This window comes from Armatimonadota bacterium, assembly GCA_023511795.1.
GTDB lineage: Bacteria > Armatimonadota > UBA5829 > DTJY01 > DTJY01 > JAIMAU01.
Map to the genome: position 1 here is coordinate 1 of JAIMAU010000016.1, position 42,755 is coordinate 42,755.

Consider the following 42,755-nt stretch of genomic DNA (forward strand, 5'->3'; position numbering starts at 1 on the left):
TAATCGAAGTGTTCAATGCAAAATCAATTTTTAAAATATTCAATTGGAAAGCTTCAAGGTTTGCAAAACAATATGGGAAAACCGGAGCCGCCGGAAGTGACGCTCACCACCTAGAAGCTATTGGTCTTTGTTTAAATGAAATGGAGGACTTCTCGAGCCCAACGGAGTTTCTAAGGAACCTACGTAATGCACGATTAATAAAACACTTTTAAGCCCTCTCCATGCTTAGGACTTAAAGACGTCTCAACCAGACAGGACTGTAAAAATTGGCGTTATCGAAGAAAACAAACCTATGCCTTACTATCGAAAAAACTTATTAATACTCTCAACCACAATATTTTTAACCTGTGTGAGCTGGAACCAGATTATCCCATTCCTACCGCTATTCATGAAGGAGCTGAATGTTGGCGAAGGAAAGCTTCTAGGGTGGGTCGGCATAATCTTTGCACTTCAATCCGGTGCCAGCATAATTGCACTGCCCTTCTGGGGAAAACTCGGCGATAAATATGGCCGCAAGCCAATGGCAGTTCGAGCTGGGATGTGCCTCAGCACGATTTATTTTGCAATGAGCGTTTGCACTTCGCCTCTCCAACTCGCCATTCTCCGATTCCTAAACGGGGCTTTGACCGGTTTCATTCCATCTTCGATGGCACTGATAGCCACGAATACGCCTGAGGAGTTTGCTCCTCGCTCAATCGCCACCGCCCAAACCGCCTCAGCTGCTGGTCTTATCATTGGACCGGTGATAGGCGCAGGCCTTGCTGAACTTGTTGGCTATAGGATTTCCATGAGAATCTCAGGCTTCGCTGTCCTACTTTCAGCAATTCTTGTCTGGCTAATGGTGAAGGAACCAAACAAGGCGAGTACAGGGGAGGAGACAAGCTTACTCCAAGATTTCATAATCTCTTTCAACTCACGCATTCTCAGCTCGATTATGTTGACGGTAATGATCTATGGAATCTACATTGGCGCAATCAACCCAATTTTGGCGCTTCACTTAACGAACATGAATAGCGGACACGCCCCTCGGTGGCTTGCCGGGTTTGTCTTTTCACTACTGCCCGGTGCATTTATATTGAGCGCCCACTCCTGGAGCAGACTTGGCGAACAAAAAGGTTACAATCGAACGATACAGGCCGGATTAATTGGCGCTGGTGCGTGTGCTGTTGCTCTAACTTTTGTAAGAAACGTATGGTTATTTTCAGGAATCTTCTTTATAGCTGGGATTTTCCTTGCTGCATTAAACCCGTCCACTGGCGCAATCATCTGCACAAAAGTCGGCGAGCATTTCCGCGGCAGGGCATATGGAATACACACCTCAGCCAACATGATTGGAAATATGATTGCGCCACTTCTCGCAGCGAAAATTGGCTCTTGGCTTGGAATTCCCTCTGTCTTTGCTTTTGTTGGAATCACGGCGCTTATAGGAGCGATGGTGTTTCCAGTACTGGTAGCAGGATGGGCACAGGATAAGTGGGAAACCGGCATCGGCGCAGATTCATCCTCTATTAATTAGCTGCTTGCAAGCCGTAAGAGAATCTAAACCTTGTGGCACAGGAGCAAGCATACCGATTTTAAGAACGCCAACACAAAGATGACAAGCCAGCTCTGTCCAATAGGCACGCAATTCAATGCAAGGCGTTAGCTGTGTTATAATATTGCACCATGGTTTATTCGAGATTCAAACCGCTTCCACGGGAGTTTTATGCCGGTAATACCTTAGATGTGGCACGCGCGTTGCTAGGCAAAGTGCTCGTGCACATAACAGACGACGGAACAATTGCAGGACGAATTGTTGAAACCGAGGCATACCTATGCAACGATCCCGCCTGCCACGCCTCACGAGGGGAAACTGCACGCAACTCTGTAATGTTCGGCGAGCCAGGGCATGCATATGTGTATTTTACTTACGGTATGCACTTTTGCTTCAATGCGGTAACCGGCCCCAAAGGAGTAGGCGAAGCTGTGCTTATCCGAGCTGCCGAGCCACTTGATGGCATCGAAATCATGGCCGAAAAGCGAGGGACGGACGACATAATAAACCTGGCTAATGGCCCAGGAAAGCTCTGCCGAGCATTCGGGCTTGACCGCCGCCACAATGGCCGTGACCTAACGCTAAGCAAACTTTTCATTACCGATGACGGTTACGTTCCCGCCGAAATAGTAACCGCTACAAGAATCGGCATCCGCCTAGCTACCGACAAACCTTGGCGGTTCTACATTGCAGGAAACCCATATGTTTCAAAGATAAATAACCATCGCCTGAATATTCGCCCCTAATGATTATAGACGCCGAACAGACAGTGTTGGAGGATTTTTGCACAAGCTTGCGTTGTAGCCTCTGTGCAGGAATTCGGCGTGTTCCTAGATAACGTATCATTGTTTTCGGCAGTTGTAAATATTGCCCAATACTTTCGCGGAGTGGAGGACCAAATGAAAAGATTTGCCTTCGTACCAGCTGCCCTACTCATAGCCCTCACAATTGTATCGTGTGGGCTAAAGACCAGCGGGAAAGTCAAGGTTGCTTTTGTCTCAAACACCGTCTCGCCGTTTTGGCGCATAGCCAAAGCCGGTGTCAATGCTGGGGAAAGAGATTTTAACGTCGAGTGCGACTTCCGCATGCCAGCCCAGGGAAACGCAACTGAACAGAAACAAATCCTAGAGGATTTGCTTGTCAAGGGCGTTACTGGCATCGCAATCTCGCCAATTAACCCCGCGAACCAAACTGACATTCTTAATCAGGTTGCTGAGTCTGCCAACCTAATTACCATGGATTCCGATGCTCCGGAGTCAAAGCGGATATGCTACGTCGGCACAAACAACTACCAAGCGGGCAGAACTGCAGGCAAGGAAATAAAAAAGGCTCTGCCAAATGGTGGCAAAGTCGTCTTGTTTGTAGGAACCCTAGACGCCCTTAATGCCCGAGAGCGTCGGCAGGGAATCATAGACGAAGTTAAGGGCTCAAAGGTACAAATAATTGACACACTCACCGACAATGCAGACCACGTAAAAGCGAAGCAGAATGTCGAAAATACGATTGTCAAGCACCCCGATGTTGCCGGCCTCATGGGACTCTGGAGCTACAACGGACCAGCAATTGCTGAGGCAGTCAAGGCGGCAGGCAAGATTGGCAAGATCAAGGTCGTTGTCTTTGATGAGGAAGATGGCACACTCCAAGGGATAAAAGATGGAGTTATTTTCTCCACCATTGTCCAGAATCCATACCAATTTGGCTACCAGTCTATGCGCATTCTCGCAGCTCTGGCAAGGGGCGAAGACCCAAAAATACCAAAAAATAAGGTCATTTATCTCCCAGAGAGAGTGATTAATAAGACCAACGTTGATGCTTTCTGGAAAGAGCTGAAAAAGCATTTGGCAGAGGGAGAGAAATAATAATCCCTTCACTTTTATAAAAGAATGGCTGGTCAAGCGATTCAACATCTCATGGCAAATCCTCTGCTTTTAATGAAAGGAATAACAAAACGTTTCCCCGGCGTACTTGCGCTAGACAATGTTGACTTTGAGCTCTACACCGGTGAAATATGCGGACTGGTCGGTGAGAACGGCGCTGGCAAATCCACCCTCATACGCATACTTGGCGGCATCTTTCCAGCCGACTCAGGTGAGATTTTTGTTGAGGGCAAGCCGGTAAGAATTGCCTCTGTAGATGACTCACTTGCGCTAGGTATCTCTATCATCCATCAAGAGCTCAACCTAGCCGAAAACTTGGACATCGCCTCCAACATTTTCCTCGGCCGTGAGCCAACTGCCAGCCCTCTTTGTTTGGTAAGAAACCGCGTGCTCATGGAAAAAGCAGGCGAGCTTGCCAAGACTGTCGGAATCGCGGCGCCGCTGACAACTATTGTCGAGAATCTATCGCCAGGCCAGCAACAGCTCGTGGAAATTGCGAAAGCCCTCTCAATGTCCGCACGTATCCTTGTGCTCGATGAGCCAACAAGTTCCCTCTCGCCAAGAGAAGCCGAGAACCTTTTTTCCGTGATGCGCAAACTAAAAGACCAGAGCGTCTCAATGATCTACATATCGCATCGGCTTTCGGAGGTCCAGGAGGTCTGCGACCGGGTAGTTGTTCTCCGAGATGGACGGCGGGTTGGCGAACTGGTTAGGAAGCAGATGTGCCGCGATGAGATGATTCGACTAATGGTTGGGCGCGACATTTCTAGGTTTTTCCCCGAAGCCGGTAAGCCGACCGAAGAACCTGCCATTTGCGTAAGGGAACTCCGCCCTCCCGAATGTAAGGGAGAGTTTAACTTTTCCGTCAACCGCGGCGAAATCCTTGGAGTCGCTGGTTTGGTCGGCTCTGGAAGGACCGAGCTTGCACGATGTCTTTTCGGGATTGAGCCTGCGCTTTCAGGAGAAATCGTCATTGGCGGCAAATCCGTCCGCATCAAAAGCCCCCTAGACGCAGTCCGTAACGGTATTGGGATGGTGCCGGAGGATCGGAAATACCTTGGCTTGATACTTGAGATGGCAGTGAAGGAAAATATATCGCTTCCAGATTTCTGCGCGTCCGGTCGGTTTTGGCTTGACGAGCGACGCGAATCGAAGCTTGCCGAGGAGCAGATAAAAAAATTAAATATCCGCACACCAACAATCAACCAGCGTGTCGAGCTCCTTTCAGGCGGCACTCAGCAAAAGGTAGCGCTTGCAAAATGGCTTGCCATCAGATCAAAGATTTTGATACTCGATGAGCCAACCAGAGGGATTGACGTGGGATCGAAGAGCGACATTTACTCGCTTATCCGCGGGCTTGCAGATGCAGGGTTGGCGGTCATTATGATATCATCAGAGCTAGAGGAAATCCTCGGTTTAGCTGACAGGGTGCTTGTGCTTCACGAAGGCCGGCAAACAGGTCTCCTATCACATGAGGAAATGAGCGAAGAGAAAATCATGCAACTAGCGACGGGAGGGATAACAGCTTGAGGAAAATTCTCGGCATGATCTTACTTCTGGTCGCCCTGTGCATAGCAATCTATTTGGTCAATCCAAGGTTCATAACGCCGGTCAACCTCCAAAACCTTACTCGACAAATAGCACTCCTCTCCATCTTTGCCATTGGAGAAGGGATTGTTATTCTTTCCGGCGGAATCGACCTCTCTGTAGGTTCAATAATCGCCTTTACAGGCCTCCTAGTCGCATACCTAGTGACCACTTTAGGGGTCCCGCCAGCTTTAGCCACTACTTTCGTGCTAGCCCTGTGTGTCATCATCGGCTTTGCGCACGGAATGCTAGTTACTAAACTCAAACTACAACCCTTTATCGTTACGCTCTGCACCATGCTTATCTTCCGCGGCCTTGCCCGGCGACTGACCGAAGACGACACCCGCGGGTTCGGCAACCAGTTCGAATCTTTCCGCATGCTAGGCGAAGGAGCGCTCTGGGGTATCCCAGTTCCCGTGATAATCCTCATCACAGTAGCAGTCATCGCGCATTTTTTTATGCGCTATACAGTTTATGGTAGATATCTCTATGCAATCGGCCGCAATCCTAATGCAGCCCGCTATGCTGGCGTAAAGGTCGATCGAATGCAAACTGCCTCTTATCTAGCATGTGCACTTCTTTCTGGGGTGGCGGGAATACTCTATGCTACCTATACGAACTCTGTTCAACCGGCGACGACTGGACAGGCATATGAACTGTATGCAATTGCGGCGGCAGTGCTTGGTGGATGTTCGATGCGTGGTGGAGAAGGCACAATCCTTGGCATAATAGTGGGCGCCAGCATAATGCGAGTAATGTACAACGGGATAATACTAGTAGGAATCTCCACTTTCTGGGAATTTGCAGTAATTGGGACAGTAATACTAATTGGTGTTGTTGCCGACGCAACTGTCAAGCAGCGTGCCTCGCGACTAAAGGCAAAGGGATAGTTCCAGGAAGACGTGCTTTTTATAAAAAGCATATTTGCAACGTCCCTTACAGATGATAAATGTTTTCGAATTACAAATAAAATATGCACGAAAACCTTCGAACACCTGCAATGAAATTTCCCCATAACGTCAGCCCCATTATGAGGATGGTAGATAGAAGTCGCGGAGAGCATCATATCCGCAGCCATAATAAGCAAAATATGCCAGCTTTAGCGATATAGGAATTTAATTATTCGTGCAAAGTACTTGACAACCTATGTTAGGCGGCATATAATCCGACCAAGCGGCCTTTTAAGGCAATGAGCATCCAAATGCTATCCCATCCAAAAGGAGGGCTTCCAATTGGCCCGTGCAAGCTTCCTGCATACCGCCGACCTGCATCTCAGCCGTCCATTTGGCTTTCTACCGCCACAGATCGCCGAGGAGCGGAGGCGCGACCAACGCAGGACGCTCAGCAAAATTGTAGATCTAGCGCTTGAACGCGATGTGAACTTCTTGTTGGTAGCCGGAGACTTATTCGACCGACCCGACCCCGACCCGTCGGATATCGAGGCTGTGACTGAGAATTTCCGACGGCTAACCGAGGCTGGCAAGCTGATTTTCGCCATCCCAGGCAACCATGACCATTGCTCAATAGGAGGCTTCTGGCGACGCTTTAATATGGACGGCGTTCGAGTATTTACCGCGCCTGAGTATCAATTTGAAATCCTCGGCAACCTTGGAATAATAGTAACTGGCATTGCCTTCGACCGTGAAAATTCGAGTCGCCGCGCCTTTGAGGGGCTGAATCTTCAACCCGATTTACCTGCAGTTATCTTAGTTCATTCATCATATGAGAGCTTTGAAGGGCAAATCGAGCGATACCATCCATTCTCAGCTGCCGAGCTTGCACAATTACCTGCGGCATATATTGCGCTTGGCCACTACCACCGGTTGAATTTTATTAACAGCAATAGCGTAATTGCTTGCTACCCAGGCACTCCTGAAGGCATTAGCTTCGATGCACCTGAGACCGAAGAACGCTACGTAATAATTGGCAAGATAGATGATGATGGTAAAGTTGCTACTGAGCAAGTGCCGGTAAATCGGCGAATCATGCGAAGCGTCGAAATAGACTGCACATCGTTTGATTCAATCGACGCTCTCCTAGAAGCTATCCGCAAGGTATGCAACCCGGCAGCACTCGTTGAGATACGCCTAACAGGGACACCGCCCGGCGAGTTAATTCCGGCTCTGCAGGAGGTGCCCGAGAGATTCAAAGATTCATGCTATTGGCTATCAGTTGACCAATCTGGTTTAATTACGTCTACCAAAGTTGACAATGACGACCGGACAATTAGAGGGCTTTTTAAGGAACGTTTAATAAAAGAGATTGAAAAAACAAACGACCCTGAAAGGAAGCGCTTGCTTCTTCGGTCACTCGACCTTGGCTTGGCCGCATTGGCTGAGGAATAGCTTATGCAGCTCTTGGAGCTTCAACTCACAAATTTCAAACGGTTTACTGGACACAAATTCACCTTCACACCTGGAATCAACTTAGTATGGGGGCCGAACGAATCTGGCAAGTCCACACTCCACGAAGCCATATGCTGTGCTCTTTTTGGGCGAGAGCGCGGACAGGCAGTCGAAAATTGGAACAGTGACGGCGCCTGTTTGGTGCGCCTTATTTACTCCACCGATGGCGAGACATTTCTAATAGAGCGAAAACTCACCGCCGGCGTGCAAAGGCTTTGCGTTCTCCGAGGAGGAGAGGAGACTGATGTAATCACTGAAAAAAGTGCAGTCGAAGGAAAGATTGCGGAACACCTAGGCATAAGGGATAAAACCATCTTTAACAACACAATTTCCATACGACAGGCCGAAGTAAGCAAATTAACCAGCAATAGCCTATCATCTGTGGGCAATGAAATCCAGCGAGTACTCACGGGCACTGCCCAAGGGTCAGCTTCCAAAGCTCTATCCAAACTACGTAGGCAACAAACTGATATAATTGGACCACCACGCCCAAAGAACCCCCGAGAATACGAAAACATCACAAATCGCCTCCAAAAACTTGCGGAAACCCTCGCGCAAGCCCGAGCATCCCGGGATCGAATCGTAAAGCTAGAGGATGAAATTAGACTTCTTGAAGAAAAGTTTTCGCACGAATCAAAACGCCTCTCTGAGCTTGAGGAGCTACTTTCGCGGCATAAACGATGGGCCGAACTCAAGCAAAAGCAACTGGAAATCGGTGAACTTCACGAATCCGTCTTTGCGCGGGTAAGAAAAATAAATGATAGCCTTGCAGACTTGAAGTTTGCACAAAAAGAGCTTGAGGAGGACGCTAACCTTATTGGGAAGGCCGACGAGATTGCCGATCATCTAGCGAAGCTTTACGGAAAACGCACAGCACTTGAGGATCGTCTTTCCCAACTAAAACAAACCTTAGAGAATCTACCGGAACGTGCAGGAACTCTCGCCCAGGCAATTTGGGCGGGAGGAGCACTAGTTTTTGCAGCAGCAGCAATTGTTCTTGGTTTAGCAAAGAATCCTCTATTTTTCCTGCTAATAATCCCTGCAATTGCGATACTAGCAAAACTGGCCCTATCGAAAGGCTTACAAAGGTGGGACGAACACCAACATCTCAATCAGTTGATTACATCAACGCAGGAGGAACTAAAAGCAGTCAACCTTGAGGAACAGAGCATCCTGGCTTACCTAAAGTGCCCAGACCCAGAACGCGCTTTCGCCAGAATAAAAGCTTATCGGTCACGAGCAGCACGAACGCACGAGCTTGAGGTTTCCATCAAAACTCTGCTAGATGGGCGGAACCTTGAGGACTGGCAGAAACAGGAAGCAGACCTTGCACGAGAACTTTCTATAATCAACCATGAATTGGAGGAACATTTTGCAGAATACTCACCCACGACCGAGGAAGCGGAGCGATGGCGGTCAGAGCATGCCTCGCTTCTGACTTCGACAGCGAATGTGTCTGAAAGGCTATCCAAACTAAGGGGCGAGCTCGAGGCAGAGCATAGAAATATGAGAGATATGGCGTGCATAGAGGGCGAACTTGAGTTTTTGCACAAACGAAAGGCCGAATTAGAGTTTCTAAACAAGGCATATGGCGAAGCAATCGCTGCCTTGGAAGCCGTTATTCAACGTGTTTCCGAAGAATACCTCCCAGTTCTCTCCGAAAAGGCTACTGAGTGTCTCAGCCACATCACAAATGGCCGATATACGGCTGTAAGGCTAACACCTGATTGGGTAATTTCGCTCGACTGTACGGAAAAAACTGGCGTCGCTCCGTCCATCGTCAGCACTGGGACTTCGGACCAGGTCTTCTTTGCACTGCGCGCTGCCTGTGGAGAGTTGCTCTCCTCAGGACATAAGCTGCCAATTATTTTGGACGATCCATTTGTAAGCTTTGACCGCGAGCGTCTGGAACGAACGCTACTTTTCCTTGGAAAGCTTGCATCTAGAAACCAAATCCTTCTACTCACCCATGACCCATTCACTCTCGAGTGGGCGAAGCAGACATCGTGCACTATACTTGATCTTTCTAAGCCGTAACGCCCCTCCTATTGAAACTCTCCCTAAGCCATACTATACTAAGCTATGGAGTACACTTTCTCTTAGAAAGGCGAAATCAAGTGAAAATTGCGAAATGGCAAATAATTGCAAACCTGATTTTAACATTTAGTCTATCATTTTCTCTTTGTTATGCGGCTAAACCAGCAAACGTGCTGGTTATCATAAACGACAACAGCCCTGACTCAAAAGAAATCGGCGTATATTACGCCAAAAAGCGGGGCATACCAACAAAGAATATTTGCCACATTAAATGCCCAGCAACCGAAGAACTAAATGACAAAGACTACCGCCCGCTCATCGAAAAGCCTGTTAAGGCTTACCTTGCCAAGACCGGCCTAAATAAGACTGTGGATTACCTCGTGCTCACAAAAGGCATCCCAATTAAGCTTCGAAATAGCGGCATGAGTGTAGACAGCATGCTTATGTGTATGGACCTTGGATTTTCTTTTGAAGGCCTTAAACAAGGAATACCCAATCCATACTTTAAAAAGCGAGAACATTTTTCGCATAAAAAGTACGGATTCTATCTCGCCACAAGACTTGATGGCCATACAAAGAAAGACGCAAAAGCCCTCGTAGATAGAGCATTGGCGGCAAAGGCTGCTCGTGGCGTATTTATTCTCGATATGTGCCCTGCCAAGAACGGCGGTAGTTATCGAATATACAACGACGACATGAGAAAGACACACGACTTTCTTATCCATAATGGATACATCTCTTATTTCGACAACACCGCCGAGTTTATTGGCGGCCGAAAGAAGATCATGGGCTACTTTTCATGGGGAAGCAATGACCCTTCATATGACTTTAAAAAATACCGATCAAACCAGTTTTTACCAGGTGCCATTGGGGAAACCGCAGTGTCTACTAGTGCCCGATCTTTTGGCTACTACAAAGCAGGCCAGTCAATGATCGCCGACTTAATCGCAGCTGGAATCACTGGGATAAAAGGCTACGTGTCCGAGCCATATCTTAGCGCAATAGCCATACCCTCCATTCTTTTCGAACGTTATATTTCGGGCTTCAACCTGGCTGAGAGTTTTTATATGGCATCTCGGTTTATCTTTTGGAAGGACATAGTCGTTGGCGACCCCCTCACAGCTCCGTATGCCGGGAACCGTTAACACTCGGAAATATAGCAGCCGGCTTTCCAATAACCACGCATTATTCAGGGCGTCAAGCCTACTGGCTTAACTTTACCACAAAGAACGAGTGAAAAACCTGCATGCTCGCAGTACATTGGGTAAAATGCAATATGAGCTTTTACCGAGAATAGACTAGGTCTGTGAATCTTGGCCTCAACAATATTTTTCCCATAAAGTGGCAACCAATCTTCTTACACAATTGAGGTCAAATTGCAAAGAAATATGCCACAACATTCAGAGGGGGTGATTAAAAATAACAAAAGGCATAAATAAGTGACCAACAAAGGCGCGAGGCAAGTATAAGGTTGACATATGTTAAAAAAATGGTTATACTTTATTCAAACGTTAGAGATGGCGTCGCTGGGGGAGCGAAGAAGTGGCCTAGCTCCAGCAGAGCGTATACGATAGCTGATTTGTACCTCAAATATCTGCCACCAACCAGAAATCTTATAAGATTCCGCGGCCTTTACCGAAAATGGTATTGAGGCAAAACCCCCAGCTCTTGCCGAGCGGAATGGAGGATATAGCAGTTGCTGATCCAGGATCAATCTCAAACACAGCAACAGCGGATAGATCCGAAGATCATAATGGCGAATACCCTTCTGCAGCTATCCAGTCTGGAGCTTCAGGAAGCAATCGAGCAGGAACTTGCAGAAAATCCAGCGCTCGAGCTCGAAGACGAAGAACCTTGTTCGGGGTGTGAGCTTGCACCCTTTATGTGCAAGGACTGCTCATTCCAAAAGCTGGCTACACAAGACGAAGAAACCGATATCTCAATCTACGAGATAGAGCCTCAATTTGAATTTACATTCGACCCTGATGATGATAATGACCCAATCAGCAGTTTGCAGGCCGATGTTACCTTACCCGAACATCTACGCAACCAACTCCGAGCATTAGTGACGGGGAAAACCTACGAGATCGCCGATTATCTCGTGAACTACATAAATGACAGGGGCTATCTTGAGTGCGATCTTCTCGAGCTTACTCTCGAGCTTAATGCTAGCGACGATGAGATTGCCGAAGCTCTAGCAGTGCTACAGACCCTCGATCCACCTGGCGTAGGAGCGCGAGACTTACGGGAATGTCTTCTCATCCAACTCCGATACCTTGACGAACAAGGTAGAGGAAACACGCTTGCCCAACGCATAGTCGAGAATTGCTGGGAAGAAATGGTCGGGCGAAAAATCAACCGTATCGCCCGAAAATTAAGGACAAAGCCTGAGAATGTTCGGGCAGCCCTAAGGTTCATTCAAACAAAGCTAAATCCTCATCCTGCCGGCAGTTTTGTGGCACCCTGGGACTACAAGCCCACTGATGCTAAATTGTCGGTTCGCCCTGATGTAATCATCCGCCGCACTCCAACCGGGTATGAGATAGATGTCGTCTTCAACGAGCATCTTTCGCTTGCAATAAACCCATACTACCGCCAGATATACAATGACTTGAAAAGCGGCAAAACAAAAAATATTTCGGAAGATGAAAAAAAACACATATTGGACTACGTCGAGCGTGCCGATCTTTTCATAAAAAACCTAAACCAGCGCCGAAGAACTCTTCGCAACATAACAAAGCGCATTATTGAACATCAACACGGCTTCCTCGACACCGGCTCAAAGTTATTCCTCAGGCCACTTACTCGCGTAAAGATAGCAGAAGAGCTTGGAATTCACGAATCCACAGTCAGCCGTGCAACAGCAAACAAATACGTCCAGATTCCCACCCAAGAGGTTGTGCCTTTCGACTTCTTCTTCAATTCATCCCACTCCGTCTCAGATATCATTGCCCAACTTATCGAGAATGAAGACCCTGCGCACCCCCTTAGCGACCAGGAGATCGCTCGAATACTTAATGAACGCGGTTATAATGTGGCCCGCCGCACCGTCGTCAAATACCGCGAAGCCATGAAGATATTGTCCTCTCGCCAGCGTCGCCGTTAGCCTCCTTTTGACAAGCTCCAATGGTGGAAACCCGTACCATTTTCTGGTAGAATGCATTCAAAGAATGCAATCAAAATTAGGAAATTTCCCCTAAGGAGAATATCATATGAAAATAAAAGAAGGAGATTATGTTAGGGTAATCCCGAGAGAATGTACACCAGCCGACGCTAAGAAAGGGCTATTCTACGGATACTTTGGCGGTTTGTGCGGCACAGTTGTACGTATCTACGAAGGCGATGAAGTATGCCTCAATGTCGATCTAGAAACCCTTCCACCTGATATATTAAAACGCCACATTGAAATTCAAGAATCAATAAAACGCAAGTGGCTCAATGGCCTTTCAGGTGAAGCAAGGAACCATCTAACCTCTGAGGAAAAGCATTTCGAGCTCTCCTATACCATATTAGTGAGTGCAAGCGATATCGAGAAGATCAAGAACGACAAGAAAAATGCCTCTACCGAACCAAGACCTATAGCCATTAAAAGCTCAAAGCAGTTGAACCCCCTCGTCGCAGAAAGTAAGGCACAAATTGAGCCGTCCGAAGCAACTATCGCCGAAAAGCCAACAAAAAAATCATCCACTAAAACCGAAGTCAAATCCTCCAGTTCTGCAATAAAAACATCCTCAAATGCTAAAACTGTTGAACCAAATGATAATAATGACCTTACTCCAGCCGAACTCGAGTTTCTTAAACAGCGTGAACGGGCATTAAAAAAGAAGAAATAACATGGGAGGCTTTATATGGCCATCCATGAGGAAATCAAACTGCATAAAGCGATTCTTTATGATAAACTGCCAGACAACCGCGTCAGGTGCAATGTCTGCCAGCGCCGCTGCAACATCGCCGAGGGAAAGATGGGCATCTGCTTAACGCGGATTAACAAGGGTGGCGAATTGTATTCTACAATCTACGGCATCGTTTCTTCCGCCCATGCAGACCCCATCGAGAAGAAGCCCGTCTATCACTACCTCCCTGGTAGCCTGAGTATGTCGTTTGGAAGTTTTGGATGCAATTTCCGATGTGTATTTTGTCAAAACTGGGAAATTGCTTATGCTGACGGTGTGAAGATCCCAGCAGTCGAAGGACGCTACGTGAGTCCTCAAAAAGCTGTGGACCTCGCAAAGGAGTATCGGTGCGCAAGTATATCTTGGACATACAATGAGCCAGCAATTTGGCTGGAGTACACTCTTGACTCTGCAAAGTTGGCGAAACAGAATGGCCTTCACACAATATATGTAACCAATGGCTATGCAACCCCCGAACACCTCGACATGATTGGGCCATATCTCGACGTATATCGCGTAGATATAAAAAGCTTCGATGACAATTTCTATCGAAAGCTTATAAATATACCATCTGTGCAAGGGATTCTCGACGCCACAAAGCTAGCAAAAGAGAAATGGCATATGCATATTGAGACTGTGACAAACATAATCCCAACTTGGAATGATGCGCCTGAAAACTTGCATGCAATCGCCCGATGGATAAAAGAAAATCTTGGAGAGCTAACTCCTTGGCATGTGACGCGATTCTTCCCTTGCGCAGAGCTGGTTGACGTCCCTCCTACTCCTCTGAGGACTCTGGAATTAGCACGAGACATTGGCCTCGAAGAAGGCCTGAAGTTCGTCTATATAGGAAATATTGGGGCTTCCGGCGACCCAAACACCCGCTGCCCAAACTGCGGGGCCGTAGCTGTCTCGAGATTCGGATACAGAGCGCGCGTAGAAAATGTAACCCAGGATGGCAAATGCTCAAAGTGCGGGGCAGAGCTTGGAATAGTAATCAAGGCTTAATTGGTAGCCAAACAAGAAATAGGAGGACCAATGATATTCGAAGACCGTGTAGATGCAGGCAGGCAGCTTGCGGAGGCATTAGAACATTATAAGGGCCAAGATGTCATTGTTCTTGCGGTTCCCCGTGGCGGCGTTGTCGTTGGCTATGAAGTTGCCCGTGCCCTCAATGCACCACTTGATGTGGTCATCCCAAGGAAGATTGGCGCCCCAGGACAACCTGAGCTTGCAATTGGCGCAGTTGCTATTGATGAGAAGCCTTTCCTCGACCACCAAATGATCCACCTCCTTGGCGTTTCCCAAGAGTACATAGAGGCTGAAGTTCGCCGTCAAAAAGAGGAGATCGAGCGCAGGCGAAAGATATACAGGGGTGACCGTCCATTCCCTGAGCTCAAAGACAAGACGGTTATCCTTGTGGACGATGGGATTGCAACCGGCTACACGATGATGGCAGCCATCCATGCAATCAGACGCATGCATCCTAGCAAGCTAATCCTAGCCGTTCCAGTCGCCCCTCCCGAGGCAGTCTCGCGGCTCAGACCTTTAGTCGACGAATTAATAGTACTTGAAACCCCCGAGCCCTTCTTCTCAGTCGGATCTTGGTATGAACAGTTCGAGCAGACGACCGACGAGGAAGTCATCGAACTGTTAAAGAAAGCAGAAACAGAGCATGCTGCTTCACTGCAACCACCCAGTTAATACACATGATAGCGGTAACCAAGTTTCAGAGACTGGGCTCTCAGGGTATCACTTCTTTGTCATAATAAGCCGTTCAAAATCACATGGAAGGAGAAACACCCGGCAAAAAACGACAGTGCTTCTCGAATTCCTAAAAAGCCAGCGCACTACTACGCTTGCAAGTGATAAAATATTGTTCAACGAAAAGAATAAAAGACAAGAGAGAGTTAGGGGGAGTTTTTGCTAATGCCGACGTCAAACCAAGCAGGCTCGAATCCAATGGACATCTTTTTCTCTTTGATTTGGCTATTCTTTATACTTTCGGCGCTTGTGCCGCTCTTTAAGCAACGAAGAATCCAGTTGGAGCGCTACCGGTTAATCCGCCAACTTGAGAAGGAGCGCAAATCTCGTGTTATCACACTAATCCACCGCCAAGAAGCGTTAAGCATCCTCGGAATCCCCATAGTACGATATGTAACCGTCGAGGATTCCGAGCAAGTTCTTAGGGCAATACGGCTAACTCCACCCGACCTGCCAATTGACCTTGTAGTTCATACGCCCGGCGGATTACTCCTTGCCGCCGAGCAAATTGCAATGGCACTCAAACGTCACAAGGCAAAGGTTACTGTCTTTGTTCCACACTATGCTATGTCTGGCGGAACTCTTATCGCGCTGGCGGCAGATGAGATAGTTATGGACCCAAATGCCGTCCTAGGCCCAGTTGACCCACAACTCCAGGAGTATCCGGCTTCTTCAATCCTTGAGGCCGTCAAAATTAAAGATAAGAACGAGCTTGAGGACAAGACCCTGATACTCGCCGACATCGCCAGAAAAGCAATTCATCAAGTGAGAGAATCCGTCTACTGTTTATTAAAAGAGAACATGGACGAAGAAAAAGCTCGTCAATTAGCACGGGTGCTCAGCGAGGGTACATGGACACATGATTATCCTATTAGCGTTACAGAAGCTCGTGAACTAGGATTGCCTGTTAGCGAGGAATTGCCCGAGACCATCTACTATCTTATGGAGTTATATCCCCAGCCGGTCCAGCGAAGACCATCCGTTGAGTATATACCAGTTCCTTATCGAAGAGAGTCGGAGCCACCGCATGGAAAATGAGTTTTTCGAGGACAGAGTAGACGCCGGCCGCAAACTTGCAGAACATCTCCTAAATTACAAAGACAAGGGTGCTGTAGTTCTGGCAATAGCCCGTGGTGGGGCGCCCGTTGGTCTAGAAGTAGCAAAACGCGTACATGCGCTGTTTGACGTGATTGTCCCCCGAAAGATTCCAATCCCCTGGAATCCAGAAGCTGGCTTCGGCGCAATAACCGAAGATGGGACAATCGTGCTAAACCAAAGAATGGTTCGAAGCCTTCGCCTAACCCCAGAAGAGATTGAGGAAGCTGCAAACGAAGTACGCAAGGAAATTATTCGACGTGCGGAAGCTTTTAGGGGAGGCAAACCACCCTTAGAAATTGAAGGAAAACCCGTTATTCTCGTCGACGACGGATTAGCATCTGGCTACACCATGCTTGCAGCGATTGAATCGGCCAGAAAACATGGCCCATCCGCAGTTATCGTCGCTGTGCCAGTCGCATCGGGAGGTGCAGTGCGTCTCGTCCAGCCAAAAGCAGACGATTTTGTGGCACTAATCATAAGCGAGAGGCTGCCGTTCGCTGTAGCAGACTTCTATCTCCGCTGGACGGACCTAACCGACGAAGAGGTGATCGCCTGTTTGAAGGAAGCGGAAGAGCTTGGATTAAGGGGTGAAGCGGCCACCCGCAAAGCAACAAGCTGAGCGGCCGCAGGAGTTATTTGCGTGCACGACCGCCTTTTCTTGCAGCGGTCTCTTCTTCCTCAACACGCCCCTTTGGAGCAGGTGGAGCCATTTCTTCTTTGCCCTTTTTCTTGATTCGACCGTTCGTGATTTCCTCAATAGTCTGTTTTCTTCCAATTTCTATGGGCATATCAATCTCCTCCTTAATCCTTCCTTGCGTACTCTGGTATCGGCACTCCTAGCTCTTCTTCGCGGCCGGCGACGTATTTCTCAGGATTTCGCCGAAATTCTTGTGCGCACTCAAGCGCACCAAAGTAATAATAACGACCCTTATATTCCTCAACTTCAGGGTACTCCACATCTTCGAGATCTTCACCACAAACGGGATCGCGCACCATAGATGCTCACGCTCCTTCTGCCGAGTCCGGCAAAAATCTTATTGACAAAAACATCGAAATTTAAACTCGTATGACCTCCAACCAAAAAGCAACGCATTCCCAATTTTCTCTAGCTTTCCTAGAACCTAGGTTTGACCATGCGTCAAAGCTTTTGATAGAATCAAGTAATGCCCATAATACCTAGAGTCTGAAAGCCTTGGGGAGGTACAAATGAGACTTCCGCGTTTAGTACTCTTGCTGTTTCTGTTATTTTTCCACTTCACCCCATCCGTATGTCCACAGAACTCTCTTCTAATGTCATTTCGATATCCGCCAAAGGAATTCAGCCCTATTCCCATTTGGTGGTGGAGCGGGGACGAAATTACAGAAGAGCGGCTAGCTTGGCAGATGGAAAGGATGGTTGAGGGGCATATTTACAATACCATAATCCTAAATCTATACCCATCTTCAGACAACCCACCATATTTTTCTCCTAGATGGTGGGAACTAATGGATTTCACCCTCCGCAAAGCTGATGAACTCGGCATGAAAATATGGTTTTATGATGGCCTGGGCTTTGCCGAATCGGACATTCAAAACCGACTGATGGAAGTAAGCCCTAAATTTAGGGCAGAATATCTGGCTTGTGAATCAGCCGACGTGACTGAAGGAAAAGCAGCTGAGCTAAGGCTGCCAGGTGGCAGGTTTGTTGCCGCCTGTGCGGCACCAATACTAGAAAATTCATCGCTTGGAGAACCAAAAGATCTATCTTCAGAGTTTAAGGGTGGAGTGCTAAAGTGGGCACCATTGGCCGGAAGCTGGCGTGTAATGCTCTTCTACGCAATGCCTTCGTCAAGGTTCGACTACTCAAATGCAACTGCATGCAGCAAGCTAATCGATAGCATCCATGGCGAGTATGAGCGAAGATATGGCCGCTATCTAGGTAAAACTATTCCTGGCAGCTTTCAGGATGAGCTGCCGCCACTGCCGCACTGGTCAAAAACTTTCCTTGCTGAGTTTCAGAAGCGCAAGGGATATGATATAACACCGCACCTTCCAGCGCTTTTTTATGACTGCGGCCCAATGACAGCCAAGTACCGCATAGACTACCGCGATGTAATAGCAAGCATGTGCGAAGACGCCTTCTTCAAACCACTTTTTGGGTGGCATGAGAAGCATGGAATGATTTGCGGCATGGACCAGCTTATCCGCAATGCCGACCCCATAAACGCCCAAATCTATTATCACGACTACTTCCGCACTATGAGATGGTTCGGTGCCCCTGGTCAGGACCAGCATGGCGATGTCAGGCCTCATGCCTCAATTGCCCATTTATATGGAAGACCCCGTGTATGGCTAGAAGGCTTCTATAATTCAGGCTGGGGGCAGACCTTAGAAGAACTTGCCCAACTTGTAAATATTTGGTACGTCCGCGGTGCGAATTTATACGATCCCCATGCCTGGTACTATAGCACTGCTGGCGGATGGTGGGAATGGGCGCCGCCGTGCACATCGTTCCGTCAACCATACTGGAGGCATTACAAATACTTTGCCGATTATGTTTCACGCCTTAGTTTCCTGCTTAGCCAGGGGAGGCATGTTTGCGACATCGCGGTGCTCTACCCTTCTACAACCATCCATGCTGAGATGACAGTAGAGGACAACATTTTCGATTCTGCTGGGAAAACAGCTCAAAGGTTTTGGCAGACCGTCCAATCGCTCGATAAAGATAAACGAGACTTCGACTGGATAGATGAGGATAGCCTTCAGAGAGCTGTATGTGCGAATGGAAGACTGAATGTGAGCTCTGAAAGCTACCGAGTGTTGATTCTACCCCGCGCACTTTATTTAAAAACTTCAAGCGCCAAGAAAATAGAGGAGTTCGCGCGAACCGGTGGGCTAGTTCTCGTCGTGGATAATGCACCAATTGGGTCAGCCGAAAGCGGTAGGGATGATCCCGAGATACAAAGTCTTTTTACAAAACTTATAGACCAAGGTTTGGTGACAATGCTCTCATATCCTGGAATAATCCCCGAGACGCTCGAGGCACTTTTACCGCGAGACCACTCGCCGAACATTCGCTGTACACACCGAGCTGTAGGCGATATCCACTTCTTTTTTGTTGTGCCGGAGGGCGCTGGCCCCTGGAATATTACCCTCTCAGCAAAGGGACGGCCAGAGGTTTGGGACCCATACACTGGCGACGTATACCCGGTAACCAACTATTTGATTACAGATGCTGGAACAGAGATGACTTTTAATTTTGACCTATCGCCAGCCTTCTTCATAGTAATCAACCCCAAAGCCACCGCAAACAAAGAGAAAAACCTTTCAACTAATAACTCCCAACTATCAACGGCACCTCAGTCTCCCGTTCTTCAATTTCCAGACGAGTGGGATTTCCGGATATATCCGACGATGGATAATAGGTGGGGCGACTTTCGTCTTCCAGCTTCGAAGGGCATGATGCCTGTCGAAGTGCGGGACTTCCGCTATACAGATGACCCCAAAAACGAGGGGCTCAAGGCAGGATGGCATAAAAGCAACTTCGACGATTCCAAATGGACTCGTGCGGTATACACCTTTGGGCCATACTGGAACATGTCCGATCCGATTAGGATGCCAAGCCTCGACGAACTTGAAAAACCCATGCCACCAGAGGAATGGCACGCCAACTCACCAAACTGGCGAGCCGTGGTTTATTCACGCCAGCTTGGCATTGAAAAAGACCCAATTCACCTCACTACGCTCGGCCCCAAATCAAGAGTTCCAGCGGAATTTGCTTTGGTAAAATTCGATAACATCATCTCCGCTCGATACCTATCCACATTCGTCTACTCGCCTAAGGCACGCTCGGCAACTTTGTATGTAAGCAGCCAATTTCCAAAGAGGGTGTGGCTAAACGGCTCTCTTGTCATTAATCAGCCCGCCAACAAACCTCCTGTCTTTTCTGCACGAGTAAAGTTAATGAAAGGCTGGAATAAAGTTTTGATAAAGCTTGCGCACGATGGCGCCGCCACAGAGCGTCTTTCATTCTCGATATCTGATGAAAACATGCCATCTGCGAAATGGATTTGGGCGGCAAAGCCTGAAGCACCGACAGTCTACTTCCGTAAAGTGCTAGAAGTGCCCTATCAGCCAAAGGAATCTTCCATAAACATCACATGTGATAACGGTTATGAACTGTATGTGAATGGCAAGCTGATTGGCCGAGAAGTGGGATACGACCAATCGTATTGGCAAACTGCCGAGCACTTCTCGATTCCTCTGCGCAAAGGCAAGAACATTATCGCCGTTAAGGCAATAAACCTTGGCGGCCCAGGAGGCCTTGTTGTATGGGGCGAGGTGAAGTCCACCCCCAACAAACGACTTCCTTTCGCAACTAATGAGACGTGGGAGTTCTCTACACGGTGGGAGCCAGGGTGGACGACAAAGAAAGCACTGACCGGTTGGCTTCCAGCAAAGTGCCTGGGCAGTCTTGACGATTCACAGTGGGGGAAGGTTTTCACCCAGCCTGCTTCCCAGAATTCCAAGCAATGCCCAGCTATGCCGAGTTTCGACTTGCCGGGCACAATATACGACCCTAACCCAACTTATGCTCCCTATGCTTGGTATAGATTCAAACTCCCACCTGGCACAATCGCAATTCGCCCTTCAGTGTCAGTCCCGTATGAAATATACGTCAATGGCAACCGGCAGGCAATTGGAAAAGATGGTATAGTCAGGCTCAAATCTCCAGTTAGCGGAGGAGTATGTGCAATTCGAGCCAAGCAGAAGCCGGGGCTCAAGGCGGGAGCTGTCTTTTCTAAGCCGATACAGTTCGAGTGCGCACCTGGGAAGATTACCCTAGGGTCGTGGCACGAGAAAGGGTTGTCCACATACTCTGGTATTGGGGTCTACAGCAGAACATTCAATCTATCAGGGGAATACGTAGGCAAGCCGCTAATACTCGACCTCGGCGAGGTAAGAGGGACGGCCGAAGTGCGAATCAATGGCAAGCAAGCAGGCGTTCGGATATGGAAGCCATATCGCTTCGAAATCGGCAATCTTGTAAGAGCTGGCGAGAACAAAGTAGAAATAATCGTAACCAATACTCTAGGCCCGCATTATCGTATTGCAATGCCAACGCCATATGTCTACCCAGGACAGGAAATCTCCGGCATCCTAGGCCCTGTTAGTTTAATGCAAAGGGAAAACAATATTGAGCCGTCCGATTAGTTTGAAAAATAAGCTGAACTGCTGATCGGTTTGACCGCCAGCACAATTCAACAAATTATTTTTGGAGAATTCCGTAATTGATTTTCTAAAGCAATTATGGTAGAATACTCATGTCATTGTGCGGAGAGATGGCTGAGTGGACGAAAGCGGCCGCCTGCTAAGCGGTTGTGGGGCTGTTAAGGCTCCACCCCGGGTTCGAATCCCGGTCTCTCCGCCATTTAGAAAAAGAATTCCCACCAAGCAATGACATCTCGAGTAATCCAAGATAGGCATATAAAAACTTGAAATCTTCTTTTTTAGGCTTTCGGGGCACCGCACCAGCAGAGTTTTGCCCTCTAATTTGTTTATAAAATTGATTCGAACTTCTTTGGCGCACAATATCTTTCTCATCCCTCAATAATCGCCGCGCTTACGCAAAGCAAAAACTGGTAACCTTACTTATAGTAAGCACGGTGGAGGAACTTTTCATACGTTCCGACAATCTAATGTAGAGGACTAACTCAATTTATTTAAAAGGGGATTAAGAGCCATATGCCGTCGAGAATAGCGGCTGCTTGTGCAATTATCCTTGCTATCACTCAAGCGGTTTTTGGGAAAAGCCTGTCCGGCGATGAATATATTGCCCTGAGGAGATCACTTGGGGCAAATCTCATCATCTTTTCATCTGCAAAAGCGAACCCATGCTCTCACATTGGGAAAATTTTTGAGCTTACAGGCACGGTCAACGGCTATGCCAGCGGTGGAAGCACCGCCAGCTTCGTCCTTTACTTCTCCGGGGACTCCGTGGTTATTTCCGCCTCTGAGCTCCCCGACTGCATTTCGAACGGTAACACTATTCGCGTGCTGGTAAAAATCGGCAATGGTTCGGTTGCGAGCCTATCCGACCTACAGTTAATCGCCGCCGCCTACGATTACGACGTCACAAAACGCGAGAAAGAACTTGCCTCGAGCACGCAAAAAACCGAAATTGCCCCTGTAATTCAAAAAAAGCAAATACCAAAAACAACTACCACCAGGCTAAAGAGAGGCACCACTTTGTCGAGCCGAGCCATGCAGGTGTTTGACTCCTACCGCAATGCCATTAAGCGCTTTAATCCCCGGCTTAGTCCCCAACAGCTTGATACGATTACTGCCAGCATTCTAGCCTTCAGCGAGCATTATGGGATAGACCCAAGGCTGATTGTTGCCCTCATACTAGCCGAGTCGAACTTCCGGACGAACGCCACATCGCCAAAGGGAGCGATGGGACTTGCTCAGCTGATGCCCGGGACAGCGCGTGGCTTGGGAGTTTCAAACCCATACGACCCAGTTCAAAATATTGCTGGTTGTATCAAATTATTGCGCAGTCATCTTGACAAACACGGCGACCTCAGCCTTGCACTCGCTTGCTACAACGCTGGCGCGGGGGCGGTAAAGAAATATGGCGGTATTCCGCCTTACCGAGAAACCCAGAACTACGTGCGCAAGGTCACCGAAATCTACCGCCTATTGTGCGGCAAGTAAGCCTTTTCAAGCTTTTAAAGGAAATGGCCTTCCCACAGCTATTTAGTCTTATAAATAATCAAAACAGTATAGCTGTAGAAATCATGAACTCCCGCAGGTCCAAACTCAGTGGTTGATACACTAACTATTGCATCGTCATCAAGCTGACTTAGTAGGCTATTTACCTGTTCGTGGATTTTTGGAAGCTTATCAACCGAATTTGCATGCAATATCTGGGCTTTTAGCAACCTCATCCCTCCTGGCTATCAATCCAATATTAATCTATATCTTCTTTGTTACCATCGGAATTCCCTCTTTGCGCTTGTCCGCCATGTTTCAATTTCAGCTTCTATGTGGAATGATGTATGTGGAGAGAAAAGGTGAGGAATACAGTAGATATGCCTTTAAACTTTCAAATAGAAAGCGAAAACGCCCTGCTTCGAATTAATCTCTCGGGCGAAATGACATATGAGTTCCTGCAAGACGCGAGTCAAAAGATTTTAAACGTCGTCAAAGATCAAAAGGGCCCTGTCTTGTTGGATCTCAGCGGCGTAACATATATTTCCGAAGACGGATTGGCTCTGCTTGTCTCTTTATATCGTGATGCAGTAGGCCGAGGAGCAACAATTTATCTCGAAGGCGCAAAAGATGCGGTTGCAGACCGAATCAAACGCTGTGGGATTGACCAATTCCTCAAGCCAAGACCTTCTCACTGATTCCCAAAAACATCTAACAGCACGCTATGGTTTGGCAGCCCCTACCGCACATTAAGTAAATAAAGCATAAGCGGAATAGAGGCAATGCTTAGAAGCGTTGTCAAGAATATTACACCTGCTACAAAACGAGCATTTGCGCCAAATTTTGAAGCAATCACGCAGGTCATTATCGCGCTTGGCATTCCAGCTTCGACAACTGTAACCTGGTGCATCACCCCACTCAAGCCACCACTTCTTGCGGCATAATAGGTGATGACTGGCAGTGCTACTAACTTTAAGACGCAGGTCACCGCCACAGGCAAAGCTAACCCCCTCAAAGATCTTCCACTAAGCGATAATCCCAGAGAAATCATGACCAGTGGAACCGTACCTGCGGCAAGATACCTGACTGCTTCTAGCAACGGATTTGGAAGCGAGATTGGCCTAATGATTAGCGCTATGGGAATAGAAAGCATGGAAGGAAGCGTAAAAACTCTCAGCAGCTGTTCCCGGTCTACCCGCCTTCCCGCAAATCCAGCAGCAATTAACGCACCGAGGGTATAAAGTGGCAGTGCCATGGCAAGCTCATCATAAAGTGCGGCGGTCACAAGAGCAGCTTTCTCTCTAAAAGCGGCCTGAACCAGTGGGTAGCCCAAAAAGCCTGTATTTCCGAAGCCACTTGCAATGATCATTCCCCCAAGCGTCGGACGGTCAAGTCCCATTGCCCGCCCAACAACGTATGCAATCCCAAGGACAACAAGAATCATGGCAAAGCCTATGATAGGAACCTTTGCGATGGATAAGGGAATTGGCTGGCGGTAGCTATATATAGCATCAAAGATGAAGGCAGGAAGGGTAATGTAGACTACCACAGTGTTTAGCAAGTCAGCATCTTGATCTCGAAGAAGTTTAACCTTCTTCGCTCCGTACCCAACGGAAAGGAGAAGAAAAATAGATAAAACTGTTCCGGTTGCGCTCACGACCTGCCGACTCGCACTTCCTTGCTAGCTGCACTGCTCCTGCGGCAATCAAGCGCCGCTTTCACCAGCCCTGCAAATAGAGGATGTGCCCGATTTGGCCTGGATTTGAACTCCGGGTGGAACTGCGTGGCTATGAAGAAGGGATGGTCTGGCAACTCTATAATTTCAACCAGCCGATTGTCAGGCGAGACTCCGCTGAAAACCATTCCAGCCTCTGCCAACTGGTCGCGATATGCGTTATTTACCTCAAATCTATGCCTATGGCGTTCATAAACAAGCTCGTCCCCATAAATCTTCCATGCAAGCGTACCCTCAGCAATTCGGCAAGGGTAAATCCCCAGCCTCATTGTGCCGCCCTTGCTTACCACCCCCTTTTGTTCGGGAAGCAAATGAATTACAGGATGTATGCATTCTGGGTCGATTTCCTCAGTATTTGCCTCTGCGAGCCCACATTTATGTCTAGCATATTCGATGACAGCCATCTGAAGACCATAGCATAAACCAAGGAACGGCACGTTGTTCTCGCGAACGTAGCGGATTGCTTCTATCTTGCCTTCCGTGCCGCGAGCCCCAAAGCCACCCGCTACTACCACGGCATCCACGTCCTTTAGCAGTTCTTCCGCACCTTTGCCCTCAATTTCTTCGGAGTCAATCCATTTTACGTCAACACCAGTTTCGTTGGCTATCCCACCATGTTTGATGGCTTCTCCTATGCTAATGTATGCATCTCCGTTGGCAACATATTTGCCAACAACAGCTATTGTGGTTCGGCGTTTTGGATGCTTGAGGATATCAACAATTCTCTGCCACTCAGCCAATTGCGGTTCGCCATTATGAAGACCAAGCCTTTTAATGACCTGTTTAGCCAAACCTTCCGCCTCGAATTTGAGCGGCACTTCGTATATGCATTCTGTGTCTAGTGCCTCAATGATCGCTTCCTTATCCACATCACAGAACAGGGATATTTTTTCCTTCATCTCCTCACTTAGTGGCACCTTCGACCTGCAGACTAGAATATCTGGCTGGATGCCCATTTCGCGCAGCCTGGCAACGCTGTGTTGAGTTGGCTTGGTTTTGACTTCGCCCCATGGCCCGACAAAAGGTATGAGTGTGACATGTATATAAAGGACGTTTTCAGGGCCGGCATCTTTTTTAAACTGGCGGATTGCCTCTAGAAAAGGCTGACCTTCAATGTCACCAACCGTGCCTCCTAATTCAACAACCGCCACGTCCGCACCAGCCTCAAGCGGCGCATTCCTTATACGTTCCTTGATCTCGTCGGTAATATGGGGGATGACTTGGACAGTGGCACCAAGATAATCGCCTCGGCGCTCCTTTTGAATTACCGCATTATAGATGCTGCCAGTTGTGACATTTGACTCACGTGTTAGGTCCACGTCTACAAACCGCTCATAATGCCCTAAATCCAAATCAGTCTCCGCGCCGTCGTTAGTAACAAAGACTTCGCCATGCTGAAAAGGGTTCATTGTACCCGCGTCAACATTTATATAAGGATCAATTTTCTGCATGGTCACTTTGAACCCGCGGTTTTTCAGCAATCTACCCAACGAAGCCGCTGTTATACCCTTACCGATGGAAGAAACAACGCCGCCCGTCACAAATATGTATTTTATCACTGCGTCATCCCCCTGTCGCACAAACAGTAGTCTAAATTAGTACTTCAACATTACTACGGTGGTCTCCTTTGGAAGCGACCCTTTTGTTATTTGAATCTTTTCCTTGTGCTCGATATTTTTCCAACCCCTAAGAAATTCATCCGCGGTTTCAAGGTTGAGCTTCAGGTCTGGCGTTTTGAAATGCATGGGTACGACTATCTTAGGCTTAAGCTGGGCAACAACCTTTTTTGCCTGATCGCCGTCAATCGTGTACACAGAGCCAACCGGAATCATCAACACATCCACTTTCCCAATTTCCTTCACTTGCTCGGAAGTCAGCAAATGCCCCAGGTCACCAAGGTGGCAAATTCTTACACCTTCAAGCTCAATTACGCGCACAGTATTCTTGCCGCGCTGCCGCCCACCCGACGGGTCGTGGTCTGTTAGGATTGATTTGTAGGAAATAAAACTCTTACCAATTTTGAGCTTGCCAGAGTCGTGAGCTTTGCCTTCTAGAGGACCTATTACTTTGGGACTACCTTTAAGCACGTTTATAGCATTGTGGTCAAAATGACTGTGGCTTACAAACACAACGTCAGCTTTTACCCTGGGCACTTTATAACCCAAACCCTCACCAAAAGGATCAAATACAATGTTCGTTCCTGCCAATGCAGTAACCAAGAAACATGCGTGCCCCAACCATTTAATCACAACTCCTGCAATCATGTCCTTACCCCCTTGGTTCCCACTCTTTAAAAGAAATGATATGGTTTACCTAATCAGTAAGTTCCCTTTTCCTACCTTCACAGCTGAACTAATTAGTTCGAAAACAAAATTTTTCGCAAATTGGGCAGCCGTCAATACATCATCTCCCATGGCAATCCTTGCCGCCAATGCCGCGGAGAACGCGCAACCCGTCCCGTGAACTGGGGGCCCTGCCAAACGAACGCCAGAAAGCTCCACAAAATTGCTGCCATCAAAAATGATGTCAACCGGCTCTCCCTTTAGATGCCCACCTTTAGCGAGCACATATTGGCAACCCATTTTGTATATCTCCACTGCCGCTGCCTTCAAATCAGCTAGAGTTTCAACTGTTATCCCTGAGAGTATCTCCGCCTCCTTGACGTTTGGCGTAACAACAAGGGCAAGTGGGATGAGCTCCCGCTTTAAACGCTCTACCCCTTTGGTGGCTATAAGCGCCGTTCCGTCCTTTGCAGCAATCAGCGGGTCAACAACTACATTCGGAATATTTCTCCTGCGAATTCGCTTTGCAACAACGCCAATAGTTTGACTGCTAAATAACATTCCTATTTTGCAAGCATCAACACCTATATCGCGAGTAACCGAATCAATTTGGGCGGCCACAATGCGAGGCGCGACCTTCGCAATTTTTTGAATACCTAGCGTGTTTTGCGCAGTCACGGCTGTAACCACAGTCATGCCATACGCACCAAGACGATTAAACACCTTAAGGTCGAGCTGTATTCCCGCCCCTGCGCTCGAATCCGACCCAGCAATTGTTAAAACCCTAGGAATTCTTTCGTCCATGGCTCGCCATTACGTCAGAAACACAAAGGCACCTTTATTGTTTATCATCCAGGACACTACAAGCTTTAGCTTCTGCCCTCACTGCGTTGCCAAGAAAAAGACCTAAGATTTCAGGAAGTGTCTTTACTACAAAGTCAGGCTTTATCTCTTTCGGTGCTACCTCTACGTCTTTCTCAGTCGATATGCCTGTAAGAACTAAGATGGTCGTAATGCCAAGCCTTTTTCCAACAAGGATATCTGTATCAAGCCTATCTCCAACAATGACGCTATCCTCAAGAGAAGCGCCAGCAACTTCGAAAAGCTTTCGCACTGCATACGTCTCCGGCTTTCCAATTACTCGGGGGGTGACCCCGGTCGCTGCCTCCACTGCCGCAACCATTGCTCCCGCGCCAGGGACAACCTGCCCTCCTTCTAGTGGGTAGGTTGCATCCCTATTAGTTGCAATAAACTCAGCGCCACCTCGTATTGCCCAAAGTGCTTTCGTAATCTTTTCGTAGTTAAATCCTTTGTCCCAACCTACCACAACATAGTCGGCTTTCTCTTCAGGTATGTTCTCCACAATACGCATGCCAGCTTCGATTAGAACCTGTCGGAGTCCTGGCTCACCAATTAAATAAACTGATTTGCCCTTTGCGCCATGCTCGCAAAAATATAGGGAAGTTGCGTACCCTGACGTCATTATTTGCGCTTTATCAACCAGGATGCCCATGCGATGGAGCTTGTCAACATACTGCTCCCGGGTCTTAGTGGAATTGTTGGTGAAGAAGTATACCTGGTGGCCAAACCGCCTCAAAGTTTCGATGGTCTCCGCCACCCCAGGTAGGAGTTGCTCGCCGCGGTAGATAACACCGTCGAGGTCGAAAACAAATGTACGTAGACGCAAAACCAGCCTCTCAAAACGACGCTTAATTATTGTAACACACCCTCTTAGCAGGAGTCAAACAAAGAGGGGCGGGCCCATGATGGACCTGCCCCGATTGTCTGCTTCATTAAATACTGCTTAGTACATGTCCTCGCCGTATCCGCCTCCGGGAGGCCCAGCAGGTGCTGGCTTCTTCTCGGGCTTTTCGGCAACGAGTCCCTCGGTTGTGAGAATCATTGAGGCAATGCTTGCCGCATTCTCCAATGCCGAGCGGGTCACCTTCACCGGATCAACAATGCCAGCCTTTGTCAGGTCAACATATTGCTCGGTCAACGCATCTAGGCCATGGCCCTTTGGTAGGGTTTTGACCTTCTCAACGACGACCGAACCCTCAAGGCCGGCGTTCTCAGCGATCTGGCGGAGGGGCTCTTCGAGTGCTCTGCGCACGATGTTGACGCCCACTTTCTCATCTGGGTCGGTACCCAAGCCCTCGAGCGCAGGAATGACGTTAATAAGCGTTGCACCGCCGCCAGGGACAATGCCCTCCTCAACCGCCGCTCTAGTTGCGGAAAGAGCGTCCTCAAAGCGATGTTTCTTCTCTTTTAGCTCGGTCTCGGTCGCAGCACCTACCTTAATCACAGCAACACCACCAGCAAGCTTTGCAAGCCGCTCTTGAAGCTTCTCCTTATCATAGGATGATTCGGTAGTCTCAATCTGGCGGCGTATTTGCTCAATCCTGCCCTTGACTGCCTCCGGGCTTCCGGCACCTTCAACTATAGTTGTGTCTTCCTTGGTAACTATAACTTTCTTTGCCTGGCCCAACATTGAAAGGTCAACATTCTCAAGCTTCAGACCAAGGTCCTCAGAGATGAATTTGCCGTTTGTAAGGATAGCTATGTCCTCCAGCATTGCCTTGCGTCTGTCACCAAAGCCAGGCGCCTTCACTGCAACAGTCTGCAAGGTGCCGCGAATCTTATTGACAACCAGAGTCGCTAGCGCATCACCATCTACGTCCTCAGCGATTATTACCAGCGGTTTGCGAGCACTTGCAACCTTCTCAAGTAGCGGGATTAGATCGGCCGCGGCGCTTATCTTCTTTTCATGGATAAGGATTAGCGGATCCTCAAGGACGGCCTCCATCCTCTCCGCATCGGTGACGAAGTATGGAGAGATGTATCCCTTGTCAAATTGCATACCTTCTACGACTTCCAACGTCGTTCCGGTGCCTTTTGACTCCTCAACTGTAATGACGCCATCCTTTCCAACCTTATCCATTGCATCGGCAATTATCTCGCCAATTTCCTTGTCATTTCCGGCTATTGATGCAACGCTTGCAACTGACTCTCTGTCAGTCACCGGTGTACTCAGCTTTTTGATTTCCTCAACGGCCTTTGCAACCGCAAGCTCAATCCCCTTCTTGACCATCATGGGATTGCCACCTGCTGCCACATAGCGAAGACCCTCGTTCACTATCGCCTGCGCAAGAACAGTAGCGGTTGTTGTTCCATCGCCTGCGACATCGTTTGTCTTCGATGCGACTTCACGAACAAGCTGAGCACCCATGTTCTCATAAGGGTCCTCTAGCTCAATCTCTTTGGCGACAGTAACTCCATCTTTGGTGATTGTCGGGGCGCCCCATTTCTTATCGAGTACTACGTTGCGGCCTTTTGGGCCAAGTGTAACCTTAACTGCAGATGCCACTGCATTTGCGCCACGCTCAAGTGCTCGTCTTGCCTCTTCACTGTAGGCTATCATTTTTGCAGCCATGCTCACGTTCCTCCTTTTCTTATAACTAATAGTGCATATTTTAACGTGTCTCTTGGAAGAAGAAACTACTTTGAATGTTAGGAAAAACTCTTGCTTTCAGAATCAAGTTTTATCTTCCCGCTCGCAATTTCAGAACATTTTTATGTTCGAATTGCAAGTATGGAATCCTCATCTAGGATTATGTAATCCTCACCTTCGACGGTTACCTCGGTGCCTCCGTATTTCGAATAGATGACGGTGTCACCCTCTTTTACTGTCATGGGCTTCCTCTCGCCATTTTCCAAAATTTTTCCGGGTCCAACGGCAATCACTGTGCCCTCCTGTGGCTTCTCTTTGGCAGTATCTGGCAGGATGATTCCACCTGAGGTCTTCTCCTCTTCGGCTTTGGGTTTCACAATCACTTTGTCACCAATGGGTTTTAACATCGAACAAATCACCTCCTAATTTAAAAACAGTGAACTATTAGCACTCAAACAACTTAAGTGCTAATGGGCAACCAGTATTTATACCAGGACTTGACAAATTTGTCAAGCTAGTAATATGAACTTTCCATAAAATATTTCTTCCCTTCCACCTTCGTTAATAAACCTGCTCTCGTAGCCTTTAAAGAAGCGATTCCCCCAGAAACCCTAAATATTCAACTTTTAAAGATTTCATCGCGCAATTGCTCACTTCATAGAGAGTTTGCTCGTCTAAACTTTGGATTTCACATAAAATTGCTTCAAACTTCTGAATTAACGCTTTCTGAACGGTTTCAAATATTGAAATCAAATGCGGTTGCAAAGTATAATGATGTTGCCAGTTCAATAACTCACCCCCGAAAAAATAATCCCATGCGTCACCCAGTATTTGCAATATTACTGATAGTCCTAATTATGATTGCGGTGATGATAGGCGCCCAAGCCGAAACAGTGCCAGAAAAGCTTTCGGTAGCGGATGCTGTTAAGCTTGCTCTAACTGCAAATGTGAACTTAAAGAGCGCAAAATCAAACCAGTTAACAGCTCTTTCTAGACTACGTGTGGCAGAATTACTTACTTCCTATTATGTGGGAGCAAACACCAGCTTTGAACGGATGCCTGGCGAGTCTGAGCTCTCTAATTCCATATTTGGAAGCCTGGGCTATGAAAACATGATGGGGACAGAAGCATCCTTGAACATATCGCCATTTGCATCGGGCAATGAGTCGAGCTCGGTAGATTTATCAATTCGCCACCCATTAACTAGACGCAAGGGTCTTCTATCTCCGAAAGCAGATAAAGTTTTGACAGCCCAGAGCGAAATGATTATTCAAGACAAGGAGCTTTACCGAACTCAACAGTCAACCGTGCTTGATGTAATTCGAGCGTACTTCAAAGCAATTGAGGCACGCGAGCAAGTCAAAGTCCAAGAAAAAGCTCTTGAACTTGTTGAGCAATCGGCAAGATTCGCCAAACGGCGGGAAGAGGCCGGATTTGCAAGAGGCATCGACGTATACAGAGCAGAAGTTCAAGTTCAGCAGACTCGTGAGAGATTAAACAGCCAACGCGAAGCAGCAAAGGCAGCCATCGACCGCTTAATGTTAGCAATCGGTGTTGGTATTGGCAAAACTCCCGAGCTAATTGATCCTGTGCCAGAGGTCAATCCCGAAGTTCCCACACTTGAAGAAGCCATTGCGCAGGCTCTCAAGAATCGCGTCGAGCTATCGGTTTACGATGAGCGCCTAGCAACTCAGCAACGAAGACTTGCCATTGCCAAAGAAGAATTTCGACCTGGCCTTGATATTTTCACAAGATTCCGCTCCTCAAACGCCGATAGAGGCGTTTTCTCATCATCCTTATTCGACCTAGGTACCACCACTATTGGGCTTGAGCTTCGATTACCTCTAGACAAACGAGCGATTAAAGAGGAACAAGCAATTGTCGAACGTGAGCTAAACATATTAAACGAAGAACGTGCCTTTCAGATGGAGCGAATCGCCGAAGAAGTTCGCAGCGCATATCGTGCGCTTGAATCTACAGCTACCTCACTTGAAATACTAACCACAAACTTGGAAGTTGCAAAGCAAAACCTTCATATTGCTGAGCGGATGGTAGAGGAAGGCGAAGGTGACAACCGAGATGTTTTGAGTGCACAAGAAGCACTCACCCATGCGGAGATGGGAATCATCTCCGCCAAAATCGACTTGTATCTAGCAACGCTAGAGCTCAAATACGCGATGGGAGAGGATCTTACAACGATAGGTTCAAAATGAAAGAGCAAATAAAAATTTGGGGAAGCCGTATTCTTGGGTTAGCAATCATTGTCTTTGCAATACAGCACTGGGGAGTGCCGCTTTATCGACAGTACTTTTCCCCGAAAAAGGTAGAAGTCTATATCCCTACCACTAGGGTAAAACAAGGCCCATTCACAATTAGTTTTCCAGCCATAGGAACTCTAGAAGCAGAGAAGTCGGTTGCAGTTACCGCTGGCATAAGCGGCAAGATCATTTACCTTATTAACGATGGTGCAATGGTCTCTCAAGGTGACCTAATAGCACTCCTAGATAGCAAAGACATCGAGCGCGAGATTCGCACTAAAAAGTTGGAAGCAAGGAATGCAGAGGCGGAAGTAATGCGGGCGCAAGCAGAGTTGCAACTTCTCCAAGAAGCAAACAAGACCGACCTTATGCAAGCCCAGGCTCAGCTTGACTTCGACAAGAACGAACTAAAGCTTGCAAAAGACGAGCTTGCAAAAATGGAAAGACTTCTTGCTGAAAAGCTTGTGACGGGCGAACAGGTTGAGCAGGCAAGAGGCGAGGTTCGCTCTAAGGAGCTGGCCGTCATGAAAGGCGAGGCCCAACTTGAATTAAAGAAAAAAGAATGCGAGTCCAAGGAAAAGCAAAAAATGGCAGACGTTAAAAATGTGGAGTTTCGCAAGGGCCTAGCTGATGAAGCGCTGGCAGAGGCAGAAGATGACCGAGAAAAAACTCGCATTAGAGCGCCGGCGGCTGGTTTGGTTGTTTTGACAGAAGATTGGATGGGAGACGGCCGCCGCAAGCTTCAAGAAGGAGACAATGTAAGGCCCCAACAAACAATTTGCCGCTTGCCTGACCTATCTAAAATGATGGTGAAAGTTCGCGTAGGCGAAGCTGATGCTCCAAGAGTACGCCTTGACATGCCCGTGCTTATTCGGCTTGAGGCTGTGCCGAATAAGGTCTTCCACGGCCGAGTCGTTAGCATATCAAGCCTTGCTACCGAGCTATCGCCATGGGAAGGCGGCACGCCGGGAAAAAAGGACTTCGAGGTTAAGGTTTCTGTAAAAGAGAATAATCCCCGCCTTATCAAACCTGGCATGACTGCAAACCTAGAATTTATAGTAGACCAAATTAAGAATGCTACTTACATCCCGATTGAAGCGGTAGTCGAGCAGGGGAACAAAACGTTTGTCTACGTTAAATCAGGTGGCAAATTCACTCGCGTTCCCATAAAAACCGGCAAGTATAATGACAATTTTGTGTGCGTCACCAAGGGATTGAAAAAAGGGCAGATAATCGCCCTCCGTGATCCAACACGAGAGCTTGAGTTACAAGAGGCAGGCAGCACAGCGCCAGGCGTGACCACACAAGAGCCTGCAACACCGCCAGTTCCAAAAGCGAAAAAGGAGTAGTATGGGAATCCTTGCAGCGATCCACACTGGTCTCACAGAGCTACTCTCCCACAAGTTACGCTCAATCCTCACAATGCTGGGCGTAATCTTCGGAGTAGCCGCTGTAATTGCCATGGTTTCCATTGGGGAGGGAGCAAAGCAAGAAGCCCTTGAGCAAATTCGTTTAATGGGCATCGACGTCGTCCACGTAAGACGGGCTCTGATATCCGGCGAGCTATTAGAAAAAGCGCAGGAGCGTTCGCCATATGGGTTAAAATACTCCGATACAGAAAGCATCAGGGAAGTTTGCGACTATGCAAAGCACGTTGTACCTCTTAGAGAGGTTTTCGCCGACGTCAAGATTGGCGATAAACCTGTTCCTGTCAAAATAGTAGGCACAACTCCCGAGTATATATACGTAACACGCACCAAACTCCAGACAGGGCGCTTTCTTAACAATATAGATATGCGAGAAAATCGCCCGGTCTGTGTGCTGGGAGCGGCCGCCCGGAGGGAGCTTTTCGGATTCGACGACCCAATTGGCAAAAATATCAAAATAGGAAGGCGACTATTTCGCGTAGTCGGTCTAATGGAGCCCAAAGAAGTAGGTGCGGCTAAAGCATTTGCAGCCCTCCGGGATTTAAATTCAGACGTTTACATTCCGATTACTATTTCTCTTATTGACTTTAAGATTAGCTCTCAGGAAGCGGTACCATCGGATTATATTTTACTGCGACAGCTCTCCAGAAGGCTGATGGCACGCCCAAATAAGGCAGACAACCCGATTACAGAAATCATAATTCAAGTTGAAAACGATGCCGCTACTGTGCCAACTGCTTCTGTTATCCGTTCTGTACTTCATCGCCAACATCGCGGAATTCGTGACTATGAAATTATCATACCTGCAGAACTACTTCGCCAAAGCCAGCAAACTCAGCGGATATTTAATATTGTTATGGCAGCCATCGCAAGCATCTCGCTCCTTGTCGGTGGTATTGGAATTATGAATATTATGCTCGCTACTGTTACTCAGCGAACGCGCGAGATCGGCATCAGGCGATGCATTGGAGCAACTAGATGGGACATTATCCGCCAATTTATGCTAGAAGCTCTGGTTATCACCTGCGCAGGCGGATTGATTGGCGTATTTCTAGGAATCGGGGGCGCGAGAGCCATATCAGTTTATGCTAATTGGAACACTGTTGTATCCATGCAGGCAATCATCGTCTCTTTTGGCGTCTCAGCAATGGTTGGGGTTATCTTTGGGATGTACCCAGCTATCAGAGCGGCTATGGTAGACCCGATAGAAGCACTCCGTTACTCTTAAAAGCAATATAAGTTCAACATTAGGTTTGATAATCAATGCCACTAATCTTAATTCAAAACTTAGTAAAAACATACAGAATTGGTAGTATAGAAATACCTGCTCTACGAGGAGTCTCATTTAAAATCGACCGGGGCGAGTTTGTGGCAATAATGGGCCCCTCTGGGTCCGGCAAGTCTACATTGCTTAATATTATTGGCTGCCTTGACCGGCCGACGTCGGGAACATACATCCTTGATGGGCAAGACGTAAGCAAGTTGAGTGATGCATCACGCGCGGCGATTCGGAACAGAAAGATAGGCTTCGTATTTCAGAGCTTCAACCTTCTGCCTCGTCTTACGGCGCTCGATAATACCTTGTTGCCCCTAATGTATGCTGGACGCCGGCGCGACAGTAAATTGGGGCGGAGAATCCTTGAATCGGTGGGATTGGGTGGAAGGATATGGCATACACCAATGCAATTATCCGGTGGCGAGCAACAGCGGGTGGCTATTGCGAGAGCGCTCGTCAACGACCCGCCCTTAATTCTTGGCGACGAACCGACCGGAAATCTAGACACCGCTACAGGCATCGAAATCATGGCGATTTTTCAACGTCTCAACGAACAAGGAAGGACGGTTGTCATAGTCACCCATGAGCATGACATCGCGCGATATTGCAAGCGCATACTTCGTTTCCGTGACGGCCTACTTGAGTCCGACGAGCCAGTCAACGACCAAATTATAATCGAACCCCGCGAAGTCTCCATATAAAAGTAAGCCTTAGGTTTCTAATCATAATTGTCATCGAACCAGGCTAGGATCCAACCGTGGTAGTTGCTGCCAAGTGAACCTTCAACCACTGTCCGAGCAGGATAATACCACAAATTCGTTGAAATGGGGTTTTAAAATAAAGCTGAATATCTTGGAGGCGGTATGATGAATCTAATGCTAATTTTTGGCCTATTGGTTTTGATATCAATAGCGGTGCCTGCTACTGCTCTAGACAAGTTTATAATCAGTTATTGGTGCGGACCGTTGCCCAGTGATAATTTAGACATCCGATATGCCGAAGTCGCTGAGTGCAACTTCACACACGCAATGCCACCATGCGCAGGAGTCACAATTGAGCAGAACAAGGCAATACTTGATGCGTGTGCAAAGCATGGGCTCAAATATATCATTCCTGATGGACGCATCCTGGCAAAAGAGCCGAACGACCCAGATTTTACTTCTAACCTCGACGCAGTAATTGCAGATTACTCGAACCACCCAGCAACTGCAGGCTACTTCATTACGGACGAACCGAACTCTTCTGCTTTCCCTAAGCTGGCGGCAATAAATCAATACCTAATAAAGAAAGACCCAAAGCACATGCCATTCATAAATCTTTTTCCAAACTACGCAAGCGAAGCGCAATTAGGTAACAAGACCTACGAGGAGCACGTCGAACAATTTTGCACGGTTGTTAAGCCAAGGATACTAAGCTACGACCACTACATCATGATGGCCTGCGATCCCGAAAATCCAACTAATTTGGGCAGTTTCTTCCATAATCTAGAAGTGGTAAGGGCTGCGGGGTTAAAATATGGTGTCCCCACCTGCTTCATAATGCTCGTCACACCACATGGCCAATATAGAAACCCTACGGAAGACGACCTCCGCTGGCAGATTTTCAATGCGCTCGCTTATGGATATAAGGCAATCCTATATTTCACTTACTGGACACCCCACGACGAATTCTGGAACTTTCACAACGGCATTCTCGATGAAAAAGGCAATCGAACAGAACATTTCAATCAGGCAAAACGGATAAACGGCGAGCTAAAAGTTCTTGGCAAAGTCTTGGTCAAGCTAACGTCCACCGGGGTCTACCACTCAGGCGATGTGCCATCCGCATGCAAGCCACTTAGCCCCGACCTACCCATTAGTGTAACCTCAGAGCTACCCACTGTCTTGGGCATATTCCGTCACGAAGACGGCTCTACATGGGCAATGGTGGTCAACCGAAACCTGAGAAAGGATTCTACCGTTGTTCTTTCATTTAAAGGTTCAATTAAGTATGTTGAAGAAATGAGCTCGAAAACCGGAGCCATGCATAAACTTAAGCTAGATAAGGGAAAAACAACCATACATCTTAGGCCCGGTGAGGGAAGGCTGCTAAAACTTCTGGCGAAATAGCTACGCCACCAAAACTTTTTGAAATCAGTTTGACATAGAAGAACCTATGTTCCTATAATGCCCATGAAAATCCTCACTGGCCTGAAAGTCGAGGACCATAATGGAGCATGCACTAATAACTGGCGGGGCAGGGTTTCTTGGATCTCACCTATGCGACCTTCTACTCGAGAAGGGCTATGCAGTTACGGTGATGGATAATCTAATTACCGGAACTACTGATAATATCGTCCATCATCTTGGCAAAGAGAGTTTTTCATTCATAAAATACGACGTAACGGAATACCTTTTTCTAAAGGAAAAAGCAGACTTTGTTTTTCACTTCGCTTCACCTGCGAGCCCAATTGATTACCTACGATACCCCATTCAAACACTCAAGGTTGGCTCACTTGGCACCCATAAGACCCTAGGACTTGCGACCGCTCATAAAGCAAAGTACATCCTAGCGTCAACGTCGGAGGTTTATGGCGACCCACAAGTGCATCCTCAAACAGAAACTTATTGGGGCAACGTTAATCCAGTTGGCCCAAGGGGCGTCTATGATGAAGCCAAGCGGTTTGCAGAAGCAATGACAATGGCATATCACAACACACACAACGTGGACACGAAAATTGCTCGCATATTCAACACCTATGGCCCGCGCATGCGGAGAGACGACGGAAGGCTGGTTCCAACGCTCATTACCCAAGCTTTGAAAGGCGAGCCACTTACAATCTATGGCGATGGCAGGCAGACACGAAGCCTTTGTTACGTTTCAGACCTAATCGAGGGCATTTACCGACTCGCATTATCTGACGAGCACGAACCAGTCAACCTTGGCAATCCGGAGGAAATCACAATTATTGACTTTGCTAACTTAGTTCTAAAGTTGACGGGAAGCAAATCCAAGATAACTTTCGCACCTCTACCTGCTGATGACCCTCGACAACGCCGCCCAGATATTTCCAAGGCAAAGCGCATTCTAAAATGGGAGCCGAAAGTAAGTCTTGAAGAAGGATTAGTAAAAACCATCGAATGGTTTCACTTAAAAATGAAAGAGGAAAGAACAATTTAACGCCCATGGAACCAATAGTCGCAATTACAAAGGCCCAGACCCCATACTCCGAAGGTACAATACTCAACGCGGTAAGACAAGCCCTAAATCTCATAAAATCGGACAATCTAATTCAAAGCGGGCATACGGTCCTAATCAAACCTAATATTTTCGCCCCAAATCCAGCGCCAATGACAACCGACCCAAGGGTTGTGGCTGCCCTAATAAAAATTGCTCAAGAGGCAGGTGCCCGCTTGGTACTTGTCGGCGAGGGGAGGAGCATTTCTACCGCCAAGTTCCGAAAGGCAAACAATACAACGCGCGCTTGCTCCGAAGTGGTTGGCATGACTGCTGCAGTCGAGGCTGCAGGCGGAAAAATGGTTTTCTTTGACGAAGAAGAATGGCTTGAAACCGACGTCGTCGGAGGGCTTGTTTTAAACAAAGTTCGCATTCCGCGGCCAGTACTAGAAGCCGACGTCCTAATCAACGTGCCGGTCATGAAAATCCATAGCCTCACTCTCGTAACACTCGGAATTAAGAACATGCACGGAGCAATCTCAGATGAGGACAAACTTTTCGGGCACAGCTATAACGAGCTCCCTTCCAAACTTACCGACTTCCTCCGAGTCAGAAAGCCAGACCTCACAGTCCTGGATGGCATTACGGCACTAGAGGGTGACCATGCTGAAGAGGGCACGCCAGTGGACATGGGCATTATTATAGCCTCACGCGACGTTGTCGCTTTAGATGCCGTTGCCTCCTCGGTAATGGGATTCGATACAATGGAAATTGATACCACAAAGATTGCACACGAGCAGGGTCTCGGGATGGGCGATCTATCCAGGATTACTGTAATTGGAGAAAGTGTAGAGTCTGTCCGCAGGCATTTCGCCAGGCCGAACATTGCCTTTGATTCAGAATTATTTCCTGGCTTGAAAATCATCGCGGGAGAATACTGCCGATCATGTCAATACTACATTCGAAGAGGCTTAGATAAGCTAGCCAAAGAAGGAGTTTTCGATGGAAGCCGCGAGATTACTCTAATCCTCGGCAAGGAACCCCCTGTTCCCGAGAAGCTTCCTGGAAAAGTAATAATGCTCGGCGACTGTTGCCTTTCTTCGAAATCAATACGACGATTGAGGGACCACCTGCTCCTTGAAGGGCGGCTTGAAGCAGAGTACGCTTGTCCGCCAATGCGGTTTAGGATACGTGCAAAAGAAATGATAAGCTAGACGAACAATACTTTCGCTCCCAAAAAGCAACAAACGTGCAAGGTGAATAAAGAACAAAACCTCTGACGAACATTGATTTATATTGGTATAGCCACCATATTTGGGATTATTTGTTGCTGATACGTTTTGCACGCAAACTTTCCTATTAGCTCCTGCAACAAACACAAATTGTTAACATTCGCCACGATGGAGCGTATACATTTATGATGCATGCGGCAACGAATCAGGCCAGGGAGACCGACGAGGAACTAATGGCGAGGTTCCAGGCGGGCGACTCATCAGCCATGGAGGAGCTTTTCGCTAGGTTCCAAAAGCCACTGTTCAACTTCTTTTTCCGAATGGTGGGCCGTCGGGAGACTGCGGAAGATCTCGTTCAGGAAACATTCCTGAAAGTTTGTAGGTTTGGACAGACCTTTCGCGGTTCAGATGCAAAGTTCACAACTTGGCTTTTTTCTATTGCTGGAAACCAATGCCGAGATTATCTCAGGCATCGAGCAAGACGTCCTGAAACAATGCTTGACGACAATATAGAATTAAATCACTCGGATAATCAAATAGGGCCTTACTCTGCAACAGGCAATTCATCTGTTGAAAATCACTTGATTCGAGTTGAGCTTCGGAATGCAATCGAAGAAGCGATAAACACACTTCCAGAAAAGGAGCGAACGGCAATCATCTTAAGAGAGTATCACGACATGGAATACAAAGAGATTGCCGATGTTCTTGGCTGCCCAATTGGAAGCGTGAAGGTATTAATCTTCCGCGCCAGGCAGAAGCTCAAGGAAAGGCTAGGATACCTAAAGGCTCCTGCATAAACTGCCGAATGAGGTAATGGCAATGAGATGTAAAAAAGCTAGAATTCTGGCCTCTGCTGCAATAGACGGCGAGCTTTCGGAACGTGAAAAGCGCCTTCTGGAGCAACACTTTGCCGAATGTCCGGCATGTCGTGAAGAGCATACCACGCTTGTTGCTCTGCGCAAAACCATGGCGCTTTGGGAAGATAAGGAACCTTCGCCTTGGCTAGCGGAGAACTTCGCCCATAAGCTAGAAAGGTTCATGGCGGGGCAGGAATGCCCTGCAACCCGCAAGCCTCATTGGGCTATAGGAGTCGCCACAGCGGGACTTGTTGCGACGCTACTAGCATTTGGCTTCTTTTTGACTAGCCGTCCTGAGCCGCCATCTGAGCCGCTATCACATCCAGACAAAAGGCCTGCTATTGTCCAGGCAACAAAGACTCCTGCAAAACCGGAAACGGCAAATTCGCTCAAAGGTCAAAATCATGCGGCAACAAAATCACATCCAGTACAGGCAACTGTACTAAATACAAGAGAAGGCAAACAACATAAACCCAAAGTTGCTCAAACCATCATTGCCAAAAGGAGCCCACATCCCACTCTTGCTGAAGGCTTGCAAAGTAAAGCCGCAGACAAAATCGCTGAAGAAAAGCCATCGGAAGCTGAAATTTTGCACAGCATTGTTGCCGCACAAAAATCACATGAAGAGGCAAGCGTAGTAGTCGCATCCAATCTAGGAGTAACAGGAATGACAATGAACGAGACTTTAGAAATATTGAGAGGTACCCTTCAAAAAACAGCTGACATTCTAGCAGAGCGAACGAATAGCGAAAACATAAATACGGCCATAGAAGAAGGAGGCACACTGTGAGAAGCGTACGTTTCTCAACGTTATTAATATTAAGCATATTAACTTCCACTAACTTAATTACGGCCTTGCATGCCGCCCCGGCAAAAAAAAGCATGCTTGAACAGCTTGAACTTCCGCTGTATCCAGGGGCAAAGACACTGAGAGAAATCAACTGGCCATCCGGCAAGGTGCTCGATGACCTAGCAAATGAGTTCGGTCCCTTGTTCGGCCTCAAGGAGTTAAAACAAGTCAGCATCGTAATGACCAGAGTGGATGCAACCCCAGAGCCCGAGCAGATTCTGAAATTTTATGAACCCGCAATCACAAGCCAAGGATGGAAGACAATGGACAAAAGCCTTGCTCGTGACGAAGCAAGCGCAATATTGTTCCATGAGAACAAGGGAATACTAATTATTTTTGTTGGTCCACGCGTAGGGAAGAACCGAGATGTGAACATAACTCGGTTATTCGGAACCATGGACCCCTCAAAGATTGGCAATACCCAAGGCAAAATTCCAGAAATGCTCAAGAAAATGTCTCCCGAGGAACAAGGTGAAGAACCTGCGATTGAGGTCACCTCACGCTCTAGGATTCCAGCCGGGCAACCGATATCGGTTCCACCATCCGAAAAAGTGCACATCAAATCCACAAGATCCGACTTGAACGTTCTTCTCGTCGAAGGAAACACTGTCGAGATCAGGGTCCTTGGCAGCACAGACGACATCGGAGAGCTCTCCCGCATAGATGAGCGCCTGGTATTGAATCTCGCCGCAAGGTTGGTTGTTGACCGTATATCTGTGCCAGCAGGCATACCGACCCTCTTCGAGCCAACGGAGGGCTCCATTACAATCGCTCCATCAAAGCCTGTTAGGCCAGCGCGACTCAGCGTTGTATCCATTGGCGCTCCAATTGCCTTAAGAGACTTCCCGCTGGTTGGCGGTGTGCACATGCTAAAATCAACCGGCGCTGAGATCGCCATTTCATTCTCGCGAGTTGAGACCGGCGAGATGGTCGTTGGTGCGACGGGTGACGACATTACTATCGAGCTACCCAAGAATGCTTCAGCTGAGATTAGCGCGCAGGCAACCAAAGGCAGTGTCCAAAATTTGACATCAATTAAGCCGGAGATTGAGGATAAAGATAGGCTGAAGCTCATTTTAGGCTCGGGAAAGGCAAAGATATCTCTTGAGGCGGTTAATGGAGCTATTTATATTAAGACAACCGACTAATAAAAACTAGATGCATTTTCCCAGCGGTTAAACAAAAAGCCTGCGAGCCATGCCCACAGGCCAAGAAAAGTGAAGGAGAAAAAGATCTCTTCCATCTTCTGCATGTACTCGGCCTTGCCGCAAACGGCCGACACCGGATACCCGTTTGCCATGCCCTTGCCGAAGGTCGCCAGATCAGGCGTTACCCCGACGATA

General features: G+C 47.8%; 38 protein-coding genes, 1 tRNA gene and 1 pseudogene. 29 read left to right on the forward strand and 11 right to left on the reverse strand.

All coding sequences use genetic code 11. The features are described from left to right. The 15 genes from K6T99_10890 to K6T99_10960 form a co-directional block, all read left to right on the forward strand. Nucleotides 1–212, forward strand: a 212-nt coding sequence (locus K6T99_10890; protein ID MCL6520328.1) for a histidinol-phosphatase, incomplete at its 5' end; no start/stop codon positions are given. An 80-nt stretch (nucleotides 213–292) separates the two neighbouring features. Continuing rightward, nucleotides 293–1,516, forward strand: coding sequence for an MFS transporter (locus K6T99_10895; GenBank protein MCL6520329.1), 1,224 nt, complete (start codon nucleotides 293–295; stop codon nucleotides 1,514–1,516). A 149-nt stretch (nucleotides 1,517–1,665) separates the two neighbouring features. Beyond that, a complete protein-coding gene (locus K6T99_10900; protein MCL6520330.1) occupies nucleotides 1,666–2,280 on the forward strand; it encodes a DNA-3-methyladenine glycosylase in 615 nt (204 codons plus the stop codon). A gap of 153 nt (nucleotides 2,281–2,433) precedes the next feature. Next, nucleotides 2,434–3,393 (forward strand): sugar-binding protein, encoded by a 960-nt coding sequence (locus K6T99_10905; protein MCL6520331.1) that lies wholly within the window; start codon nucleotides 2,434–2,436, stop codon nucleotides 3,391–3,393. A gap of 51 nt (nucleotides 3,394–3,444) precedes the next feature. After that, nucleotides 3,445–4,941 carry a sugar ABC transporter ATP-binding protein gene (locus tag K6T99_10910; protein MCL6520332.1) on the forward strand — a complete coding sequence of 499 codons (1,497 nt, stop codon included), beginning with the start codon at nucleotides 3,445–3,447 and terminating at the stop codon, nucleotides 4,939–4,941. Next, nucleotides 4,938–5,888, forward strand: coding sequence for an ABC transporter permease (locus tag K6T99_10915; protein ID MCL6520333.1), 951 nt, complete (start codon nucleotides 4,938–4,940; stop codon nucleotides 5,886–5,888). The genes K6T99_10910 and K6T99_10915 overlap by 4 nt, the downstream gene beginning before the upstream one ends. A 342-nt stretch (nucleotides 5,889–6,230) precedes the next feature. Then, on the forward strand, nucleotides 6,231–7,343 hold the full coding sequence (locus K6T99_10920) for a DNA repair exonuclease (GenBank protein ID MCL6520334.1): 1,113 nt from the start codon (nucleotides 6,231–6,233) through the stop codon (nucleotides 7,341–7,343). Nucleotides 7,344–7,346: 3 nt separating this feature from the next. Then, the gene (locus K6T99_10925) at nucleotides 7,347–9,440 is read left to right on the forward strand and encodes an AAA family ATPase (protein ID MCL6520335.1); all 2,094 of its coding nucleotides are present in this window, start codon (nucleotides 7,347–7,349) and stop codon (nucleotides 9,438–9,440) included. An 80-nt stretch (nucleotides 9,441–9,520) separates the two neighbouring features. Further along, the gene (locus tag K6T99_10930) at nucleotides 9,521–10,585 is read left to right on the forward strand and encodes a TIGR03790 family protein (GenBank protein ID MCL6520336.1); all 1,065 of its coding nucleotides are present in this window, start codon (nucleotides 9,521–9,523) and stop codon (nucleotides 10,583–10,585) included. A 551-nt stretch (nucleotides 10,586–11,136) separates the two neighbouring features. Beyond that, nucleotides 11,137–12,546: an RNA polymerase factor sigma-54 gene (rpoN, locus tag K6T99_10935; GenBank protein MCL6520337.1), complete on the forward strand. Its 1,410-nt coding sequence runs from the start codon at nucleotides 11,137–11,139 to the stop codon at nucleotides 12,544–12,546. A 106-nt stretch (nucleotides 12,547–12,652) separates the two neighbouring features. Continuing rightward, nucleotides 12,653–13,273, forward strand: a complete 621-nt coding sequence (locus K6T99_10940) for a hypothetical protein (protein MCL6520338.1) — start codon at nucleotides 12,653–12,655, stop codon at nucleotides 13,271–13,273. Between the two features lie 15 nt (nucleotides 13,274–13,288). Next, nucleotides 13,289–14,341 (forward strand): AmmeMemoRadiSam system radical SAM enzyme, encoded by a 1,053-nt coding sequence (gene amrS / locus K6T99_10945; GenBank protein MCL6520339.1) that lies wholly within the window; start codon nucleotides 13,289–13,291, stop codon nucleotides 14,339–14,341. Between the two features lie 30 nt (nucleotides 14,342–14,371). Continuing rightward, nucleotides 14,372–15,037, forward strand: a complete 666-nt coding sequence (locus K6T99_10950; protein MCL6520340.1) for a phosphoribosyltransferase — start codon at nucleotides 14,372–14,374, stop codon at nucleotides 15,035–15,037. A 258-nt stretch (nucleotides 15,038–15,295) separates the two neighbouring features. Beyond that, nucleotides 15,296–16,135: an ATP-dependent Clp protease proteolytic subunit gene (locus K6T99_10955; GenBank protein MCL6520341.1), complete on the forward strand. Its 840-nt coding sequence runs from the start codon at nucleotides 15,296–15,298 to the stop codon at nucleotides 16,133–16,135. After that, the gene (locus tag K6T99_10960) at nucleotides 16,125–16,814 is read left to right on the forward strand and encodes a phosphoribosyltransferase (GenBank protein ID MCL6520342.1); all 690 of its coding nucleotides are present in this window, start codon (nucleotides 16,125–16,127) and stop codon (nucleotides 16,812–16,814) included. Before K6T99_10955 ends, K6T99_10960 begins: the two co-directional genes overlap by 11 nt. A 13-nt stretch (nucleotides 16,815–16,827) precedes the next feature. On the opposite strand, the gene K6T99_10965 is transcribed toward K6T99_10960, so the two are convergent. After that, nucleotides 16,828–16,983 (reverse strand): hypothetical protein, encoded by a 156-nt coding sequence (locus K6T99_10965; protein MCL6520343.1) that lies wholly within the window; start codon nucleotides 16,981–16,983, stop codon nucleotides 16,828–16,830. 13 nt (nucleotides 16,984–16,996) lie between these two features. Further along, nucleotides 16,997–17,191, reverse strand: a complete 195-nt coding sequence (locus K6T99_10970; protein ID MCL6520344.1) for a YHS domain-containing protein — start codon at nucleotides 17,189–17,191, stop codon at nucleotides 16,997–16,999. A 210-nt stretch (nucleotides 17,192–17,401) separates the two neighbouring features. Between K6T99_10970 and K6T99_10975 the strand changes: the two genes are divergently transcribed. The 3 genes from K6T99_10975 (at nucleotide 17,402) to K6T99_10985 (ending at nucleotide 22,891) form a co-directional block, all read left to right on the forward strand. Further along, the gene (locus tag K6T99_10975; GenBank protein MCL6520345.1) at nucleotides 17,402–21,388 is read left to right on the forward strand and encodes a hypothetical protein; all 3,987 of its coding nucleotides are present in this window, start codon (nucleotides 17,402–17,404) and stop codon (nucleotides 21,386–21,388) included. 122 nt (nucleotides 21,389–21,510) lie between these two features. After that, nucleotides 21,511–21,605: transfer RNA gene (locus K6T99_10980), tRNA-Ser, on the forward strand. Nucleotides 21,606–22,438: 833 nt separating this feature from the next. Then, entirely contained in the window at nucleotides 22,439–22,891 is a 453-nt protein-coding gene (locus tag K6T99_10985; GenBank protein MCL6520346.1) for a lytic transglycosylase domain-containing protein, read from the forward strand. Between the two features lie 38 nt (nucleotides 22,892–22,929). Here K6T99_10985 and K6T99_10990 read toward each other — a convergent pair whose 3' ends face one another. Further along, nucleotides 22,930–23,124 carry a hypothetical protein gene (locus K6T99_10990; protein ID MCL6520347.1) on the reverse strand — a complete coding sequence of 65 codons (195 nt, stop codon included), beginning with the start codon at nucleotides 23,122–23,124 and terminating at the stop codon, nucleotides 22,930–22,932. A gap of 126 nt (nucleotides 23,125–23,250) precedes the next feature. Here K6T99_10990 and K6T99_10995 point away from each other — a divergent pair, with 126 nt between their 5' ends. Then, a complete protein-coding gene (locus K6T99_10995) occupies nucleotides 23,251–23,586 on the forward strand; it encodes an STAS domain-containing protein (GenBank protein ID MCL6520348.1) in 336 nt (111 codons plus the stop codon). 41 nt (nucleotides 23,587–23,627) lie between these two features. Here K6T99_10995 and K6T99_11000 read toward each other — a convergent pair whose 3' ends face one another. The 7 genes from K6T99_11000 to groES all read right to left on the reverse strand — a co-directional run bounded on the left by K6T99_11000 (nucleotide 23,628) and on the right by groES (nucleotide 30,763). Beyond that, nucleotides 23,628–24,545: an AEC family transporter gene (locus tag K6T99_11000; GenBank protein ID MCL6520349.1), complete on the reverse strand. Its 918-nt coding sequence runs from the start codon at nucleotides 24,543–24,545 to the stop codon at nucleotides 23,628–23,630. Continuing rightward, the gene (locus K6T99_11005; protein MCL6520350.1) at nucleotides 24,542–26,182 is read right to left on the reverse strand and encodes a CTP synthase; all 1,641 of its coding nucleotides are present in this window, start codon (nucleotides 26,180–26,182) and stop codon (nucleotides 24,542–24,544) included. The genes K6T99_11000 and K6T99_11005 overlap by 4 nt, the downstream gene beginning before the upstream one ends. 36 nt (nucleotides 26,183–26,218) lie before the next feature. Further along, a complete protein-coding gene (locus tag K6T99_11010; protein MCL6520351.1) occupies nucleotides 26,219–26,887 on the reverse strand; it encodes an MBL fold metallo-hydrolase in 669 nt (222 codons plus the stop codon). A gap of 45 nt (nucleotides 26,888–26,932) precedes the next feature. Next, a complete protein-coding gene (thiD, locus tag K6T99_11015) occupies nucleotides 26,933–27,709 on the reverse strand; it encodes a bifunctional hydroxymethylpyrimidine kinase/phosphomethylpyrimidine kinase (GenBank protein ID MCL6520352.1) in 777 nt (258 codons plus the stop codon). A gap of 34 nt (nucleotides 27,710–27,743) precedes the next feature. After that, the gene (locus K6T99_11020) at nucleotides 27,744–28,592 is read right to left on the reverse strand and encodes a phosphoglycolate/pyridoxal phosphate family phosphatase (GenBank protein MCL6520353.1); all 849 of its coding nucleotides are present in this window, start codon (nucleotides 28,590–28,592) and stop codon (nucleotides 27,744–27,746) included. A 117-nt stretch (nucleotides 28,593–28,709) separates the two neighbouring features. Further along, nucleotides 28,710–30,338 carry a chaperonin GroEL gene (gene groL / locus K6T99_11025; GenBank protein MCL6520354.1) on the reverse strand — a complete coding sequence of 543 codons (1,629 nt, stop codon included), beginning with the start codon at nucleotides 30,336–30,338 and terminating at the stop codon, nucleotides 28,710–28,712. Between the two features lie 140 nt (nucleotides 30,339–30,478). Then, nucleotides 30,479–30,763, reverse strand: a complete 285-nt coding sequence (gene groES / locus K6T99_11030) for a co-chaperone GroES (GenBank protein MCL6520355.1) — start codon at nucleotides 30,761–30,763, stop codon at nucleotides 30,479–30,481. A 408-nt stretch (nucleotides 30,764–31,171) separates the two neighbouring features. Between groES and K6T99_11035 the strand changes: the two genes are divergently transcribed. From K6T99_11035 to K6T99_11080, 10 genes are all read left to right on the forward strand, one after another. Further along, on the forward strand, nucleotides 31,172–32,569 hold the full coding sequence (locus K6T99_11035; protein ID MCL6520356.1) for a TolC family protein: 1,398 nt from the start codon (nucleotides 31,172–31,174) through the stop codon (nucleotides 32,567–32,569). Beyond that, entirely contained in the window at nucleotides 32,566–33,963 is a 1,398-nt protein-coding gene (locus K6T99_11040; protein ID MCL6520357.1) for an efflux RND transporter periplasmic adaptor subunit, read from the forward strand. Before K6T99_11035 ends, K6T99_11040 begins: the two co-directional genes overlap by 4 nt. A 1-nt stretch (nucleotide 33,964) precedes the next feature. Continuing rightward, entirely contained in the window at nucleotides 33,965–35,269 is a 1,305-nt protein-coding gene (locus K6T99_11045; protein ID MCL6520358.1) for an ABC transporter permease, read from the forward strand. 35 nt (nucleotides 35,270–35,304) lie between these two features. Continuing rightward, nucleotides 35,305–36,018, forward strand: coding sequence for an ABC transporter ATP-binding protein (locus K6T99_11050; GenBank protein ID MCL6520359.1), 714 nt, complete (start codon nucleotides 35,305–35,307; stop codon nucleotides 36,016–36,018). A 162-nt stretch (nucleotides 36,019–36,180) separates the two neighbouring features. Beyond that, a complete protein-coding gene (locus K6T99_11055) occupies nucleotides 36,181–37,425 on the forward strand; it encodes a hypothetical protein (protein MCL6520360.1) in 1,245 nt (414 codons plus the stop codon). Between the two features lie 100 nt (nucleotides 37,426–37,525). Further along, nucleotides 37,526–38,476 (forward strand): SDR family oxidoreductase, encoded by a 951-nt coding sequence (locus tag K6T99_11060; protein ID MCL6520361.1) that lies wholly within the window; start codon nucleotides 37,526–37,528, stop codon nucleotides 38,474–38,476. A gap of 5 nt (nucleotides 38,477–38,481) precedes the next feature. After that, nucleotides 38,482–39,687, forward strand: coding sequence for a DUF362 domain-containing protein (locus K6T99_11065; GenBank protein ID MCL6520362.1), 1,206 nt, complete (start codon nucleotides 38,482–38,484; stop codon nucleotides 39,685–39,687). Nucleotides 39,688–39,890: 203 nt separating this feature from the next. Continuing rightward, nucleotides 39,891–40,502, forward strand: coding sequence for a sigma-70 family RNA polymerase sigma factor (locus K6T99_11070; GenBank protein MCL6520363.1), 612 nt, complete (start codon nucleotides 39,891–39,893; stop codon nucleotides 40,500–40,502). A gap of 22 nt (nucleotides 40,503–40,524) precedes the next feature. Next, on the forward strand, nucleotides 40,525–41,352 hold the full coding sequence (locus K6T99_11075; protein ID MCL6520364.1) for a zf-HC2 domain-containing protein: 828 nt from the start codon (nucleotides 40,525–40,527) through the stop codon (nucleotides 41,350–41,352). Continuing rightward, nucleotides 41,349–42,560: a hypothetical protein gene (locus K6T99_11080; protein MCL6520365.1), complete on the forward strand. Its 1,212-nt coding sequence runs from the start codon at nucleotides 41,349–41,351 to the stop codon at nucleotides 42,558–42,560. The genes K6T99_11075 and K6T99_11080 overlap by 4 nt, the downstream gene beginning before the upstream one ends. Before the next feature lie 59 nt (nucleotides 42,561–42,619). Here the strand turns inward: K6T99_11080 and K6T99_11085 are convergent. Beyond that, nucleotides 42,620–42,755: pseudogene (locus tag K6T99_11085) on the reverse strand (aminotransferase class III-fold pyridoxal phosphate-dependent enzyme).

Excerpts from the sequence above, each read along its gene's own strand:
- groL (MCL6520354.1), bottom strand. The coding sequence starts at position 30,338 with ATGGCTGCAAAAATGATAGCCTACAGTGAAGAGGCAAGACGAGCACTT.
- K6T99_11040 (MCL6520357.1), top strand. The coding sequence starts at position 32,566 with ATGAAAGAGCAAATAAAAATTTGGGGAAGCCGTATTCTTGGGTTAGCA.
- K6T99_11050 (MCL6520359.1), top strand. The coding sequence starts at position 35,305 with ATGCCACTAATCTTAATTCAAAACTTAGTAAAAACATACAGAATTGGT.
- K6T99_10985 (MCL6520346.1), top strand. The coding sequence starts at position 22,439 with ATGCAGGTGTTTGACTCCTACCGCAATGCCATTAAGCGCTTTAATCCC.
- thiD (MCL6520352.1), bottom strand. The coding sequence starts at position 27,709 with ATGGACGAAAGAATTCCTAGGGTTTTAACAATTGCTGGGTCGGATTCG.
- amrS (MCL6520339.1), top strand. The coding sequence starts at position 13,289 with ATGGCCATCCATGAGGAAATCAAACTGCATAAAGCGATTCTTTATGAT.
- K6T99_10955 (MCL6520341.1), top strand. The coding sequence starts at position 15,296 with ATGGACATCTTTTTCTCTTTGATTTGGCTATTCTTTATACTTTCGGCG.
- K6T99_11075 (MCL6520364.1), top strand. The coding sequence starts at position 40,525 with ATGAGATGTAAAAAAGCTAGAATTCTGGCCTCTGCTGCAATAGACGGC.
- K6T99_11070 (MCL6520363.1), top strand. The coding sequence starts at position 39,891 with ATGATGCATGCGGCAACGAATCAGGCCAGGGAGACCGACGAGGAACTA.
- K6T99_10990 (MCL6520347.1), bottom strand. The coding sequence starts at position 23,124 with ATGAGGTTGCTAAAAGCCCAGATATTGCATGCAAATTCGGTTGATAAG.
- K6T99_11045 (MCL6520358.1), top strand. The coding sequence starts at position 33,965 with ATGGGAATCCTTGCAGCGATCCACACTGGTCTCACAGAGCTACTCTCC.
- K6T99_10970 (MCL6520344.1), bottom strand. The coding sequence starts at position 17,191 with ATGGTGCGCGATCCCGTTTGTGGTGAAGATCTCGAAGATGTGGAGTAC.
- K6T99_10975 (MCL6520345.1), top strand. The coding sequence starts at position 17,402 with ATGAGACTTCCGCGTTTAGTACTCTTGCTGTTTCTGTTATTTTTCCAC.
- K6T99_10910 (MCL6520332.1), top strand. The coding sequence starts at position 3,445 with ATGGCAAATCCTCTGCTTTTAATGAAAGGAATAACAAAACGTTTCCCC.
- K6T99_10940 (MCL6520338.1), top strand. The coding sequence starts at position 12,653 with ATGAAAATAAAAGAAGGAGATTATGTTAGGGTAATCCCGAGAGAATGT.
- K6T99_11065 (MCL6520362.1), top strand. The coding sequence starts at position 38,482 with ATGGAACCAATAGTCGCAATTACAAAGGCCCAGACCCCATACTCCGAA.
- K6T99_11035 (MCL6520356.1), top strand. The coding sequence starts at position 31,172 with ATGCGTCACCCAGTATTTGCAATATTACTGATAGTCCTAATTATGATT.
- K6T99_10895 (MCL6520329.1), top strand. The coding sequence starts at position 293 with ATGCCTTACTATCGAAAAAACTTATTAATACTCTCAACCACAATATTT.
- K6T99_11010 (MCL6520351.1), bottom strand. The coding sequence starts at position 26,887 with ATGATTGCAGGAGTTGTGATTAAATGGTTGGGGCACGCATGTTTCTTG.
- K6T99_10950 (MCL6520340.1), top strand. The coding sequence starts at position 14,372 with ATGATATTCGAAGACCGTGTAGATGCAGGCAGGCAGCTTGCGGAGGCA.
- groES (MCL6520355.1), bottom strand. The coding sequence starts at position 30,763 with ATGTTAAAACCCATTGGTGACAAAGTGATTGTGAAACCCAAAGCCGAA.
- K6T99_11055 (MCL6520360.1), top strand. The coding sequence starts at position 36,181 with ATGATGAATCTAATGCTAATTTTTGGCCTATTGGTTTTGATATCAATA.
- K6T99_10965 (MCL6520343.1), bottom strand. The coding sequence starts at position 16,983 with ATGCCCATAGAAATTGGAAGAAAACAGACTATTGAGGAAATCACGAAC.
- K6T99_10905 (MCL6520331.1), top strand. The coding sequence starts at position 2,434 with ATGAAAAGATTTGCCTTCGTACCAGCTGCCCTACTCATAGCCCTCACA.
- K6T99_11060 (MCL6520361.1), top strand. The coding sequence starts at position 37,526 with ATGGAGCATGCACTAATAACTGGCGGGGCAGGGTTTCTTGGATCTCAC.
- K6T99_10925 (MCL6520335.1), top strand. The coding sequence starts at position 7,347 with ATGCAGCTCTTGGAGCTTCAACTCACAAATTTCAAACGGTTTACTGGA.
- K6T99_10960 (MCL6520342.1), top strand. The coding sequence starts at position 16,125 with ATGGAAAATGAGTTTTTCGAGGACAGAGTAGACGCCGGCCGCAAACTT.
- K6T99_10900 (MCL6520330.1), top strand. The coding sequence starts at position 1,666 with ATGGTTTATTCGAGATTCAAACCGCTTCCACGGGAGTTTTATGCCGGT.